Source organism: Parasphingorhabdus sp. (assembly GCF_041748495.1).
In the GTDB taxonomy this organism is placed as follows: Bacteria; Pseudomonadota; Alphaproteobacteria; order Sphingomonadales; family Sphingomonadaceae; genus Parasphingorhabdus.
Map to the genome: position 1 here is coordinate 1 of NZ_JBGTDD010000058.1, position 57,671 is coordinate 57,671.

Annotated in this window: 56 protein-coding genes (1 of these 56 running past the window's edge); 26 read left to right on the top strand and 30 right to left on the bottom strand. The window is 58.9% G+C overall.

Features of this window, described 5'->3' with window-relative positions; all coding sequences use genetic code 11:
* The 12 genes from ACEW8J_RS04645 to ACEW8J_RS04700 form a co-directional block, all read right to left on the bottom strand.
* Positions 1–1,441: AMP nucleosidase (locus tag ACEW8J_RS04645; RefSeq protein ID WP_373490469.1), on the bottom strand; the 1,441-nt coding region annotated here is incomplete at its 3' end.
* A gap of 55 nt (positions 1,442–1,496) precedes the next feature.
* Positions 1,497–2,195, bottom strand: coding sequence for an ATP12 family chaperone protein (locus ACEW8J_RS04650; protein WP_373490470.1), 699 nt, complete (start codon positions 2,193–2,195; stop codon positions 1,497–1,499).
* The gene (locus tag ACEW8J_RS04655) at positions 2,192–2,494 is read right to left on the bottom strand and encodes a hypothetical protein (protein WP_373490471.1); all 303 of its coding nucleotides are present in this window, start codon (positions 2,492–2,494) and stop codon (positions 2,192–2,194) included. Before ACEW8J_RS04655 ends, ACEW8J_RS04650 begins: the two co-directional genes overlap by 4 nt.
* Positions 2,491–3,147, bottom strand: coding sequence for an HAD-IA family hydrolase (locus ACEW8J_RS04660; RefSeq protein WP_373490472.1), 657 nt, complete (start codon positions 3,145–3,147; stop codon positions 2,491–2,493). Before ACEW8J_RS04660 ends, ACEW8J_RS04655 begins: the two co-directional genes overlap by 4 nt.
* On the bottom strand, positions 3,144–3,275 hold the full coding sequence (locus ACEW8J_RS04665; RefSeq protein WP_373490473.1) for a hypothetical protein: 132 nt from the start codon (positions 3,273–3,275) through the stop codon (positions 3,144–3,146). Before ACEW8J_RS04665 ends, ACEW8J_RS04660 begins: the two co-directional genes overlap by 4 nt.
* A gap of 1 nt (position 3,276) precedes the next feature.
* On the bottom strand, positions 3,277–4,566 hold the full coding sequence (locus ACEW8J_RS04670; protein WP_373490474.1) for an RluA family pseudouridine synthase: 1,290 nt from the start codon (positions 4,564–4,566) through the stop codon (positions 3,277–3,279).
* Positions 4,563–4,940 carry a fluoride efflux transporter CrcB gene (crcB, locus tag ACEW8J_RS04675; RefSeq protein ID WP_373490475.1) on the bottom strand — a complete coding sequence of 126 codons (378 nt, stop codon included), beginning with the start codon at positions 4,938–4,940 and terminating at the stop codon, positions 4,563–4,565. Before crcB ends, ACEW8J_RS04670 begins: the two co-directional genes overlap by 4 nt.
* A gap of 9 nt (positions 4,941–4,949) precedes the next feature.
* Positions 4,950–5,213: a ribbon-helix-helix domain-containing protein gene (locus ACEW8J_RS04680; RefSeq protein ID WP_373490476.1), complete on the bottom strand. Its 264-nt coding sequence runs from the start codon at positions 5,211–5,213 to the stop codon at positions 4,950–4,952.
* The gene (hemH, locus tag ACEW8J_RS04685) at positions 5,204–6,211 is read right to left on the bottom strand and encodes a ferrochelatase (protein WP_373490477.1); all 1,008 of its coding nucleotides are present in this window, start codon (positions 6,209–6,211) and stop codon (positions 5,204–5,206) included. Before hemH ends, ACEW8J_RS04680 begins: the two co-directional genes overlap by 10 nt.
* Before the next feature lie 2 nt (positions 6,212–6,213).
* Positions 6,214–8,502, bottom strand: a complete 2,289-nt coding sequence (locus ACEW8J_RS04690) for a molybdopterin cofactor-binding domain-containing protein (RefSeq protein WP_373490478.1) — start codon at positions 8,500–8,502, stop codon at positions 6,214–6,216.
* Positions 8,492–8,929, bottom strand: coding sequence for a CoA-binding protein (locus tag ACEW8J_RS04695; RefSeq protein WP_373490479.1), 438 nt, complete (start codon positions 8,927–8,929; stop codon positions 8,492–8,494). Before ACEW8J_RS04695 ends, ACEW8J_RS04690 begins: the two co-directional genes overlap by 11 nt.
* Before the next feature lie 17 nt (positions 8,930–8,946).
* Positions 8,947–9,909: an Mrp/NBP35 family ATP-binding protein gene (locus ACEW8J_RS04700; RefSeq protein WP_373490480.1), complete on the bottom strand. Its 963-nt coding sequence runs from the start codon at positions 9,907–9,909 to the stop codon at positions 8,947–8,949.
* Positions 9,910–10,034: 125 nt separating this feature from the next.
* Here ACEW8J_RS04700 and hflK point away from each other — a divergent pair, with 125 nt between their 5' ends.
* From hflK to ACEW8J_RS04720, 4 genes are all read left to right on the top strand, one after another.
* Positions 10,035–11,084, top strand: a complete 1,050-nt coding sequence (gene hflK, locus ACEW8J_RS04705; protein WP_373490529.1) for a protease modulator HflK — start codon at positions 10,035–10,037, stop codon at positions 11,082–11,084.
* A complete protein-coding gene (hflC, locus tag ACEW8J_RS04710) occupies positions 11,084–11,935 on the top strand; it encodes a protease modulator HflC (RefSeq protein ID WP_373490530.1) in 852 nt (283 codons plus the stop codon). The genes hflK and hflC overlap by 1 nt, the downstream gene beginning before the upstream one ends.
* A 269-nt stretch (positions 11,936–12,204) precedes the next feature.
* Positions 12,205–13,752 carry a Do family serine endopeptidase gene (locus tag ACEW8J_RS04715; protein WP_373490481.1) on the top strand — a complete coding sequence of 516 codons (1,548 nt, stop codon included), beginning with the start codon at positions 12,205–12,207 and terminating at the stop codon, positions 13,750–13,752.
* 105 nt (positions 13,753–13,857) lie between these two features.
* The gene (locus ACEW8J_RS04720; RefSeq protein ID WP_373490482.1) at positions 13,858–15,438 is read left to right on the top strand and encodes a helicase HerA-like domain-containing protein; all 1,581 of its coding nucleotides are present in this window, start codon (positions 13,858–13,860) and stop codon (positions 15,436–15,438) included.
* 469 nt (positions 15,439–15,907) lie between these two features.
* On the opposite strand, the gene ACEW8J_RS04725 is transcribed toward ACEW8J_RS04720, so the two are convergent.
* Complete coding sequence (locus ACEW8J_RS04725) at positions 15,908–16,297, bottom strand: acyl-CoA thioesterase (RefSeq protein ID WP_373490483.1); 390 nt, start codon at positions 16,295–16,297, stop codon at positions 15,908–15,910.
* Positions 16,298–16,353: 56 nt separating this feature from the next.
* Positions 16,354–16,824 carry a preQ(1) synthase gene (gene queF / locus ACEW8J_RS04730; RefSeq protein ID WP_373490484.1) on the bottom strand — a complete coding sequence of 157 codons (471 nt, stop codon included), beginning with the start codon at positions 16,822–16,824 and terminating at the stop codon, positions 16,354–16,356.
* Between the two features lie 162 nt (positions 16,825–16,986).
* Between queF and ACEW8J_RS04735 the strand changes: the two genes are divergently transcribed.
* The 5 genes from ACEW8J_RS04735 to ACEW8J_RS04755 all read left to right on the top strand — a co-directional run bounded on the left by ACEW8J_RS04735 (position 16,987) and on the right by ACEW8J_RS04755 (position 22,754).
* Complete coding sequence (locus tag ACEW8J_RS04735; RefSeq protein ID WP_373490485.1) at positions 16,987–18,108, top strand: hypothetical protein; 1,122 nt, start codon at positions 16,987–16,989, stop codon at positions 18,106–18,108.
* 160 nt (positions 18,109–18,268) lie between these two features.
* Positions 18,269–19,105, top strand: coding sequence for a 3-mercaptopyruvate sulfurtransferase (sseA, locus tag ACEW8J_RS04740; RefSeq protein ID WP_373490486.1), 837 nt, complete (start codon positions 18,269–18,271; stop codon positions 19,103–19,105).
* 26 nt (positions 19,106–19,131) lie between these two features.
* Positions 19,132–20,331, top strand: a complete 1,200-nt coding sequence (gene metC, locus ACEW8J_RS04745; RefSeq protein WP_373490487.1) for a cystathionine beta-lyase — start codon at positions 19,132–19,134, stop codon at positions 20,329–20,331.
* On the top strand, positions 20,328–21,665 hold the full coding sequence (locus ACEW8J_RS04750; RefSeq protein ID WP_373490488.1) for a mechanosensitive ion channel family protein: 1,338 nt from the start codon (positions 20,328–20,330) through the stop codon (positions 21,663–21,665). The genes metC and ACEW8J_RS04750 overlap by 4 nt, the downstream gene beginning before the upstream one ends.
* Before the next feature lie 303 nt (positions 21,666–21,968).
* Positions 21,969–22,754 (top strand): TorF family putative porin, encoded by a 786-nt coding sequence (locus tag ACEW8J_RS04755; protein WP_373490489.1) that lies wholly within the window; start codon positions 21,969–21,971, stop codon positions 22,752–22,754.
* A gap of 56 nt (positions 22,755–22,810) precedes the next feature.
* Here the strand turns inward: ACEW8J_RS04755 and ACEW8J_RS04760 are convergent, their stop codons facing one another.
* The 5 genes from ACEW8J_RS04760 to ACEW8J_RS04780 all read right to left on the bottom strand — a co-directional run bounded on the left by ACEW8J_RS04760 (position 22,811) and on the right by ACEW8J_RS04780 (position 28,185).
* Positions 22,811–24,358, bottom strand: coding sequence for an ATP-binding cassette domain-containing protein (locus tag ACEW8J_RS04760; RefSeq protein ID WP_373490490.1), 1,548 nt, complete (start codon positions 24,356–24,358; stop codon positions 22,811–22,813).
* Positions 24,355–25,143 (bottom strand): ABC transporter permease, encoded by a 789-nt coding sequence (locus tag ACEW8J_RS04765; protein ID WP_373490491.1) that lies wholly within the window; start codon positions 25,141–25,143, stop codon positions 24,355–24,357. Before ACEW8J_RS04765 ends, ACEW8J_RS04760 begins: the two co-directional genes overlap by 4 nt.
* Positions 25,144–25,147: 4 nt before the next feature.
* On the bottom strand, positions 25,148–26,068 hold the full coding sequence (locus tag ACEW8J_RS04770; RefSeq protein ID WP_373490492.1) for an ABC transporter permease: 921 nt from the start codon (positions 26,066–26,068) through the stop codon (positions 25,148–25,150).
* A 6-nt stretch (positions 26,069–26,074) separates the two neighbouring features.
* Entirely contained in the window at positions 26,075–27,220 is a 1,146-nt protein-coding gene (locus ACEW8J_RS04775) for an epoxide hydrolase family protein (protein WP_373490493.1), read from the bottom strand.
* Between the two features lie 95 nt (positions 27,221–27,315).
* Complete coding sequence (locus ACEW8J_RS04780) at positions 27,316–28,185, bottom strand: 3-hydroxyacyl-CoA dehydrogenase NAD-binding domain-containing protein (protein WP_373490494.1); 870 nt, start codon at positions 28,183–28,185, stop codon at positions 27,316–27,318.
* 76 nt (positions 28,186–28,261) lie between these two features.
* Between ACEW8J_RS04780 and ACEW8J_RS04785 the strand changes: the two genes are divergently transcribed.
* Positions 28,262–29,359 (top strand): DUF1176 domain-containing protein, encoded by a 1,098-nt coding sequence (locus tag ACEW8J_RS04785; protein ID WP_373490495.1) that lies wholly within the window; start codon positions 28,262–28,264, stop codon positions 29,357–29,359.
* A 3-nt stretch (positions 29,360–29,362) separates the two neighbouring features.
* Here the strand turns inward: ACEW8J_RS04785 and egtD are convergent, their stop codons facing one another.
* The 5 genes from egtD to gluQRS form a co-directional block, all read right to left on the bottom strand.
* On the bottom strand, positions 29,363–30,322 hold the full coding sequence (gene egtD, locus ACEW8J_RS04790) for an L-histidine N(alpha)-methyltransferase (protein ID WP_373490496.1): 960 nt from the start codon (positions 30,320–30,322) through the stop codon (positions 29,363–29,365).
* 16 nt (positions 30,323–30,338) lie between these two features.
* Positions 30,339–31,526, bottom strand: coding sequence for an ergothioneine biosynthesis protein EgtB (gene egtB, locus ACEW8J_RS04795; RefSeq protein ID WP_373490497.1), 1,188 nt, complete (start codon positions 31,524–31,526; stop codon positions 30,339–30,341).
* Between the two features lie 154 nt (positions 31,527–31,680).
* A complete protein-coding gene (locus ACEW8J_RS04800) occupies positions 31,681–32,259 on the bottom strand; it encodes a cob(I)yrinic acid a,c-diamide adenosyltransferase (RefSeq protein WP_373490498.1) in 579 nt (192 codons plus the stop codon).
* 12 nt (positions 32,260–32,271) lie between these two features.
* Positions 32,272–32,502 (bottom strand): HIG1 domain-containing protein, encoded by a 231-nt coding sequence (locus ACEW8J_RS04805; protein WP_373490499.1) that lies wholly within the window; start codon positions 32,500–32,502, stop codon positions 32,272–32,274.
* Between the two features lie 9 nt (positions 32,503–32,511).
* Positions 32,512–33,402 carry a tRNA glutamyl-Q(34) synthetase GluQRS gene (gene gluQRS, locus ACEW8J_RS04810; protein ID WP_373490500.1) on the bottom strand — a complete coding sequence of 297 codons (891 nt, stop codon included), beginning with the start codon at positions 33,400–33,402 and terminating at the stop codon, positions 32,512–32,514.
* An 86-nt stretch (positions 33,403–33,488) separates the two neighbouring features.
* Here gluQRS and ACEW8J_RS04815 point away from each other — a divergent pair, with 86 nt between their 5' ends.
* From ACEW8J_RS04815 to ACEW8J_RS04860, 10 genes are all read left to right on the top strand, one after another.
* Positions 33,489–34,055: an HNH endonuclease gene (locus ACEW8J_RS04815; RefSeq protein WP_373490501.1), complete on the top strand. Its 567-nt coding sequence runs from the start codon at positions 33,489–33,491 to the stop codon at positions 34,053–34,055.
* A 169-nt stretch (positions 34,056–34,224) separates the two neighbouring features.
* Positions 34,225–35,931 (top strand): tetratricopeptide repeat protein, encoded by a 1,707-nt coding sequence (locus tag ACEW8J_RS04820; protein WP_373490502.1) that lies wholly within the window; start codon positions 34,225–34,227, stop codon positions 35,929–35,931.
* A gap of 138 nt (positions 35,932–36,069) precedes the next feature.
* Positions 36,070–38,757: a phosphoenolpyruvate carboxylase gene (gene ppc / locus ACEW8J_RS04825; RefSeq protein ID WP_373490503.1), complete on the top strand. Its 2,688-nt coding sequence runs from the start codon at positions 36,070–36,072 to the stop codon at positions 38,755–38,757.
* Between the two features lie 128 nt (positions 38,758–38,885).
* Complete coding sequence (locus ACEW8J_RS04830; RefSeq protein WP_373490504.1) at positions 38,886–41,024, top strand: molybdopterin-dependent oxidoreductase; 2,139 nt, start codon at positions 38,886–38,888, stop codon at positions 41,022–41,024.
* A 9-nt stretch (positions 41,025–41,033) separates the two neighbouring features.
* A complete protein-coding gene (locus ACEW8J_RS04835) occupies positions 41,034–42,164 on the top strand; it encodes a serine hydrolase domain-containing protein (protein ID WP_373490505.1) in 1,131 nt (376 codons plus the stop codon).
* Positions 42,165–42,300: 136 nt separating this feature from the next.
* Positions 42,301–43,596: an aromatic ring-hydroxylating dioxygenase subunit alpha gene (locus tag ACEW8J_RS04840; RefSeq protein WP_373490506.1), complete on the top strand. Its 1,296-nt coding sequence runs from the start codon at positions 42,301–42,303 to the stop codon at positions 43,594–43,596.
* A gap of 45 nt (positions 43,597–43,641) precedes the next feature.
* Entirely contained in the window at positions 43,642–44,397 is a 756-nt protein-coding gene (locus ACEW8J_RS04845; protein WP_373490507.1) for a glucose 1-dehydrogenase, read from the top strand.
* An 89-nt stretch (positions 44,398–44,486) separates the two neighbouring features.
* On the top strand, positions 44,487–45,551 hold the full coding sequence (obgE, locus tag ACEW8J_RS04850; protein ID WP_373490508.1) for a GTPase ObgE: 1,065 nt from the start codon (positions 44,487–44,489) through the stop codon (positions 45,549–45,551).
* Positions 45,536–46,657 (top strand): glutamate 5-kinase, encoded by a 1,122-nt coding sequence (proB, locus tag ACEW8J_RS04855; protein WP_373490509.1) that lies wholly within the window; start codon positions 45,536–45,538, stop codon positions 46,655–46,657. Before obgE ends, proB begins: the two co-directional genes overlap by 16 nt.
* Before the next feature lie 5 nt (positions 46,658–46,662).
* Positions 46,663–47,595 carry an NAD-dependent epimerase/dehydratase family protein gene (locus ACEW8J_RS04860; RefSeq protein ID WP_373490510.1) on the top strand — a complete coding sequence of 311 codons (933 nt, stop codon included), beginning with the start codon at positions 46,663–46,665 and terminating at the stop codon, positions 47,593–47,595.
* 6 nt (positions 47,596–47,601) lie between these two features.
* Here the strand turns inward: ACEW8J_RS04860 and ACEW8J_RS04865 are convergent, their stop codons facing one another.
* Positions 47,602–48,120: a Pycsar system effector family protein gene (locus tag ACEW8J_RS04865; protein ID WP_373490511.1), complete on the bottom strand. Its 519-nt coding sequence runs from the start codon at positions 48,118–48,120 to the stop codon at positions 47,602–47,604.
* Between the two features lie 152 nt (positions 48,121–48,272).
* Between ACEW8J_RS04865 and ACEW8J_RS04870 the strand changes: the two genes are divergently transcribed.
* The 3 genes from ACEW8J_RS04870 to ACEW8J_RS04880 all read left to right on the top strand — a co-directional run bounded on the left by ACEW8J_RS04870 (position 48,273) and on the right by ACEW8J_RS04880 (position 50,609).
* Positions 48,273–48,518 carry an acyl carrier protein gene (locus tag ACEW8J_RS04870; protein ID WP_373490512.1) on the top strand — a complete coding sequence of 82 codons (246 nt, stop codon included), beginning with the start codon at positions 48,273–48,275 and terminating at the stop codon, positions 48,516–48,518.
* 91 nt (positions 48,519–48,609) lie between these two features.
* Entirely contained in the window at positions 48,610–49,809 is a 1,200-nt protein-coding gene (locus tag ACEW8J_RS04875) for an aminotransferase class I/II-fold pyridoxal phosphate-dependent enzyme (RefSeq protein WP_373490513.1), read from the top strand.
* A 5-nt stretch (positions 49,810–49,814) separates the two neighbouring features.
* Positions 49,815–50,609 (top strand): enoyl-CoA hydratase/isomerase family protein, encoded by a 795-nt coding sequence (locus tag ACEW8J_RS04880; RefSeq protein ID WP_373490514.1) that lies wholly within the window; start codon positions 49,815–49,817, stop codon positions 50,607–50,609.
* 15 nt (positions 50,610–50,624) lie between these two features.
* Here the strand turns inward: ACEW8J_RS04880 and ACEW8J_RS04885 are convergent, their stop codons facing one another.
* The 4 genes from ACEW8J_RS04885 to ACEW8J_RS04900 all read right to left on the bottom strand — a co-directional run bounded on the left by ACEW8J_RS04885 (position 50,625) and on the right by ACEW8J_RS04900 (position 53,511).
* A complete protein-coding gene (locus tag ACEW8J_RS04885) occupies positions 50,625–51,020 on the bottom strand; it encodes a cupin (RefSeq protein ID WP_373490515.1) in 396 nt (131 codons plus the stop codon).
* Positions 51,021–51,045: 25 nt separating this feature from the next.
* Complete coding sequence (locus tag ACEW8J_RS04890) at positions 51,046–51,957, bottom strand: hypothetical protein (RefSeq protein WP_373490516.1); 912 nt, start codon at positions 51,955–51,957, stop codon at positions 51,046–51,048.
* A 61-nt stretch (positions 51,958–52,018) separates the two neighbouring features.
* Positions 52,019–52,993, bottom strand: coding sequence for a diacylglycerol kinase family protein (locus ACEW8J_RS04895; RefSeq protein WP_373490517.1), 975 nt, complete (start codon positions 52,991–52,993; stop codon positions 52,019–52,021).
* 35 nt (positions 52,994–53,028) lie between these two features.
* Positions 53,029–53,511 (bottom strand): DUF2141 domain-containing protein, encoded by a 483-nt coding sequence (locus tag ACEW8J_RS04900; RefSeq protein ID WP_373490518.1) that lies wholly within the window; start codon positions 53,509–53,511, stop codon positions 53,029–53,031.
* A gap of 131 nt (positions 53,512–53,642) precedes the next feature.
* Between ACEW8J_RS04900 and lptF the strand changes: the two genes are divergently transcribed.
* A complete protein-coding gene (gene lptF / locus ACEW8J_RS04905; RefSeq protein ID WP_373490531.1) occupies positions 53,643–54,848 on the top strand; it encodes an LPS export ABC transporter permease LptF in 1,206 nt (401 codons plus the stop codon).
* 6 nt (positions 54,849–54,854) lie between these two features.
* Positions 54,855–55,943 (top strand): LPS export ABC transporter permease LptG, encoded by a 1,089-nt coding sequence (gene lptG, locus ACEW8J_RS04910; protein WP_373490519.1) that lies wholly within the window; start codon positions 54,855–54,857, stop codon positions 55,941–55,943.
* A gap of 5 nt (positions 55,944–55,948) precedes the next feature.
* Here lptG and ACEW8J_RS04915 read toward each other — a convergent pair whose 3' ends face one another.
* Complete coding sequence (locus ACEW8J_RS04915; protein ID WP_373490520.1) at positions 55,949–57,043, bottom strand: fatty acid desaturase; 1,095 nt, start codon at positions 57,041–57,043, stop codon at positions 55,949–55,951.
* 145 nt (positions 57,044–57,188) lie between these two features.
* Here ACEW8J_RS04915 and ACEW8J_RS04920 point away from each other — a divergent pair, with 145 nt between their 5' ends.
* Positions 57,189–57,671, top strand: the 5' portion of a protein-coding gene (locus ACEW8J_RS04920) for an N-acetyltransferase (RefSeq protein ID WP_373490521.1). The gene runs 675 nt beyond the window's last position; 483 of the gene's 1,158 nt are visible here — the first part of the coding sequence; it begins with the start codon at positions 57,189–57,191; its stop codon lies off the right edge, out of view.

Below are 57,671 nucleotides of genomic sequence, written 5' to 3' on the forward strand. Positions count from 1 at the left end.
ACCGAAACAGCGGCTCCCCGAAACTCCGCAATTTCCGGCTGTGCAACGTCCCCGCATCGGCCTCTTTTGCCAGCAGCTCGATCGCGCGCAGGCCGATCGCCAGATGCTGGCCGACCCGCTCCTGATAGAAGGCATCGGCCATGCCAGGCAGCTTGATCTCGCCGTGCAGCGGCTTGTCGGAGGCGCAGAGCAAGGTCCCGTAGGGCACCCGGTAACGATAGCCGTTGGCCGCCACCGTTGCGCTCTCCATGTCGATGGCGATGGCACGGGACTGGTTGAGGCGCTTGGCAATCTGTTCGAAGCGCAGCTCCCAGTTGCGGTCGCCGGTGGTGACGACGGTGCCGGTGCGCAATTGCTGCTTGAGCTTTGACTGGTCGATCCCGGTTTCTTCCTGCACCGCCCGGGTCAGCGCCAGCTGCACTTCGGCAATGGTCGGCAACGGGATGCTCGGCGGCAGCACATCGTCGAGCACATTATCGTCGCGCAGATAGGCGTGGGCGAGCACATAGTCGCCCAGCCTCTGCGTCCGGCGCAGCGCGCCGCAATGGCCGATCATCAGCCAGACATGCGGGCGCAGCACCGCGAGATGGTCGGTGATCGTCTTCGCATTGCTCGGGCCGACGCCGATATTGACCAGGGTCACGCCGGGCCGACCGTCGCTGCGCACCAGATGATAAGCGGGCATCTGCGGAGGCTTGGCGATCGGCGGAGCGGACGGCTTCCCGTCGCCGGCGGTGATCCGGTTGCCCGGCTCGACCAGCATGCTCGCCTTGCCGGACTTCAGCTCCGCCAGACCATGTTCGACAAATTCGTCGACATAGCGCTGATAATTGGTGAACAGGATGAACGGCTGAAAATGTTCGGGGTCGGTCGCGCAATAATGGCGGATCCGGTGCAGCGAATAGTCGACCCGCTCGGCCGTGAACAGGGACAGCGCCGACGCTTCCTCGCCCTGGAAAATCTGTCCGCCGTCGACAATCTCGTCATTGGTCTTGACCAGATTGGGCGTGTGAAAATAATGGGGCAGCTTTTCCTTCTTTGCCCGGTCGAGCCCGGCACCCGCATCCTCCAGGGCAAAGGCCAGCGGAATCGGCGTGTCGGAAAGTTCGACATGGATTTTCGCGGTGAAGGTATTCGCGATCCGCTGCAACTGGTCGAGCAGATAGGTGCGGTACAGCTTCGGCTCGGTGATTGTCGTGCGATAGATGTTGATATCCGCCAGATGGCCAGACGCCAGATGGCTGGTTTCGGTCGCCTGATCGGCGGGAATTTCGACGCTGATCTGCGGGTAAAGACCCTGCAGGCGGTCATCCTTGGCCAGTTTGGATTTCGCATAGCGGCGAAAGCGGGCCGCCGTTATTTCAATCTGTTCGGTATAGAGTTTTTCAAGCAGGGCGACCGCTTCGGCGGGAGTGGCGCATAAGGTGGATTTGGTTGTCATGCAGTCTCCGTTACAGTTTCAATCCTGTAACGGAAAAATATGACAAAGGGAAAACCTATGTACGGGACAGTTCCACAAAGCGCGCCGCCGCCTGAAACTCGGCCTGCTTGATATTGCGCGTCATCACCGCCTGATCGTCGCGGCCCCATTGCTGTTCCTGCCAAAGCTCCTCGAGATTGACCAGCGGCCACAACATATCGGCATCACGAGCCTGCTCAACCAGCGCCAGAGTCGCGATCAGGGAGCCGGACAATCCGACCAGCGCCAGCATCGCCGCCACGGTGAAATCATCCTGCGCTTCGACCGCCATGGTCAGCCGCTCGATCGTTTCTTCCGGCTGCGCCTCGTATCTGATGCCGTGGATCAGATTGAAGCTGACATCATAGCGTTGCCGCGCCCAGTCGAGCAACGGATCCCAACGGTCCGCCTGATGGTCGATCAGCGCCTGCTGGCTCTGGTCCGCGCGATAATAGAGCATGTCGCTGTCGGCAAAGGCAGCGATGCGACCGACAATCCAGTCGCGCTGGCTCTCGACCTGATCCAGCGCGCCTTGCGCCAGTCCGGTCAGCGGCATCGTCGCGGGAATGATATCCTCGTCCTGCGCTGCCCATTCCGCGGCAATCGCATCGGCCAAAGCAGATGAAGGCACGGCCAGCCCATTGCGCTGCGGCGTCTTCACCGGACGTTCGTCAAGCGTGATGGCATAGGCCTCGCCGGCTGGCGCGACCGATACCTGCTTGTAGAAGCGTTTCACGGAGCGTCTGTGCCTTGGGCGGCCTTGGCGATCTCCTCTTCGGCCACGCGGGCGCGAACATATTTGCGGATGATCCAGACCGGCGCGACCCACATTTGCACCAGTCCGAGCAGGATCAGCACATAGCCCACCGGCGGCGGCATGGGCGGCAGCCGATCCAGCACGATCGCCAGCCCCAGCATCACCAATATGACGCCGAGCAGGCGGATCATACTGACCATGAAATGCACCGCCTTCGCCTGCTTTTCCTTTTCGGGATCCGGCACATATTCGCTCTGTTCGTCGATCGGTTCGGTCATCGGTTCAATATTCCATTCAGGTCGGCCATGTTGGCTGCAACAATTTCCGCTCCGGCTTCGATCAGTTCCTGCTCGTCATGATAGCCCCAGTCGACCCCGACGGCGCGCACCCTGGCATTGACCGCCATCGCCATGTCAAAACTGGTATCGCCGATCATCGCCGTGGTTTCCGGCGTCGCGCCCGCTTCGGCCATCGCCAGTTCGACCATCGCCGGATGGGGCTTGGACGGATGCCGGTCAGCGGTCTGCAGCGTCACAAAACGATCCGTCAGGCCATGGGTTTCCAGCACATGGCGGAGTCCCCGGTCCGACTTGCCGGTAGCCACACCCAGGACCCAGCCCGATGCTTCCAGTTCTTCCAGTGCCTGCAGCAGCCCGTCATAAAGCGGCTCATGAAGCCCGCCGTTCTGGCGCAGCGCAGAGAAGCCATCCTTGTAGGACTGCGTCACCGCGGCGACGGTCGCTTCGTCGCCCTCCGGCAGCAACCGGGTCACCGCCTCGATCAGGCTCAGCCCGACAATCCGCCGGACCAGATGATGGTTCGGGGGTACCAGGCCGTGTTGTTCAAAGGCCTGATCCATCGAGATACAGATATTGGCCTGGCTATCGACCATCGTACCGTCGCAGTCGAACAGGGCGAGCTTGCTGGTCATGGCCTGCCGAACGGCCGCATCAGCGGCACGGTGGCGCAGCAAAGCTTGATCGCCACCTCGGCCCGCTCGTCGACAAGCTGGCGGTCATTGGCGGCCCAGGGCCACAGGAGGGTGGAATCGGGACGCATGTTATTTGGGCTTCTTGTGCAGTGCCTGCTTGACCTTGGCCTTGTGCGGCATGTTTTTCTTGTGCGTCGCTTTGCCGGCATTGGGCCGTTCCCGCTTGGTCGGCTTGCCGGCCTTTGCCGGCTTGCCTTCCGTCTCGCCGCGGCCGCGGCGTTCCCCGCGCTTGTCCTTGCGGATCATCTTGGCGTGCGCCTTGGCCTGCTGCTTGCGCACCATCTTGCCGGCCGGTTTTTTCTCGTCGAGCGGCAGATCGCCCAGGATCAGGTCGAGGCCGAGATTATCGATCGTTTCGGCAAAATGGGTCGGCAGGTCGGCAGTCACGTCGAGATTGTGGCCGTCGGGATGCTCGATCCGCAGCCGCCGCGCGTGCAAGTGCATCTTGCGGCTGATCGTGCCGGTCAGAAACGCGTCCTTGCCGCCATATTTGCCGTCGCCGACGATCGGATGGCCGATTGCTGCCATGTGCACGCGCAACTGATGGGTGCGCCCGGTGTGCGGCTGCAGTTCGACCCAGCAGGCGCGGTTGCCGGCCCGTTCGATGATCCGGTAGCGCGACTTGGCCGACTGCCCGTTTTCTTCGTCGACATGCATTTTCTCGCCGCCGGAACCCGGCTGTTTCGAAAGCGGCAGGTCGATCACGCCGTCGGCGATTTCCGGCACGCCCATGACGATTGCCCAGTAAACCTTGCGGACGTCCCGACCGGAAAAGCGCTTGGAGAAAAAAGCGGCAGCGCCCGGCGACCGCGCCAGCAGGATCACCCCGCTGGTATCCTTGTCGAGCCGGTGGACCAGCTTGGGCCGAGATTTGGCATCGAAGGTCAGGGCGTCGAGCAGGCCGTCGAGATGGGTGGTGGTCTTGCTGCCGCCCTGCGTGGCCAGGCCGGGAGGCTTGTTCACGATCAGCGCCGACTTGTCCTTGTGAATCACCAGCTCGCGGGCAAAATCGATCTGGTCCTGCGACAAATCGCTCTTGGCTTTCGCCACGCGCCCCGGCCGTTCGATTTCCTGCGGTGGTACGCGCAATATCTGACCGGCGTTTATGCGGTCGCCCGGTGCCACTCTTTTGCCATCCAGCCGCAATTGACCGGTCCGCGCCCAGCGCGAAACGATGTTGAACGGCACATCATCCATATGCCGCTTGAACCAGCGATCCACACGAATATCATCGTCATCGGCGGATATCGTGAACTGCCGGACATCCAGCGTTTTCAGCGCCTGCTTCTGCTCTTTCGCCGAACCCTGGGGTTCTTCTTCCTCGGAGCCGCTTTCAGCCGTGGGATCAAAGCCGCTCATGCCAGCGCCCTGACCGTCATCAGGCCAGCAAACAGAGCCAGCACCGAACCGATGACAGAGAGCAGGGCGTAACCGATCGCGGTGCCCCATTCGCTTCGCTCGATCATATTGAGTAGCTCCAGACTGAAGGCCGAAAAAGTTGTAAAACCGCCCAGCAGACCCACGCCAAGCAGCAGCCGCCAGGGCTCGTCGACAAAATCGCTGCGCGCCAGCACGCCCGCCAGCACGCCCATCAAGAAACCGCCAGCCACATTGGCCACCAGGGTCGCATAGGGAAAGCCCATGCCACCCGCTTGAAACAGCCAGCGCCCGAGATGATAGCGGCCAGCAGCGCCAATGGCACCGCCTGTCATAACAAGAAGGGTCGCGTTCATGGCCGTCCCTTAGTCGGCTTGACGCATTTTTCCAAGCAGATCATTGGTGAGCCACAAGCGGATGGCGGTGGCAAGGCCCGGCGGCTGCTCCGCCGTGATCCGCTCGACGTCTATCCGGGCGACCAATGCGTTGAGCGGCAGATCCCGATGATCGGCGGCCGCTTTCAGCAGATCCCAGAACAACGGTTCCAGGGAAATGGACGTTTGATGTCCGGCAATCGTGATGCTGCGCTTCACCGGCGGATGGAAGATATCGGCTTTTCCTAGATCCACCCGGACAATTCCCGCCGTACCAATTGCTCCAGCATATTGATGCTGATGTCACTGTCATTCAGGCAAGGCAGATAGGCGAAATTTTCACCGCCGCCGGATTCGAACTGTTCCTTGCCTCGAATCGCCAGCTCTTCGCAGGTTTCAAGGCAGTCGCTGGAAAATCCCGGCGCGAAAATCGCGATATTCTTCTTCCCCTGACCGGGCAGCGCCTCCAATATTTCATCGGTCGGGGGGCCAAGCCATTTTGCTCGGCCAAAGCGCGACTGGAACGCCACGATCAATTCCTTGCCCATTTTCTCCGACAGCAGTCGAGCGGTTTTCTGGCAATGACAATGATAGGGATCACCCATTTCCAGGGTGCGTTGCGGCATGCCGTGAAAACTGGCGACGATCGCATCCGGTTCGAAATCCAGTGCGGCAATATCCCGTTCGAGGCTGGTCGCCAGCGCATCAATATAGGCCGGGTCATCATGATAGGCCGGCAGCAGCCGGATCGCCGGTTGCCAGCGCATGGCAGCAATCGCGTCAAACACCGCGTCGTGAACGCTGGCCGTTGTCGCACCGCTATATTGCGGGTAAAGCGGCGCGATCAATATCCGGTCACAACCCGCCGCCTTCATCGCATTGAGCCGGGTCCCGATACTGGGATTGCCATAGCGCATCGCCCAGTCAACCATCACGCCATCGATTTTCCCGGCAAGCCTTTCGGCCTGCTTGTGGGTATAGAAAGCCAGCGGCGAACCATCTTCGGTCCAGACCAGTTGATAGGCTTCAGCGGATTTTGCCGGCCTGGTATTGAGAATCACGCCGCGCAAGATCGGCTGCCAGATGATCGACGGAATCTCGACCACCCGCTTGTCCGACAAGAACTGCTTGAGATAGCGTTTGACCGATTGCTTGTCCGGTGCATCGGGCGTGCCGAGATTGACCAGCAACAGGCCGATTTTCTTCGCCGCAACCGGCGGATGATCCTTTGGCAATGGCCCCGTTTCACGCATGATTATGATACTTCCCCGAAAAGTGGCAATTGCCGGAGGCGGATACCGGTTGCCGAGAATAGCGCATTGGCGACCGCCGGGGCGACCGCCGGCACGCCGAGCTCTTCATAACCCACTGGCTCTTCCTCGCTTCTGATGAATTCGATCTGGATCGGCGGTGTCTCCGCCATTCGCGGCAAGGACAGGTCGCTGAGCCGCTTCGCTGTTGGCAGCCCGTTCTGAAATTGGGTGGCGCTGCCGAGCGCCATTGCCAGTCCGAATATGATGCCGCCTTCAATCTGCTGCCGGGCGATATCGGGATGAATGATCCGGCCAATATCGACGGTTGCCGAAATACGGCGCACCGCCAGACCAGCCGGGCCTCTGCTCGCGCTCGCAATGACGGCGATATAGCCGCCGCGCATGCTGTGACAGGCGATACCCTGGCCGCTGTTATCCAGACCGCCGTCCCATCCGGCCATTGCGGCGACGCCCGAAAGGCACCGGGCCAGTCGCGGCTGGTTGTTCATCATCTGCATGCGAAAGGACAAGGGTTCTATGCCGGCCTTCGCCGCCAGTTCATCGACGAAGGATTCGAGATAGAATATATTGCTGCTATGGGCGTTGCTGCGCCAGTTACCGGTGGGTACGCCCACGAAGGCGCTATGATGGTCGACCGTCAGGTTGGGAATATCATAGGGAATGTCGAGGCCGGCAACCGCCTTGCTATCGGCCTCGCCGATCGACGAACGCATCGCCGACACCTTGTCCGAGCCGTCAAACAGCCGCCTGACCTGCTCGCGGGCAGACGGCGGCGCGGCAATCTTGATCTGCATCGCGGTGACGCGCCCGGCCTTTTCCATGGCGGCATCAAGCCGCGCGTGGCTCGGTGCCCGGTAATGATCCTGCATCAAATCCTCGGCCCGGGACCAGACCAGCTGGACCGGTCGCCCCATTTGCCGGGCAATAAAAGCGGCCTGACCGGCAATATCGCTGTCGAGATTGCGGTCAAACGAGCCGCCGCTGAGCATTGGGTAAAGCGTGACCCGGTCCTGCCCGATATTCAACATCTCTGCCGCGGCCCGCACGGCTGCAACCGGTGCCTGCGTCGCCATCCACAGCTCCAGCCCGCCAGCCGTATATTGGGCCGTGGCCGTGCGTGTTTCAATCGGCGCATGCAAGGCGGCATCGGCTTGGTATCGGGCCTGAAACAGATTGTCCGGCGTGAACATCGTCTTGGTGTCGCCGCGCGACAGGAAGCGGATAGCCGGCCCGCCATCCAGTGCCTCTCGCAAGGCCGTGTCGATCTTTTCGCTGTCAGCCAGAAACCCCCTGGTCTCGAAAACCGGACTCATCTTGTCCAGCGCACGATTGGCAGCCCACCAGTTGGTCGCCACGGCGGCGATCCATTTCCCGCCATTGACCACATCGATAAAGCCGGTGATCTTGCTGGCACCCTCGCGATTGAAAGACTTCAGGCGGGTGTCGCCAATCGGGCCTTGCCGGATCGAGGCGAAGACCATGTCCGGCAGCCGGATGTCTCCGGCAAAATTGGCCGAACCATCGAGCTTGCTCGGCAGATCAAGACGCGGGACATCCTGACCGATCAGATTGCCCGCACCAGCCGGTCGCAACGGCACGGGATCGGGCAGCGACTGGGTTACCGCATCGCGCACCAGTTCGCCGAACCGCAGTTTCTTGTCGCCGTTCAGAACAAAACCGTTTTCGACCGTGCAGATCTCCCAGGCCACATCCCACCGGGCAGCCGCCGCCTTGGTCAGCAATATGCGCGCTGCCGCTCCGGCCTCACGAAACCCTGCGGCAAAGGCGGGGATTGACGTGGAATCCGCCGTCAGCATGAACGGTTCGCGGATCATCACATTTTGCGCAACCCAGCGGACTGCACCATTTTCAGCCAGTTGTTCGGTGTCCGCGAGCATCAGCGCCTCTGCCCATTGCTCGGCTAGCACATCGTTGTTGTACAGCGGATTGATCGGCGCAGGTTCGACCGCGACGGTGCGCCAGTCCGCGCCCAGTTCATCAGCCAGTATTTGCGGCAGGACGGTATAGACTCCCTGACCCATTTCGCTTTGCGGCACCACCACCGTCACCTGCCCGGCCTCGGATATCTTCAGAAAGGCGCCGAAAATCTCCTCATTCTCGGTCGCAGCCAGATTGGGCGCATAGGTGCGCGGCCAGAACGCCCAGGCGACCAGGAGGCCGCCAGCGGCCCCTCCCCCGATCAGAAATTTGCGGCGATTCAATCCGGTGGATGCATTCTCGGCCTGATCGATGTCCGCTTCAGCCGCCATGGGTCTTCTTTGGCAGGCCGAGGCGGGGGATTTCGATTTTCGGACAACGGTCCATCACGACCTTCAGCCCCGCGTCTATCGCGCGCCCGGCCGCGTCGTCATTAATCACGCCAAGCTGCATCCAGACCGATTTGGCCCCGACCGCTATGGCTTCGTCAACCGCTTCGCCAGCGGCCGCGCTGTTGCGAAAAATATCAACCATATCGATATCGCCATCGATATCCGCCAGCGATGCCGCCACCGGTACGCCGTGCAATTCTTGACCGGCGAGAAGGGGGTTGACCGGGATCACATCATAGCCCTGTCCGAGCAGAAAACGGAACACATCGTTGCTGGCCCGCTCGGGCTTGGCCGATGCGCCAACCAGGGCGATCCGCCGTGTCGACGTCAGCAAGGCGGCTATATCCTGATCGCTTTCCAGCAGCATATCGGTCTTCCTTCCGGCTAATGCTTGTCGAGCCATGCGGCGAGTTTCTCGGCAATATCACGGAAAGCCTGTCCGTGCACATCGTCAGCGCAAGCCGGAGGTGTACCGCCATCGCTGGACTTGCGAATCTCGATATCAAGTGGAATTCTGCCGAGAAAGGGCATGCCCATCGTCCTGGCAGCGGCTTCCGCTCCCCCCGCGCCAAAGGGATCGCTGATCTCGCCACAATGCGGACATTGATAACCGGCCATATTCTCGACCATGCCGATGATCGGAATCTTGGCCTGGTTGAACAGGTCCACCGCCCGGGTCGCATCCATCAGCGCCAGATCCTGCGGCGTCGAAACGATCACCGCGCCGACCGGCTTGTGATTCTGCATCATTGACAGTTGCACGTCGCCGGTGCCCGGCGGCATATCGACGATCAGTTCCTCGACATCCCCCCAATGGGCATCGATCAGCTGATCAAGTGCCTTGCCCGCCATCGGCCCGCGCCAGGCGATGGCCTGGCCGGGCTTCGCCAGATGGCCCATGGACAGGACAGGCACATGATAATCTGTGGGAACCGGGATCAACTGCTTGCCCTCGGCCTCGGGCCGCCGTCCCTCGCAATGCAGGAGGCGGGGCTGCGACGGCCCATATATATCGGCGTCAACCATCCCCACCTTGCGGCCCAGACGCTGCATGGCAATCGCCAGATTGGCGGAAAGCGTAGACTTGCCCACGCCGCCTTTACCACTGGCCACGGCGATCAGACGGCGCTCCACCTTCTCGGCGGTCATGGCGATAGCGACTGTCTCGACGCCGTCCAGTTTCAGCAAGGCAGCTTTCACGGCAATCTCGATCTGGCCGCGTTCGCGGACATCCAGACCGCCGACATTGAGCACCAGCGTAATCCGGTCCTGAGCATATTTTACGGCGCTGAAACGGCCTTTGGCGACATCGTCCAATGCCGCTTCGATGGAGGAAATATCGGTCATCGGATCGACATAGTTACACTTTTCTCGGATTGACACTGTTTTTCTGGCGGCTTGCTACCTATAAAGAAACAATGGATAAAAATATTGACGGCGAAGCGCGCCGCAGATCGATTTTGGGCACCATCATGAACATGGCTGGCCCCTGGGGCAATAACGGCGACAGCGGCAACGATGGTGGCAACGGCAATGGCGGCGGTCCCCGCAACCCCTGGGGCAGCCCTGCGGGCCGGCCGTCCGGTGGCGGACGCAAGGGCGCGAGCTCGCTCGAAGAACTGTTCAAAAGAGGCGCCGGCGGCGGTTTCGGAGGCGGCCTTCCCAAACGTCCCGGCGGACGGTCCTGGTGGCCACTGATAGCCATTGCCTTCATCGTTCTTTGGGTGCTGCTCACCAGCATCCACCGCGTCAGCCCGCAGGAACGCGGCGTCGTGACCTTCCTGGGCTCCTATTCGCGGACCATGCAGCCCGGCCTGCACTTTTCGCTGCCCACTCCGCTCGAACAGGTCACCAAGCTTGATGTCGAGGATATCCGGACGATCGATATTCCGGAGGGGGAAGCCGAAAAGCTGATCCTGACCGGCGATCAGAATATTGTCGACCTTGCCTATTCGGTGCGCTGGAACATCAAGGCCCCGGAACTGTTCCTGTTCCAGATCGCCGAACCGGAAGAAACGATCATGGAGGTCGCGGAAGCGGCAATGCGCGCAGCGGTCGCGAATTTTACGCTGGATGACACGATCGGTGCGCAGCGGACCGACATCGAACAGCAGGTCGAGCAGAATATGCAGCAACTGCTTGATGGCTATGGCGCTGGCGTTGTCATCCGCGGTATCGCGATCAAGAAGGCCGATCCCCCGGCGGCGGTCAACGATGCCTTTAAGGAAGTGTCCGCTGCTCAGCAGACAGCGCAAACCTATCTCAACGAAGCCCGGGCCTATGCGCAACAGCTGACCGCCCAGGCTCAGGGTGAATCCGCCGCCTTTGACAAGGTTTATGAGGAATATCGGCTGGCACCGAGGGTGACCCGGCAGCGGATGTATTATGAAACAATGGAGCGAGTATTGTCCAAGGTCGACAAGACGGTAATCGAAGCAAGAGGTATTACGCCTTATCTGGCTCTGCCGGAATTGCAGAAACGCGCGCAGCAGCCGGCGGTTACCGCCGTGGAGCCGAAATGATGGGACGGATCATACAAAATCCCGTTGCGCTCGGCGTGATCATCATCGCCGCCCTGTTCATCCTGCTCAATACGATCGTCATCGTGCCCGAAACGCGGCAAGGCGTCGTTGTCCAGCTTGGCGAACCGAAGCGAATCGTCAATCGCTACCAGTCGGGCGAGAGCTTTGGCGCGACCGGCGCGGGCCTGATTGCCAAAATACCATTTTTCGAGCAGATCGTATGGATCGACAAACGCATTCTCGACGTCGAGATGGAACAGCAGCAGGTTCTGTCGACGGACCAGCTTCGCTTGCAGGTCGATGCTTTTGCCCGATACCGTGTCACCGATCCCTTGCGCATGTATATCGCAGCAGGCAGCGAAGCGCGCGTGTCGGACGAGCTTCGCCCGATCCTCGGATCGGCGCTGAGAAACGAACTCGGCAAGCGACCTTTTGCTGCGCTGCTCAGTCCGGAACGTGGCCAGGTGATGGATAATATCCAGGCCGGTCTCAACCGGGTTGCCCGCCAATATGGCGCAGAAATTGTCGATGTGCGGATCAAGCGCGCCGATCTGCCCGACGGTACGCCGCTCGAAAGCGCCTATCAGCGGATGCGGACCGCGCGTGATCAGGAAGCGCGGACCATTCGGGCACAGGGGGCAAAACAGGCACAGATCATTCGCGCCGAAGCCGATGCGAGCGCCGCAAGAACCTATGCCGAGAGTTTTGGCAAGGACGCGGACTTCTATGATTTCTACCGCGCAATGAAGAGTTATGAAACGACCTTCCAGGGCGGTGGTCCGGATGATCCGCAAAGTTCGTTCGTGCTTTCGCCGGACAATGAATATCTGCGTCAGTTCCGGGGCAATTGATCGCGATCGGGATCCGTCGACTACAAATGTCATCTTTTCTGCGTAAGGCCGGTTTTTTTCGGTCAAACGTCGATTTCCGGCTTGCGCAACGGTTGGCGGGAACCCAAATAGATAGGCATTGGGATGACCGCGCAGAATTGCGATCATGATCGGCGAACAAATATGCCAATATTCAATTTCCGTTCATGCAAATTGCGCCAGTAATTTCGCGGTTTTGAACGGATTTGGCGGGAATCCTTTATTTGTTCCGCCAGGAATTTGAGAGGAAAATGACAGTGCGTTACGCTTACGGAATTTCAGCAGCTTTGCTTGTGGCCGGCAGTGCAGCAACCCTGGCCGGCATTGGTCCGGCTGGAGCACAGACCGCCGCCAATGACAGCTCGGTAATGCGCAGCGTCGCCCCGCGCGCTGGCGCGCCGATGAGTTTTGCCGATCTGACCGAACAATTGCAGCCCGCCGTGGTCAATATCTCCACCACCCAGCGCGTCCGCGTCAACACGAACAACCCCTTTGCCGGCACGCCCTTTGACGGCCTGTTCGGCAACCGCCCCGGTGCCGATGGCGGCACACAAACCCGCCAGGCGCAGTCTCTGGGTTCGGGTTTCATTATTTCGGCTGATGGCTATGTCGTCACCAACAATCATGTGGTCGCCCCGGGCAACCGCAACGCGACGATCGAATCGATTACCGTGATCATGCCCGATCGCACCGAATATGTGGCCGAACTGGTCGGCCGTGACGCTGCGTCCGACATTGCGGTTCTGAAGATCAAGGCCAACAAGCCTCTGCCCTTCGTCAAATTCGGTGACAGCAGTTCTGCCCGCGTTGGTGACTGGGTGATTGCGATCGGCAATCCCTTTGGCCTGGGTGGCACGGTTACCACGGGCATCCTCTCCGCAATTCACCGGAATACCGGTCAGGGCGGCGCCTATGACCGCTTCCTTCAGACCGACGCATCGATCAACCGCGGCAATAGCGGCGGACCCATGTTCGATCTCAACGGCAATGTCATCGGCATTAACAATGCGATCATCTCGCCAACCGGCGGCAATGTCGGAATTGGCTTTGCCATTCCGGCTGAGGTCGCGGCTCCGATCGTGGAAACGCTGAAAAAGGGACAGACGATCGAGCGCGGCTATCTGGGCGTCCAGATCAGCGCGCTTTCGGAAGACTTGGCAGACTCGCTTGGATTGGAAAAAAATACCGGCGAGTTTGTGCAACGGGTCGAACCAGGTGAAGCAGCACAGAAAGCCGGCATTCAGGCGGGTGACGTAATTACCAAGGTCAATGGCAAATCGGTTACCCCGGACCGGACCTTGTCCTATCTGGTTGCCAATCTGCCAATCGGCACAGACGTTCCGATCGAACTGGTGCGCAATGGCAAGACAATCAAGGTCAATGCCAAGCTCGGCAAGCGTCCTTCCGAAGAAGAGCTGGCCGTCAATAGTTTCGATCCGGACGCGGAAGACAACGCCTTGGGCCAGGATGACAATGGCGCGAGTGCACAAGCAACCGCCGATGCATTGGGCTTGTCGGTGGTCGATCTGACTCCGGCAATCGCGCGCCAAATCGGCGTCCCTTCGACGCAAAAAGGCGTTGTCGTGTCGACGGTCAATCCGAACAGCGATGCGGCCCAGAAAGGGATCAGACGCGGTTTTCTAATCACCAGTGTCAACCGGCAACCGGTGACCAACGCTTCTGAACTGGATAGTGCGATCAACAGTGCGAAAAGCTCGAACCGAGGAGCGGTTCTACTGCAAGTTCGGCGCGGCGCGCGCGATCCGATATTTGTCGCGGTCCGTCTGCAGGATGGCTAAACGCTTATAAACATACGTAACAGAAATAGGCCGGCGCTTGACGCTGGCCTTTTTTTTGCGTCAAGATTGGCAAGGGCTTGAACGGGATCAAAGGGGGATTCGCCGGTGACCGATGCAACAGAAATATTCCTGGGACTGGGTGGCGGCGAACGGCAAAGCCTCAACCTGTCCCGTGCCAATCGACATGGCCTGATCGCCGGAGCCACCGGTACCGGAAAAACCGTCACCTTGCAGGGACTGGCAGAGAGCTTTTCCGCCAATGGCGTGCCGGTCTTTGTCGCCGATGTAAAAGGCGATCTCGCAGGGATTGCGATGGCGGGATCCGCGCAGTTCAAACATGCCGACAAGCTGGAAGAACGGGCCAGGGAACTGGGCATGAGCGACTATGCCTATTCCGACAATCCCGCGATATTCTGGGATCTTTACGGCAAGCAGGGCCACCCGATCCGCACCACCATCTCGGAAATGGGGCCGCTGTTGCTCGCGCGCCTGATGGATTTGAACGAGACCCAGGAAGGGGTGCTCAACATCGTGTTCCGGTTTGCCGATGAAGAGGGATTGCTGCTGCTGAACCTCGACGATCTGCAGGCGATGCTCGCCTATACGGCTGAGAATGCTCAGCAACTGTCCGCTCGATATGGCAATGTGACCAAGGCCAGCGTTGGCACGATCCAGCGTCAATTGTTGCAGCTGGACAGCCAAGGTGCGGGCCAGTTTTTCGGCGAGCCGGCGCTGGAGATTGATGACTTCATCCAGTGCGACGATCAGGGTCGCGGCTATATCAATATCCTCGCTGCCGACCAGCTGATGCGCAGTCCCAAACTCTACGCCACATTTCTGCTCTGGCTGCTCGCCGAGCTGTTCGAGAGCCTGCCGGAAGTCGGCGATCCGGAAAAACCGAAGCTGGTCTTTTTCTTTGATGAAGCCCATTTGCTGTTTGACGACGCACCCAAGGCACTGGAAGACAAGATCGAACAGGTCGTGCGCCTGATCCGTTCAAAGGGCGTCGGCGTCTATTTCATCACCCAGAACCCGGTCGACATTCCCCAAAAGGTTGCGGGCCAACTGGGCAACCGCGTGCAACATGCCCTGCGCGCCTTCACCCCTCGTGACAAAAAGGCGATCAAGGCTGCCGCCGACACGTTTCGGATCAACCCCGACCTTGATGTCGAACAGGCCATCACCGAATTGCGCGTTGGTGAGGCGCTGGTCTCGACCCTGCTCGAAGACGGCGCGCCGTCGATTGTCCAGCGGACCCTGATCAAGCCGCCCCGCTCGCGTCTCGGGCCGGTGACGGCAAAGGAACGGGCGATCATCAATTCAATATCGCCCTTTGAAGACAAATATCTGGAAGCGGTCGACCGGCACAGCGCCGAAGAGATTCTCGCCCAGAAGATTCTGGACGCAACGGCAACCGCCGGGGAAGTGGCAGAACAGGGTGAAGCGGAAGTCCGCAAACAACCGCGAAAGAGCAAAAGCATCTGGGAAAAGGCTTTCAGCCGCGGCGCCAAGGTCGCCGCCGGATCGGCAGCGGGCATGGCTGCCTCAACCATGCTGGGCAAAAAATCCCGGGCCAATCCGGTGCAGACCGGCGTGACCTCTGCCGTCGGTTCGGTCGTGACCGATCTCGCCGGCCCGGTCGCCGGGCGATTCGTGCGCAATCTGATCGGCGGCCTGATGCGCTAGGGGCGAACTGGTTAACGGCCGGTCAAAAGCCTGGACGCTGATCATCGATAGCCCTTTCCTACACCCGTCCCGATCGTTTATGATCGCCGCCAGTCCTGAAACAAGTTCGGGACAGGCTCTTTGACAGATTGAATAAGCTGACCACATGGCTTGCCGATCTTGTGCCACCCCCGCCGAAAGGCCACACTCGGTGCCCTATCGGCGATCACGGAAACCCGGAAATCTGGGCCTTTGGGACAAAGGTCACAGAAAATAAAAACGCACACCGGCGTCAAGCTTTTGCTGGAAAGCAGGGGCCCTCTCCTGCCATTGCCGATAATCATCTGGGCAAGAGTTGGATCATGCAGCGAGCCCGAATAGCCAAGTGTTCAAGCCGCAACCGGTGCAGATGAAACCGCTCATTGGCCCAAACTTTGACAAACTTTGGAGACGCCTTCCCCGCTTCGGGGCCGGATTCGCATTAGGGCTTCTAGGCGAAAAACCGCGCAACAATATCCTTCGCCAGACGGGTCGGTCGCAGCGTATCCGCATCGACGCAGCACCAGCTGGACTGAACCTCGGCGAGCACTTCCTCGCCCCGCTTGATGATGGTGCTGTAGAAAGCCCGGGCGCCATGCACCTTCTCGAGCAGCACCTCGGCAATCACATCATCGTTCAGAAAAGCCGGTTTGCGATAGGTAATCTCATGCTTGATCGCGACCCAGAGATGGGTCGCCACAGCTTCGGATGGGGCGATCTTCTGCCAGTGCGCCACAACCGCATCCTGCACCCAGGTGAGATAGTTGGCGTTGTTCACATGCCCCATGAAGTCGATGTCGGATTCCGCGATGGCAATATTATGCTGATGTTGTTGACCCATATCGTTACAATAGGGATTGTTTGTGACGTTGCAAAGGCAAAAGCCGCTGTGGACCGTTAACCGCGGCCGCGATAAGGTGCAACGCCCTGTTCCGGCACCCATAAACCCGCCGGTGGCTCTCCAGACTGCCAGAAAACGTCGATCGGAATGCCCCCCCGCGGATACCAGTAGCCACCAATCCGCAGCCATCGGGGCTGCATTTCATCGAACAGCCGCCTGCCGATTCCGACTGTGCAATCTTCGTGAAAAGCCGCATGATTGCGAAACGAACCGAGAAACAGCTTGAGCGATTTCGATTCGACGATGGTTCGGTCCGGCGCATAGTCGATGACCAGATGGGCAAAATCCGGCTGGGCGGTGACCGGACAAAGCGACGTGAATTCCGGCACGGCAAAGCGCGCGAGATAAAGATCCCCGGCCCGGGGATTGGGCACATAGTCGAGTATCGCCTCATCGGGAGAAGCGGGCATGGCGCTCGCCTTGCCGAGAAATTTCGGGTCGGAGGAAGAGGTGGATTTGTCGCTCATGCAGGTCATCTAATACACGGGGCGCTTCATGTCATCACTCCTCTATATTCACCGCCGGTTCAGTGACCTCAGTGGCATCTCGCTCCGGAAATGTACAAGGACAGGGCTGTTTTTCAAGCAATCACAAATAAGCGGTGCGCGGCGGTTCTGACCGGCGCAATTTTGGGCCTGTTCCCGGCCGCGACGGCCGTGGCGCAATCCTCGGACGATGGTCTCCTGCCGATCCCGCAGAACCGGCCCTCGGTTGAAAGCTATTCGTTACCCCCGGGGCCCGGCAGCCGATCCGATGAGGCTGTGGTGCAGGGACCAGTGGATGAAGACGTGCCGCAGCCCCGCCCCATCCTTCCGCCGCCAACTGCAACCCCTGCCCGAGCGCCCCCGCCTTCGCCGGAACCGGAAAGCAGCCGCTCGGCCGCTGTGCCTGCTCCCACCAACCGCGCGAGCGATGACGTGCGACAACCGGCCAGCGACGTGCCGCCAAGAGCGGAAAATACAGAATCGCCATCCGTACCGGAACCGGATCTGGCTTCTCCGGGCGCCGCCGAACGCCAGGGGCCAATGGACCCGTCAACAGACGCCGCCTCGCCATCGGCGCAAACCGCTGCAGAGCCGGACCCGGAATCCTCTACCAATCAATGGCTGCTGCTCTCCTTTGCCGCCCTGCTGCTGGGGATGCTCGGCGCGTTGCTATTCTGGCGCGCCCGGCGTGCTCCTCCGCAGCAGGTCGATGCCCTGGTATATGAGCGCACGGAATCCCCTCCGCCCGAACCCGCTCCCCCGATCGCGGAACCCGTGCAGCCGGCGCCAACCATCGCCCTCGATTTCCGTCCGCATGCAGCCAATGCGACATTGATCAACGCGGTCCTGAGTTTTGAACTGACGCTGGCCAATCAGGGTCGCGATTCGCTGACCGAAATAAAGGTCAACGGGGCGATGGTGCAGGCCGAAAAGGATGGCGGCACCAATCCCGCCTCGATCGATCTCTCGCCTTTGGGCGAGGTTCAGAATCTTGCACCCGGCACAGACGACAAAATTCTCACTGAATTTCGGGTGCCGCTGGCGACCATCCGGCCGATAGAGTTTCGGTCCCAGGCCCTGTTTGTCCCGCTGGTTCATATCTCGATCGAATATACTGATGGATCCGGTTTCCAGCATCTTCAGACCGCCACCTATATGGTCGGTACAGAGCATCAGCCACCGCGCGCCAAGATGGCGCCGTTCCGCCTGGATCTCGGACCGCGCAGTTTTTCACCATTGGGTTACCGCGCCCTGCAAGTGGTCTGATAGGCAGCGCATTACGGGCGACGATTCCGACAAGCCATGCACAAAAACCACATAAGCGGTGGATTCGTGGGGCAATGCGTTATAGCCTCGACGGCTGGAAATCGAATCGCTAAACGGCGGGACAAATAGCGCAAATACTTGCGGGCATGAGGAGTTAATTATGGAATTGCTGGTAACGACCGACTGGCTGGCCAACGAACTGGGTGCATCGGATCTGCGGATTGTCGATGCGACAAAATTCATGCCCGATGCCGGGCGCAATCCGGCAGCCGAATATGAGGCTGGCCATATTCCCGGCGCTGTGTTCATGGATCTTGGCGAACTGACCGACACCGGCAAACCGATCGACAATATGCTACCTCCGGCTGAAAAATTTGCCAGCCGCATGCAATCGCTTGGCCTTGGTGACGGCAGCCGCGTGGTGCTCTATGACGATAGCCCCTTGAAGAGCGCCGCCCGCGCTTGGTGGATGCTGACCATTTTCGGTGCCCATGAAGTCGCCATTCTTGATGGCGGCATTGCCAAATGGAAAGCCGAAGGCCGCCCTCTGGAAACCGGCAAGGAAGCGCTGCGTCACCGGCACTTCACGGTCTGGAAAGACGACAAGGATGTCCGCACCAAGGCGGATATGCTCGCCAATCTGCACAGCAAGAATGAGCAGGTGGTCGATGCCCGGCCTGCCGACCGGTTCAGCGGCGAAACACCCGACCCGCGCGGAAACGCAGCGTCCGGCCATATCCCAGGCTCGACCAATATTCCGCACAGCAGCTTTTTCAGCGCGGACGGAACCTGGAAAAGCGCTGACGAGATCAAGACTATCTTCAGCGATGCTGGCGTCGATCTCTCGAAACCGCTGGTCACGACCTGTGGGTCAGGCATGACGGCAGCGGTTGTATCCTTCGCCGCAGCTCTGGCAGGGGCCGAGAAAACCGCTCTCTACGATGGCAGCTGGGCCGAATGGGGCGCTGACGCGGACACCCCGAAAGAATCTGCCTGAAGATGCTGACGCTGCTGGAACTATAGTTGGCCGGTCGCGACTCTGGTTCAGAAAAGCCCGCGACACAGGTCGTCACCGCTGGTCGGCGGAAAATATGGACGGGGGCGGTCGTCAATCCGCCGGTATGGCGCGGCAGCACGCACCTTTATGACGATGTGGCCCATCTCCGGGAGGGCCTCAAATCCAATGATGACGGTCAGTTCTTTTATGGCCGCCGTGGCTCACCGACCCAGTGGTCGCTGGCCGAAGCGCTAACCGAAATGGAACCCGGCGCGGCCGGGACGATGCTATATCCTTCCGGTGTTGCGGCGATTTCCTGTTCGCTGCTCGCGATATTGCAACCGGGCGACGAGATTCTGCTGACCGACAGCAGTTATGACCCCAGTCGCAGCTTTGCCGATAGCTTTCTCAAACGGATGGGGATCCGTTCGCGCTATTATGATCCGATGGTCGGGTCGGATATCGCCGCCCTGTTCGGCAGCAGCACCAAGGCGATATTGATGGAAAGCCCCGGCAGCCTGACCTTCGAAGTTCAGGATGTACCCGCCATCTGCAAGGCGGCCCATGCGGCGGGCCTTGTCACGCTGCTGGACAATACTTGGGCAACGTCTCGCTTTTTCCCGGCGCTGGAACAGGGCGTCGATATCACCATCACCGCAGCCACCAAATATATCGTCGGCCATAGCGATGTGATGATGGGTGCGGTCACCACCCATCACAAATATTGGGGGCGTCTCCGGCGCACGGCCCAGCAACTCGGCCAGATAGTCTCCCCCGACGATGCCTATCTTGCCGCGCGCGGTCTCCGGACGCTGGAAGTCCGGCTGCGCCAGCATGAAGCCAGTGCCTTGAAAATTGCCCATTGGCTGAAAACCCGGCCCGAAGTCGGCCTCGTTCTCCATCCGGCCCTGCCTGATTGCCCGGGTCACGAGATATGGAAACGCGATTTCACCGGGTCATCTGGCCTGTTTTCATTTCAGCTCAGGGAGGCTGACGACCGGTCGCGCGCTGCCTTCATCGACGCGCTGGCGCTGTTCGGCATCGGCTACAGCTGGGGCGGCTTCGAGAGCCTCGCGCTTCCGGTCGATCCGCAGAAACATCGCACGGCCACCGAGTGGACCGCCGGCGGTGCATTCGTCCGGCTTCATGTCGGCCTGGAAGACCCGGACGATTTGATCGCGGACCTTGCCAAAGCATTTGAACATTACCACAGTGCACAATCATGATCGATAATGCCCTCACCTATATTGAATCTTTGGCGCCCGACATTCCCCGCAATGTCCAGTATATCGAAGGTGCCATTGCTGCCGGACTGGTCGCGCTGGCACTGACCGCCGGCTGGTATCTCAGCAAATATATCGGCCCCAAGCTGCGCCACCTCTGGGAAGCGCGGGCCGGCTATGAGAGCGAACTGGCCGGTCGGCGCATCAGGGACATGACCCGGCGCGCAACCACATTCATATTATGCGGGATTTTTCTGGCTGCTTATCCCTGGCATCTCATTGCACAGGTGGTCTTTGCCCTGACCATCGCGATCACCGTTGGCCTGTTTGCCAATGACCTGATCCGCGGCGTGCGTATGCCAGACTGGCTGGGGACCATCATCGGTTTGGCGCTTTTCGTGAGTATCGGATCGGGATTGGTTGGCGGGATCGAACCGATTAGCGAAGCCATGGACAAGGTCGGCTTCAACATCGGTACCCGAAGAATTTCGCTGCTCTGGATCGTGACCATGGCGATCACCGCCGTCATGCTGCTCGCGGTGGCCCGCGTGCTGATGAGGCTGGTGTCGTATATTATTGGCAACAGCGAACTGGACGGCGCCCAAAAGGTTCTCGGCCAGAAATTGGCGACCGTTGCCATATTGGCCGGAGCCTTCGTTCTTGGTCTGGATTTGCTCGGGATTGACCTTACCGCTCTGGCTGTCTTCTCTGGTGCCTTCGGTCTCGCCATCGGTTTCGGCATGCAGAAGACAATCGGTAATCTGTTCGCCGGGATCATCCTGTTGATGGACCGCTCGATCAAGCCGGGTGACGTGATCGCGGTCGGCGACAGCTTTGGCTGGGTCAACAAGATTGGCGTCCGCGCGGTCTCGGTTCTCACCCGCGAGGGCAAGGAACATTTGATCCCGAACGAGGACCTGATGACACGGGAAGTTGAAAACTGGTCCTATTCCAACCCCAATGTCCGGATCAGCATCCCCGTCGGCGTGTCCTATGACACCGACATGGACCAGGCAATTGATCTGATGAAACAGGCCTGCGTCGATGTCCCGCGCGTGCTCCATCACCCCAAACCCGTCGTCTGGATGTTGGAATTTGGCGACAATAGCGTCAATTTTGAAATCCGCTGCTGGATCATGGATCCGCAATCAGGTGTCGGGAATTTCAAGGCCGCGATCCTGAAACGGGTCTGGGACCTGTTCAAGGAACATCAGATTGAAATCCCTTTCCCGCAGCGCGTTATGCATATCAAATCAATGCCGCAGGAGGCAATCGCAAAACTTGAAGCCGGCTCGAAACAGACGACCAATCCAGCAGAATCGCCAGCGACCGAATAAATGAGATTGGGAATATGGAATCGCGATAGCAAGGGTACGAACCATCAAATGACGCTTTATTAATCAGCCCAGATCAAATCCGCCTAAATTTTAAGCGGCCAGTTTCCGCTTTGTGGCGCAAGTGCAACATTTCATAATTATGTCACCTTTCCTGTCGCTTTCTTTCTTGTGCAGCGCAATAATATAGAGCAAATTTCCATTGCATGTTTAGAGACTGTTCGCGTTCGGGGCATCTGGCGCAATAAAAAGACAGCCAAGACAGAATCAGGAGGGGCGATACGCATTAACGAGAAAGGGATTTCCATGCGCACGTCCAGTAAAAATATTCTTGGCAGAAAAGCCAAATCAACCTTCGCCGGCCTTTCGGCTATCTTGTTGGCCTCCACGGCCGCTCCCGCTTTCGCTCAGGATGCAGCGGAAGAACCATCTGCCAGCGCGTTCACCATCTCCGGAAACGCGGCCGTCACATCCGACTATCGCTTTCGCGGTGTCGCGCAGTCGGGCGGCGATGTAGCCATTCAAGGCGGTATCGATATTGGCCATGAAAGCGGCTTCTATATCGGAACCTGGGGCTCCTCGATCAACTTTGCCGGTGGCACCGAGATCGACATTTACGGTGGCTGGTCGGGCGAGATAGCATCCGGCATTTCCGCGGACGTTGGATTGCTCTATTATTTCTATCCGGACGCCGGCGGTGTTGGCGGCGGGGCAACCGATTTCTTTGAACCTTATGCTTCCATATCCGCAACCCTGGGTCCGGTCGAAGCCACGGTGGGCGCTGCCTATTCCTGGAGCGGACAAAGTGCGCTGGCCAATCAGGACAATATTTACATCTACACCGACCTCAGCACGGGCATTCCGAATACACCGCTGACCGTGAACGCGCATCTCGGATATTCGAGCGGCAACAGTTTTCTCAGCACCCTTCAGGGAACCGACAATAATTACGTCGATTGGTCCTTGGGCGTTGATTATGCCATCACGGAAAATCTGACGCTAGGCGTAGCATATACCGATACCGACGACTCTCCGGCGCAGAAAGATTTCACCGACTCCGCGTTTATCTTCACTCTCGGCGTATCCTTCTAAATTCACAAAAGCCACGCTGGAAAGGGGGCCGCTCGCACCATCGAGTGGCCCTTTTTTTAACTGGCTGCGATGAGTTTCCGTGTCGCCGGATGGCGGGGATCATCGATAACGGCCTGCATCGGACCGGTTTCCACGATCCTCCCCTCTTCCATCACTGCTATCCGGTGGCACAATCTGCGCGCGGCGGCGATATCGTGGGTGATAAACAGCAGGCTCAATCCATATTCGTCCTGCAGCCGACGGAGCAGCTTGAGAATTTCCGCACCGACCAGAGGATCCAGCGCCGATGTGGCCTCATCCAGCACCAGCAACCGAGGTTCAGCAATGATAGCCCGCGCAATCGCGACCCGCTGCGCCTGACCGCCCGACAAACTGGCCGGAAGACGGGTGAGAAAATCCTCTGCCAGATCGACATCCGACAATATTTGCCGAGCCCGCTGATTGCGTTCAACCCTGGTCAGTTCGGGACATAGATTGCGCAACGGTTCGGTGACAATGTCCTCGATGCGCCATTGCGGATCGAGGCTGGCGACCGGGTCCTGAAAAACCGGCTGGATCAACCGGCGCATGTCCAGGCTGCGCTTCCGGCGTTCAGGAAGTCTTGCCCCTTTCCAGAGGATTTCACCATCGCTTATCGGCCCAATAGCGGCGATCGCTCGCCCGAGAGTGGACTTCCCGGACCCCGACCCACCGACAACCGCGAGTGATTCGCATTCCCGTACCATGATACTCGCATCAGCCAATGCCCGAATTTTGCCCCGGTGCCAGCCGGGCCGGGCAAAATCGACTCCCAGGCCTCTGGTTTCCAGCAACGGCTCACCGGGCCTGGAAAGCTCGGGCCTCGGCTCTTCGAGACGGGGTGTGGCAGCGATCAGCCGTTTCGTATAATCTTCCACGGGATTGGCGATCATGGCGCCAGCCGGACCGCTTTCCACCACCCGCCCCTGTTCCATCACCACCAGTTGATCGGCATGCCCCTCGACGGACGCGAGGTCGTGGCTCACCAGCAAGACTCCCAGACCCCGTTCGGTACGCAATTCATCGAGCAGGGTCATGATCTCAGCCCGCAAGGACGCATCCAGGGCACTGGTCGGTTCGTCGGCTACCAGCAGTTTGGGTCCATGGGCAATAGCAGCGGCGATCATCACGCGCTGGCGCTCGCCGCCGGACAGCCGATGTGGAAACTGGTCGAGCCGCTCATCTGCCCGCGAGAGACCAACGCGCTCCAGCTTTCGTGCCAGGTCAGTTCGTGTTGGCCGTGCCGATCCAGCCTGCATTGTCGCTTCCTGCAAATGGGCGCCGACCGTCAGATGGGGAGTCAGTGCGGTCAAGGGCTGCTGGAACACAAATCCGGTTAGCCTGCTCCGGGCTTCGCGCAATTGCCGGGCGCTGGCGCCGACCAGATCAATCCCGGCCAGTCTGACGGAACCTTGAACGTCGGCTGGAGTCAGGCCAAATGGCGACAGGCAGGTAAGACTTTTGCCAGAGCCCGATGCACCGATGAGAGCGGTGCATCGGCCCGCCTCGACGGTCAGGCTGATCTCCTCGACCAGGCGTTTGTCGGCGATGGCCACCGACATGTTGCGGATTTCATAGAGGCTCACGAAAAGCGGTCTCTCAACCGTTCGCCCTCAATCGTCAGGCAAACCAGGATCACCACGAGCAGCCCGCCAGGCAACGCTAGGCCAAGCGGCGTCATATACATGTCGTCGGCGCCTTCCTTGACCAATATCCCGAGCGAAGTCAGCGGTTCCTGCACCCCCAGCCCGAGAAAGGAGAGAAAGCTCTCGACCATCACCACCTGCGGCACGGTCAGCATCAGATAGGCCAGCGCGACACCGGCGATATTGGGCAAGATATGGCGCAGGATGATCGTGAGCGATGGCGTCCCCGCGGCTTCGGCGGCAAGAATGAAGGGGCGCTGTTTCAGTGCCATCACCTGCCCCCGGACCACCCGCGCCATCGTCAGCCATTCGACCAGCCCGATGCCGACAAACACCAGCAATATCGAACGCCCGAATAGCACCATCAGCAATATGACGATGAACATGAAAGGCAAGGCATAGAGCCCGTCAACGAAACGCATCATGACTTCGTCGGTTCTGCCCCCGATCCAGCCTGCGGTTGCGCCCCAGGCAATGCCGACGATCAGCGAAACCAGCGCAGCGGCAATCGCGACCATCAGCGTGATCTGGGTGCCCGCCGCCAACCGCGCCAGACGGTCGCGGCCGATTTCATCAGTGCCGAACAGGTGCGAATCGCTGAATGCCGGTGCGCGAACCGCATTCCAGTCGATCTGATCATAGTTCCACGGGAGCAGGAACGGGAGCAGTAGTGCCAGCGTCACAATGGCAAGAACCAGTAAAAGGCCAAGATGGCGTTTCAGCATAGCATCACTCTTCCCGCATTCTGGGATCGAGCCAGCCATAGATCAGGTCGGCAAACAGGTTGAACAGGATGATCAGCGCCGCGTAAAGCGTGACCACGCCCAGCACGAGCGGATAATCGCGGTTGAGCGCGCCCTGGACAAAATAGCGCCCCAGACCCGGCAATCCGAAGACGGTTTCGACTACGACCGCTCCGGTCAAAAGGCCAGCCGCTGCTGGACCAAGATAGCTCGCTACCGGTACCAGCGAGGGTCTAAGTCCATGCTTTAGCAAGATCTTGACTTCCGGCAACCCGCGGGCCCGGGCCGAGCGGATATGATCCTGTTTGAGCACACTGGCCAATCCAGCGCGGGTGAGCTTGGCGATGGCTCCCGACACCGGCAGCGCCAGCGCCACCACCGGCAATATCAACCAGGTACCGCCATGTCCCGTTCCCGAGACTGGCAGCAATCCAAGCCACAAACCAAAGAATAGCGCCAGCGCGGGACCGGTGACGAACGTCGGCAGCGCTGTCGCAATCGTAGCCAGCATCATGATCGTCTTGTCGGCGCCCCGTCCCGCTCGCACCGCAGAAAAAAGTCCAGCGGTCACTCCGATCAGCAGCGCCAGCCCTATTGCCAGTCCCCCCAAAGCCAAGGAAATGGGCAGACCTTGAGCGATCAGTTCCGATACGGTGAAGTCGCGGTAGACCAGAGACGGTCCGAAATCCCCTTGCACCAGCCGCGACAGATAGAGCCAAGCCTGCTCCCACAGCGGCCGATCCAATCCATAAGCCTGCTGCAGCGCCGCCTGCGTTTCCGGATCCAGCGGCCGTTCGCCATCAAAGGGCCCGCCGGGCGCCAACCGCATCAGGAAGAAAGATGCCAAGATGATCACCAGCAGGGTCGGGATGGCCGTCAGCAACCGCCGGGTGATCAAAGCCAGCACGTGCCGCTACAGCTCCATCGCGCCGAAACAGCTCCGCACTTCGGCAAGGAATAATTCCGGCACTTCCATCGCCGCGAAATGACCGCCGCGTTCCGCTTCGCCCCAATAGCGCAAATCCCTGAACCGCTGTTCGGCCCAGCGGCGCGAGGGGGTGATGATTTCATCCGGGAAGATGCTGCAACCCGACGGAATGGTGACCGGATCGATATTGGGGGCACCGAAGCTCTCGCGGTACAGCCGCGCCGAGGAAGCGCCAGCGTTGTTGAGCCAGTAAATCATCACATTATCGAGCAAATGGTCACAATCGAAATTGTCATCCGGGGCCTTGGCACCATCGGACCAGCCCTGGAATTTCTCCATGATCCACGCCATTTGGCCAACCGGAGAATCCGCCAGACCATAGCCCAATGTCTGCGGGCGGGTTCGCTGGATTTCTGCATAGCCAGCGCCCTGCGACTGATAGACCGCAAAATGGGCGAGCGAGGCCTGCTCCTCCGGCGTCGGATTGGTCATGATCTCTGCGGAAGGCGAGCCAACGATGACCAGATTGACATGAATGCCGGCGCAGCGTCCGAGATCTTGCGCGCCAATGACCGATGTCACCATGCCACCCCAGTCGCCACCCTGCGCAAAATAGCGCTCATAGCCCAGCCGTGTCATCAGCGTGTCCCAGGCAGTGGCAATTTTTTCGATACCCCATCCGGTCGTGGTCGGCTTGCCGGAAAAGCCATATCCGGGCAAAGATGGCACCACCAGATGATAGGCATCTTTCGCCTCGCCTCCATAAGCGGCCGGATCGGTCAGCGGCCCGATCACATCCATGAACTCGACGATCGAGCCGGGCCAGCCATGGGTCATGATCAGTGGCCGGGCATCAGGTTCCGGCGAACGGATATGCATGAAGTGGATATCAACCCCATCAATCTCGGTCAGATGATGGTCATAACGGTTGAGCGCATCCTGACAGCGCTTCCAGTCATAGCTGGTTCGCCAATGATCGACGATGGTCTTGACATAGTCCAGCGGAATGCCTTGAGACCAGTCCTCGACCGGCTCCGGATCGGGCCAGCGCACATGCCGCAACCTGATGTCGAGATCGTCCAGCGCCGTCTTCGGAATATCAATTCTAAAGTCTCTGATTTCGTCGCTCACAGTCCGTCATCCTCTTTTGGCTCGCCCCTGAAAGTAAAGGCGGTTTTCCTTCGACCTGCCCGCACCGAAACAGCTCGGGATGACAGAGATTACGCCTACATCGTTGGAACCGGTGTCTCCCCGGAATAATCATAAAAGCCCTTGCCGGTCTTGCGGCCCAGCCAACCAGCCTCGACATATTTACACAGGATCGGTGCCGGGCGATATTTGGGATCGCCAAAGTCATTTTGCAGAACCCGCAATATTTCCAGCAATGTATCGAGGCCAATCAGGTCAGCCAATGTGATCGGACCCATCGGATGACCCAGACCCAGTTGCACGCCGCGGTCGATATCCTGCATCGAGGCCGTGCCTTCGCCGAGCGCAAAAAACGCCTCGTTGAGCATCGGCAGCAAGATCCGGTTGACGACAAAGCAAGGAGAATCCTTTGCCATGACCGGGGTCTTGCCAACGGCCTTGGCAAAATCAGCTGCCATCGCCGCTGTCTGATCGCTGGTCGCCAGTCCACGGATGACTTCGACCAGCCCCATCAAGGGCACCGGATTGAAAAAATGGACGCCGACAAAGCGTGTCGGATCTTTCACCGCCTGCGCCAGCCGGGTGATCGAAATCGATGATGTGTTGCTGGCGAGAATCGCCTGGTGACCAAGCACTTCGGAGGCTGCGGCGAAAATCTGGCGCTTAACCTCTTCCCGTTCGGTAGCCGCTTCGATGATGATATCAGCATTGGCCATCGGATCGAGCTGGACGATCGGTTCAATCCGGCCAAGCGCGGTTTCGGCGGCCTGCTGCTCGATTTTTTCTTTGTCCACCAGCCGCGCCAGCTGTTTCGCGATTCCGGACTTGCTGCGTTCGGCGATTTCCATGCTCACATCGGACAGATAGACATGATAGCCGGCCTGCGCCGAGACCTGTGCGATACCGGCACCCATCTGCCCCGATCCGATAATACCGATTGCTTTCATTCCATGCCTTTCACGTCATTCATCCTGATTCAACAAGCCACTAGCGATTGTCTTTCAAACTGGCTAGATCGCAATTATGACGCCTATCAGTTTCATAGCCGGAATATTTGCGGCCATTGCCACGGCCGGCGCTGTGCCAGCCGTGCAGCCCGGAGAAATCCGGACGTTCAAGGACTGGGCCGTCGGTTGCGATAACGGCGCCGATTGTCAGGCAGTCTCGTTGATGCCGGAAGCGAGCGGAGCGGTTCCTGATGACTGGGAAGGTCCGATCTCGATCATTCGAACCGCAGGCAGCGATGACATTTTCAAGATTCACATCTTGTTCCAGCCCAAGCAAGTCGATCGGTACAAGATGATTGTCGATGGCAGGCTGGTCGACACCGGTCCTATTGTGCAGGGCGATTATCCCATCCAAATCGTAGGAACGGATGCCAGGAAAGTGGCTCAAGCCATCATCAGCGGCAACCGGCTTGTCATTGAGGGGCCAGATGATGAAATCATCGCCCGGGTTTCGCTGGCGGGATCATCCGCTGCCTTACGCTACATCGACCAGAAACAGGGTCGCGATGGCACCGGAACGGCTTTGGTCGCCAAGGGGTCACGCGCATTTCGGCCCGCAGTGACCAAAATTCCGACGATCTCTGTCGATCGCTGGGACGCAGCGAAGCGGGTCCCGGAAACCGGCGATATCATTGCCCTCGCGGAAGATTCCCGGTGCAAGCAAGAGCGCTTTGGCGTGGTCGAGGACCAGATTTTCCCCCTTGGCAAGCGCGGCAACGTCTATCGGGCACTGGTGCTGATTTCCTGCGGCACGGGAGCCTATAATTTTTCTAGCGCGCCTTATATCGGAGAATATGTGGAAAACCTGCGCGCCACCAGTGGCTGGACATTCGCTCCGGCCAAATTTGACCGGCAGCCCAGCTGGGGCGGCGAAGGCGCTGATCCCTTGCTGGTCAACGCCAACTGGAACGATCAGGACCGGACGCTGGCCAGCTATGGCAAGGGGCGCGGCATAGGCGACTGCGGCAGCGCGGAAAATTATGTCTGGGACGGCATCATGTTTCGCCTGATCGCAGCATCCGCGATGCAGGAATGTCGCGGTGCGTTTGAATGGATCACGACCTGGCGCGCCAATCACCGTCCGCTGGAACAGGTCGTGTCTGCCACCGACTAAACATCAGGGGGCGTGCTTGTAGGGATGCGCTTCGGCCAGGATAAGGGTGAAATAATCCTGTTCGTCGCTCCAGTCGCATAGCGGCGTCCAGCCGCCGGCCCGCAGCATCAGCCGGGCATCGCGCAAGCCGAATTTATGACTATTCTCGATATGGAGGCGCTGGCCGCTCACCAGACTGTGCATCGTGCCACCGATTGTAAAAGTCACATCCTCCTGAACTTCAAGATAGATTTCGATGCGCGCATAGTCGTCATTCCAGACGGCTACATGCCGGAACATTTCGACCGGAATATCGCCGTCCAGTTCCCGATTGATCCGGTCGAGCAAATTGAGAGAAAATTGGGCGGTGACGCCGGCGCTGTCGTCATAGGCATCGATCAGGACCTGTCGATCCTTGACCCGGTCCAGCCCGATCAGCAATTGCGAACCGATGCCCAGGGTTTCGCGCATGAAGCGGAGCAGATCGACCGAGGTTCTCGCGATCATATTGCCGATCGTGGAGCCAGGGAAAAAGCCGAGCTTTGGCATGTCAGCGACGGCATCCGGCAAATCGACCCGCTTCATGAAATCGGCTTCGACGGGATGGATCGGCAGATCGGGAAAATCGCCCTGCAACATCGCGGCGCTGAGTTCCAGAAACTCGCCCGAGATATCGATCGGCACATAGGCCGCGGGATCGACGGCATGCAAAAGATGAGGGGTTTTGGCGGAGCTTCCCGATCCAAATTCGATCACCGCCCTGCCCTTGCCAATGGCGGCAGCAAAGTCGGAGCCATGGTCCTGCAGCAATTTCGTTTCGGTCCGGGTGGGATAATATTCCGGCAGTTCGGTTATATCTTCGAACAATTCCGACCCACGCCGGTCATAGAGCCAGCGCGCGGGCAGCGCATAGGTCCGCTGGTCAAAGCAACGACTTACATCCTTGCGGAATGTATGGTCGATAATGGCGGTGGGCATATCCATAGCAGAAATCCTTGACCTAAAGGTCTTTTGCAAGCCGCAATCCGGTGAATTGCCAGCGCTGTTGGGGGTAGAAGAAATTGCGGTAGCTGGGCCTGATATGGCCGGGAGAGGTGGCGGTGCTGCCGCCTTTCAGGACAAATTGCCCGGACATGAACTTGCCATTATACTCGCCCACCGCTCCCTCGACAGGCTTGAAGCCGGGATAGGGGCGATAGGCGCTGCCAGTCCATTCCCAGACCAGTCCACTGTTCGGCAAGCCTTGGCAGGCGGCCACTTCCCATTCTGCCTCGGTCGGCAGACGGGCGCCGGCCCAGGTGGCATAGGCATCCGCCTCGTAGAGACTGATATGCTTGACCGGCGCGGACAGGTCGAGACTTTGGCTGCCCGTCAATCCAAATTCCGTCCATTGATCGTCGATCCGGTTCCAGTACAGGGGTGTCTCAATATGCTCCTGCTGGACCCAGGCCCAGCCGTCCGAAAGCCAGCAACCGGGTTCGCGATAGCCACCGCTTTCAATAAACTTGAGCCATTCACCGTTGGTGACTGGCCGGTTCGCCAATGCATGCGGATGGAGCAGCAGTTCGTGGCGGGGGCCTTCGCAATCAAAGGCAAATGTCCCGCCATCATGGCCAATTTTCTGAACACCGGTGGCCCCTTCTATCCATTGCAACGAAGCCGCTGGCGGGCCTTGCTCGGGAAACGCATCGGAATAGGCCGGCTGTAGCGGATTGCGGGAGAAAAGATGGAGAATATCGGTAAGCAACAATTCCTGATGCTGTTGCTCGTGATGGAGTCCGAGTTCGATGAGGTCGAGCAGCGCATCGGAAAAACCGGCCATCGTTTCGGTGATCGCTGCATCGACATGATCGCGGTAGTCCAGCAGTTCCTCCAGAGACGGCCGGGTCAGCAGGCCGCGTTCCGGCCGCGCATGCCGCGCGCCCTCGGCTTCATAATAGCTATTGAAGAGATAGGGATAGCGATCGTCAAAGACCGCATAGCCGGCGACATGGTCACGCAGCAGAAAAGTCTCGAAAAACCAGATGGTATGGGCCAGATGCCATTTGGCCGGAGACGCATCATCCATCGATTGCACGGTCGCATCGGCATCGCTCAAACCGTCGACAAGACGAACCGTATGGCTTCGCACATCCCTGAAACGATCCAGGAGACCGCTAGATCGGGGCATATTGACTGCGTCAGCCAAGGGCGAAAACGGCTGTTGTGGTTGGCTGGCGATCGATCCTACTCCGGTGGAATCTCGGTTTCACTTCAGAACATAGCGCGAACAATGTTCAGGTCAACAACTTATCATGGCGCGATTTGGTTGCAAATCGATATAAACCGTTGCGGCATTGGGTCTAGCGCGACGCTCCCGGGACCCACAATATATCATCTTTGCCGCCGCCATTCAGCATCCGGGCGAGCACGAACAGATAGTCGGAGAGACGATTGACATAGGCGAGAGCCTGCGGGTTGAGCCGTGTTTCGCTGCCAGCGGACACGCAGGTCCGCTCGGTCCGTCGGGCCACAGCGCGAACAAGATGGATGGCCGCAGCAGCTTTCGCGCCGCCGGGCAGAATGAAACTGGTCAGCGGATCAAGCTGAGCGGTCGCCGCATCAATAAGGTTTTCCAGACGCTCCACCTGTGATGGCACCATCCGGAGGACCATTTCCGAAGGGGCAAAATCATCGCCTGCCTCTGCGGGGGTGGCCAGATCCGCACCGAGGTCAAAAAGGTCATTCTGCACGATGCGCAAATCCCGAACCAGGGCATCCTCACTGATTTCACAAATCGCCACGCCCAGCGCGCTGTTCAGTTCGTCCACATCGCCAATCGCCGCCATGCGCGGGTCACTCTTGGCAATGCGCGAGCCGTCGACCAGTCCGGTCGTGCCGTCATCGCCGGTTCTGGTATAAATTTTGTTGAGTTTAACCATCAGAGCAGTCGCCTAGCTTTGGCCGCCTGCCAGCACTAGCAATAACACCACCAGCACAATCGCAATCGCCTGATATTTCACCCGGGCAAACATCATTTCATTCTGCTTCTTGTGCGACGCCGTGATGCCGTCGGCATCGACGTCACCCGGTTCCATATTGGCAAAGGCAATCAGCCCGCGCACGAGTGCGTAAACAACAGCAGCGGCCGCCGCGACGATCATCAATATCAAAATATAGCTCATATATGCACCTTAAACCTGGGAAAGCGAGATTCCAACCGGGAAGATGCCCTGCCGCAAATCTTGCAGCAGCTTATGCCCGCTGCGCCCGGCCAAACGCAATACGGACAAAGAGGCAGAATCCCGACTTTTGGCGAGCTTTTCATCTTTTTCGTCGAGCAATAAGGGATGGTGATAATAAACCGGCGTTGGCAAATCCAGCAGCGCCTGCAGCAAGCGATGGATGTCAGTGGAGGCAAACAGATCGTCGCCGCGCACGACATGGGTGATTCTATCGCGGGCATCATCAAGGGTCACCGCGAAATGATAGGCCACGGGCGTTTCCTTGGGCACCAAAATGACATCACCCAGTCGTTCGGGATCGCTCGCCTGCACTCCGTGCCGTTCATCCCGCCAACCGAGCGGCCCGCTAAGCGTAACCGCCTTGGCGACGTCCAGCCGCCAGCTGTGCGGCTCTGCTGCCACCCTTTTTCTCGCCAGTCCCGGGTCCATATTCCGGCATGTTCCCGCATAGACCGGTCCATCGGGACCTTCCGCCTGCGAACCAGAAGCCTGCAATTGCCGCATATCGGAGCGGCTACAGAAACAGGGATATAAGAGACCCATGGCTTTCAGCCGCTCCGCCGCTTGCGCGTAGCTGTCCAGCCGTTCGGACTGGAAAATCACGTCCCCGTCCCAGTCGAGTCCCAGCCAGTGCAGATCATCGAATATGGCAGTGACAAATTCGTCGCGGCTCCGTCCGCGGTCAATATCCTCGATCCGCAGCAGAAACTGGCCACCGCGCGCGCGGGCAAAATCATGCGCGACCATCGCGGCATAGGCGTGGCCCAAATGCAACAATCCGTTGGGGCTGGGCGCAAAACGCACCACAATATCTGTATTTAACTGCACACTTGACGTCATCGGGCGGATATTGTTCTTTGTGTAATAGTCATGTCATGTTCTTAGGGATAAAGAGCGGGCAGTAAAGGACAAGGGAGACAAAGCACATGTATCACCCCGACTTGCTGAGGCATCCGGAAAGCTGCCCCTCGCTTGTCCTCAACGCCGACTACACGCCGCTATCTTATTACCCGCTCAGCCTGTGGCCATGGCAGACCGCGATCAAAGCGGTGTTTCTCGACCGAGTCGATATTGTGTCGAGCTACGAGCGCGAGGTACACAGCCCCAATCTCGACATGAAAATCCCCTCGGTGATTGCGCTCAAGAAATATATCAAGCCGTCGGAATATCCGGCCTTCACCCGTTTCAACCTGTTTCTGCGCGACAAGTTTGAATGCCAATATTGCGGGTCGCCCCATAATCTGACCTTCGATCATGTCATTCCGCGCCGCCAAAAAGGTCGCACGACCTGGGAAAATGTCGCCACTGCGTGCCTGCCCTGCAATCTCAAGAAAGGCGGAAGGACGCCGAAGGAAGCGCATATGCAGCTAACAAACCGTCCGATCAAACCGACCAGCTGGCATCTCCAGGAACATGGCCGCGCCTTTCCGCCCAATTTTCTGCACGATACCTGGCACGATTGGCTCTACTGGGATATCGTGCTGGAAAGCTGAGGCGCGCTTGCGTCCGGTTTCGGCTATCCCCCGGCTATCCGGACTCATTTCGGCCGATCAGGACCATCCGGCGTACCGGATTCGATTTAACCGCAAATTTGCGCTATGATCACAAAATATTTTGTTGCGTACCCACCGAGTCCGAGAAATTCTCTTGCCGGAGGTGCAGATGATGATGAAATCACACTTAACATTGGGTACCGCGCTGCTTGCGCTAAGTGCCTATGGCGTCGAAGCCGCTGAGGCTCAATCCAGTTCTGCTGCCGCTGCCAGCATGGCGGACACGGAACTCGTCCAAATGGCTGGCGCACCGCTTTTTGAAGGCATGGGCGACTATAGTCGCAAAATTTCGACCAGTTCAGAAGGCGCCAATCGTTATTTCAACCAGGGCATGGTGCTGGCGTTCGGTTTCAATCATGCCGAAAGCATCAGATCGTTTCGGGCGGCCCAGCGACTCGATCCCGATTGCGCGATGTGCTTTTGGGGAGAGGCCCTGGCGACTGGTCCCAATATCAATGTAACGAGCAAGGGCAAAGCGGTGATGAGCGAGGCTGATCGCAAGTCCGCGTTTGCCGCCATCAATCAGGCGATGGCTCTCAAAGAAACGGCGACGCCGCTGGAACAGGCGCTGATCGAAGCGCAGGCCAAACGCTATAATGGTGATCCGACGACGGATCGTCTGCCGCTGGATCTTGCCTATGCCGAAGCGATGGGTGAAGTTGTTGCAGCACATCCGGAAGATGATGACGCAGCGGCAATCTACTCCGAGGCATTGATGAACACGATGCCGTGGGACTATTGGTCCGCTGACGGCACGCCCAAACCAGAGACGGAAAAGGTCATCGCCGCGCTGGAGCGTATCATCGCCCGCAGTCCGCGGCATCCGCTCGCGCTCCACCTCTATCTTCATGCCGTCGAGGCATCCGCAGAGCCGGGCCGGGCGGAGGATGAAGCGGACACGCTCGCCAATCTGGTGCCCGGATCTGGACACCTCGTGCACATGCCGGCCCATATTTACTGGCGGGTTGGACGCTATGATGATGCTGCCACGGCAAATATCCGGGCAGCGGCTGTCGATGAAGAATATATCGCTGCCTGCAACGCACAGGGATTCTATCCGGCGATGTATTATCCGCATAATATCCATTTCCTCTGGGCAGCGACCAGCATGGCGGGCCAAAGCCAAATGGCGATTGATTCGGCGCGTAAAGTCGCTGCAAATGTCCGTATGGAACAAATCGAGCAATTTCCGACGGTGGAGTTTTTCAAGACCATCCCGCTGCTAACGCTCACCCAGTTTGGCAAATGGTCAGACATTCTGGCCGAGTCGACCCCGCCCACAGATCTCGATTACTCAAACGCAATCTGGCGCTACGCACGGGGTATAGCGATGGCGAATAGCGGTGATATCAAAGGCGCACAGGCCGAGCGCACAAAGCTCGCGGCCGTGAAGGATTCAGTGCAGATACGCTTTCTGGACAGTGCCGATTATCCCGCCAGTGTCCTGCTCAATATTGCCGATGATCTGTTGCAAGGCGAAATGGCGCTCAGGTCAGGCGACCCTGATCTGGCAGTCGGCCATTTTGAACGCGCCGTAGAGAAGCAGGATTCCCTTCCCTATACGGAACCGCCCTTTTGGTATTATCCCACCCGGCAGTCACTGGGGCAGGCGCTGCTCGAAGCGGACCGGCCTGCCGAAGCGGAGGCTGTGTACCGGAAAGATCTGAAAGACTATCCACACAATGGCTGGTCGATGTCGGGACTTGCCACCGCGCTGGAACGGCAAGGCAAGTTGGAAGAGGCCAAAATGGCAAGAGCCCACTTCGACGTCATCTGGTCCAAGGCAGATGTGCAGATTGAAGGGTCGCGCCTCTAGCAACTGTATCCGCTCGGGGGAAGCACCGGCCGCTCTTGTGGGGTCTCGGCAGGATGCCCGCTGATGGTGTTTCCCACGAGTTGATACAGGGGTCTGGTTTCGCTTGACCAATAATCTGTTGCGGTGCAGCATCAATGAATGACCCAATCCCTTATCGTCCGCCAGAATCCTGACATCAAATATCTGGGCAAATTGCTCGGCGATGTCATTCGGTCTTATGGTGGCGAAGAACTGTACCGGCGCACCGAATATATCCGTTCCACCAGCGTCGACCGGCATCGCGGAGTCGCCGACGGCGATGCGATTGACCCGGGACTGGATGCGCTGACCCTTGACGATACGCTGGCTTTTGTCCGCGGCTTCATGCTGTTTTCACTGCTCGCCAATCTCGCCGAGGATCGCCAGGGCGTATCGGCGGAAAAAGGCGCGACGGTGGTCGAGGCGATCGAACTGCTGGCCAGCGAAGGGGTCGACCGGCAAGCGATATTGAACCTGCTCGACGAGGCCCTGATAGCGCCGGTGCTGACCGCCCATCCGACCGAAGTCCGCCGCAAGAGCATCATCGATCACCGGGCCCGGATTGCCGAGCTGCTGCTGATGAAGGACGCCGGACATATAGAAACACCGCAGGGTGACATGCTCGACGATGCGATCATGCGCCAGATTGCCCTGCTCTGGCAGACCCGCCCGCTCCGCCGCGAGCGGTTATTCGTTACCGACGAGGTACAGATTTCGCAAAGCTATATGAAGGATGTGTTCCTGCCAGTGCTGCCGCGGCTCTATGCCAAATGGGAACAGATATTGGGCGCGCGCCTGCCCAGTTTCCTGAAGCTCAACAGCTGGATTGGCGGTGACCGGGATGGCAATCCCTTCGTCGATGCCCAGGCCATGGAAGAGGCGCTGTCGCGGGCTGCCGAAACCGTGATTGGCTATTATCTGATGTGTGTCCATACATTGGGTGCCGAACTTTCCATCTCTACGGAACTGGCAGACGTGCCTGAAGCGGTGCTGGCGCTTGCTGAGGCCAGCGGCGACGATGCGCTCAGCCGCAAGGACGAGCCCTATCGCCGCGCCTTGTCGGGTATCTATGCCAGACTGTCGGCGACCCATCTCAAACTGTGCGACCATGTGCCAGGGCGGGTGTCGGCAATTCCGGCCGAAGCTTATGAGAACCCGCAACAGTTGCGCGCGGATCTGGTCATTTTGGCCGAGGGGCTCAAAGCGGGTGGCAAGGGCGTCTTCGCTACATCCGGGGCGCTCGGCCGCCTGATCCGGACGGTCGAACTGTTCGGCTTTCATCTCGCCACGCTCGATATGCGGCAGAACAGCAAGGTGCACGAACAGGTGGTGGCTGAACTGTTGCAGCGAGCCGGTGTGGAACCGGATTATCTGGCCCTGGACGAGACAGAACGGGTCAAGCGGCTGCGGGCAGAACTGGCCAATAACCGTCCGCTGGCCAGTCCGTGGATCACCTATAGCGAGGAAACGGCCAAGGAATTGTCGATCATCCGTGCCGCCGCCGAAGCCCATCGGAAATATGGCCCCGATGTCATCACCAATTATAATATCAGCAATGGCGAAAGCGTTTCCGACATATTGGAAGTCTATGTCTTGCTGATGGAGACGGGACTGTACCACGCGCCGACAGAAGAGGAACCGGCACCCGCCTGCCCGATCATGGCAGTGCCCTTGTTCGAGACCGTTGCCGATCTGGAAAATGCGCCCGATGTCATGATCGATTTCTTTACCCTTCCCGAAATGCACGCGCTGGCCAGAGCGCGTGGTCATCAGGAAGTGATGATCGGCTATTCCGACAGCAACAAGGATGGCGGCTATCTGACTTCAACCTGGAGCCTGTTCAAGGCGAGCGATGCCCTCACCCCGATTTTCGCGGAAGCCGGCATCAAGATGCAGTTGTTCCATGGCCGCGGCGGCGCAGTGGGCCGCGGTGGCGGCTCCGCCTTCGGAGCAATCAAGGCACAGCCCAAGGGCACCGTCGCCGGCCGTATCCGGATCACCGAACAGGGTGAAGTGATCGCCGCAAAATATGGCACGGAAGATGGCGCGGAGGCCAATCTGGAAGCAATGACTTCGGCGGTGCTGATCAACTCGCTGGAGCCTGATCGGACCGACTCCAGGGTGCAGGCCGAATTCGCCTCAGCGATGGACGACATCTCCCAGGCCGCATTCACCGAATATCGCGATCTGGTCTATGGCGACGACGCGTTCCGCAGCTTTTTCCGGCAGATGACGCCGTTGACGGAGATTGCCAAGCTCAAGATCGGTTCGCGCCCGGCCAGCCGTACGAAAAGCGACAAGATCGAGGACCTCCGCGCCATTCCCTGGGTGTTCAGCTGGGCGCAGGCGCGGGTGATGTTGCCCGGATGGTATGGCGTCGGCCAGGCCCTTGCGGCTTTTGATGACAAGGCCAAGCTGATGGATATGGCGCAGAGCTGGCCTTTTTTTCAGGCGACCTTGTCCAATATGGAAATGGTCCTGGCCAAATCGGACATGGGCATCGCCGCCCGCTATGCCGAATTGGTCGAGGATCAGGCGATGGGTCAGGCGTTTTTCAACCGGATCCGTTCCGGCTGGTACCAGACGCGCGACATATTGCTCGAAATCACCGACCAGCCCCATCTGCTGGCGAAAAGCCCATCGCTGTTCAACAGCATCGAATTGCGCCTGCCTTATATCGAACCGCTCAACCATCTGCAGATCGAGTTGATGAAACGCCTGCGCGCCGGCGAAGACGATCCGCGGATCGGTGAGGGCATCCAGCTGTCGCTCAATGCCATTGCTACCGGATTGCGCAACAGCGGCTGATCCGTGCGCATTGACAGCGTGCACAGTCATGATTCCGGCCAACATTATATTTTGCGACTTCCGAGCATTTTTGTCAGTCGCCGACGCTGCCGGTAACGCCTAGACTTCTCCGAAATTAGGAGAGATTCATGGCCATCGAGACGAAACGTAGTTTTTGCCGTTTTTGCCACGCCAGCTGCGCGATGGTCATTGAAGTCGAGAATGACAAGATTGTATCTGTCAAAGGCGACAAGCAGGATCATCTGTTCCATGGCTATACCTGCATCAAGGGTCGCCAGCTTCCCGACATGCACAATCTCCCCGACCGCATGATCACCAGCAAGATTCGACAGCCCGACGGCAGCTTCAAGGATATTGCAACCGCTGATGCACTGGCCCTGGCTGGCGCGCAGATGAAAAAAATGGTCGAGCAACATGGCCCGCACAGCATCGCCGTCTATTGCGGCACCAACGCATTCCAGAACAGCGCCGTGCTCGGTACATCCTACGCCTTTGCCCAGGCCGTTGGCTCGCGCAACTGGTATACCAGCGTCACCGTCGACCAACCGGCCAAGGTCTTTACCACTGCTCGCTATGGCATGTGGATGGGGGGCGGCAATGCCTTCACCGAGTCCGATGTCGCGATGTTTGTCGGCAACAACCCGATCGTTTCCCATTATTCCGGCGGCATGCCGACTGCCTCGCCGTCGCGCGGCCTGCGCGATGCGAAAGAACGCGGCCTGAAGGTTATTGTCGCCGATCCCCGGGTGAGCGAAATGGGCAAATTGGCGGACATCTATCTGCCGGTCAAACCGGGCGAGGACCCCGCCCTGCTCGCCGGCATGCTCAATGTGATCTTCGAGGAGAAGCTGTTTGATCAGAATTTCGTCGCCGCTCATGTCGATGGCGTCGCGGAACTGGAGGCTGCCGTCAAACCGATGACACCCGAAATTGCCGCAAAACGCGCTGGGGTTGACAAGGATCAGCTGATTGCGGCAGCCCGGATGTTCGCTGGCGCCAACAAAGGCCGTGTTGTCACCGGCACTGGTCCTGAAATGGCCGGCAACGGAACGCTCACCGAATATCTGGTCGCCTCACTCAACATCCTTTGCGCGCGGTTCAATCAGGAAGGCGAGCGTGTCTCCGCACCAATGGTTTTCAATCCGCTGATGGGCGGACCGAGAAAGGCACAGGTCGCCCCGAAAATGCCGACATTTGGCGAAGGCTTTGCCAAGTCGCGCATTCGTGGTCTGGGTTTGTTGGGCAAGGAAATGCCATGCAACGTGCTGGCCGATGAGATCCTGACCCCCGGTGAAGGCCAGATCAGGGCCCTGATCTCGATCGGCGGCAATCCCGAAATTGCCTTTCCGGACCAGCAGAAGGTCCGTCGCGCGCTCGACGAATGTGAGTTGTTCATCCAGGTCGACCCATGGATGTCGGCCAGCGCCAAACGTGCCGACATGATTCTCGCCCCATCCATGTGTCTGGAGCGGGAAGATATCAACAATGTGTCGGACGCTTTCACCGAAGAAGCCTACGCTCATTATACCGAGGCGATGGTCCCCCCGCCGGGCGACACGATGGACGAATATGAAATGCTCTGGTGGCTCGCCAAGCATATGGGCATTGCACTGAACTTTCCTGGTGGCCCCGTATCGATGGACGAATGCCCCGACAAGGCGACCGTTCTTGATCTGATCTCCGAAGGTTCGCTGCTCAAGCCGAGCAAAGCCAAAGCCGATGCAGCAGCGCTGAAGCGCAAGGGTGCGGCAATCACCTATGAGGAACTGCACCCCGTGGTCGGCCCGGCCGATCCGGATGCACAGGAAAAATTTGATCTCAATGCCGGAGCCATGCCTAGCGAACTGATCAACTATGCTGCCAATGATCCGGCCGTTGCCGGCTTTGACTTCCGCCTGATTTCCCGCCGGTCAAAGCACCGCTACAACAGCAATGGTCACACTTTCCCGAAGCTGGTCGAAAAAATGCCGACCAATCCTGCCTTTTTCAACCCAGGTGATCTTGCGGCAGCAGGCATCGAAGACGGCGCCATCATTGAAATCACCTCGACGACAGCGTCCATTTTCGGTCTGGCCAAGGCCGATGACAAGGTCCGTCCTGGCGTCATTTCGATGAGTCACGCCTTCGGCGATAGCGAGGCCGGCAAGGATGACGTGATGACCAGGGGCGGATCCACCAACCGCCTTCTGTCAGACGACAGCAACATTGATCCGATCACTGGACAGGCCCTGCAAAGCGCGATACCGGTCAGGGTTTCAGCCGCTTAAGGAAATCCGATGACAGACAATGTGGTGCGCGGGTTCGCTCAGGACCGGTTTGCGCATGTCCGCGATATCATGGCGGCCAGCCTCGATAGCGGCGCCGATGTCGGGGCTTCCTTTTGCGCGACGATCGACGGCGAGACCGTGATCGATATCTGGGGTGGCTGGGCCGACGAAGCGAAAACTCGACCCTGGAAGTCTGACACGATCGTCAATGTCTATTCGACGACGAAGACGATGACCGCCCTGACTGCCCTGTTGATCGCCGATCGCGGTGAGCTGGATTTTGCTGCACCGGTCGCAAGATATTGGCCGGAATTTGCGCAAAATGGCAAGGCCGACATCACCGTAGCCCATCTGATGAGCCATTCGTCCGGCCTTTCAGGTTGGGAAGAACCGATCACGCGCGAAGATCTGTATGACTGGGACAAGGTCACAGGACTGCTGGCCGGTCAGGCACCCTGGTGGGAACCGGGCACGCAGGTCGGCTATCATGCCATCACCCAGGGCTATCTGGTCGGCGAAGTGGTCCGCCGGATCACCGGCAAGTCTCTGGGTACGGTTTTCCGCGAGGAAATCGCAGAGCCGCTGGATGCAGATTTCCATATCGGCCTGGCTGCCGAACATGACCACCGCGTTGCCGACCTGATCCCGCCGCAAGCTGGCGCGGCGCAGGCAGCGAGCAATGATATCCAGCGCAAGACCTTTACCAATCCGCCGATCAATCCGCTCGACACCCGGACCAGGGAATGGCGCGGCGCCGAAATACCGGCGGCTGGCGGCACCGGCAATGCCAGATCCGTTGCGGAAATCCATGCGCTTCTGGCCAATGGCGGAGTCGCCAACGGCCAGAGGATTCTCTCCGAAGCCGGCTGCCGCAAGGCGCTCGAGCCGCAGATTGAAGGGAAGGATCTGGTGTTGATGGGTTTGCCGCTAAAATTCGGTCTCGGCTTTGGCCTGTCCGGTGAAGTCGTTAAGTTACCCAATGAAAACAGTATATTCTGGGGTGGCTATGGCGGCTCGCAAATCGTCATCGATATGGAGAACCGCGCGACCTATTGTTACGTCATGAACAGGATGGGCGACGGTTTGCTCGGCGACATGCGGTCGGCCGATCTTATCGGGGCCACAAGGACTGCGGCCTAGCTCTCCGCTGCGCAAGTCCCGGAAATTCTTCATCGCGCGTCCGCCTGCAGGATCACTTCTGTCTATCATATTTGCCAATCGACTTGGCCCCTGCTCCATGCGAGCAATCCGGCGTAGTGGGAGAATATGGATGCCGATGGAGCCAGCGTATATCGATCAAATGAAGCGGCTGATGGAATGGGAAGCATCCCGCACAGCGCCGCCGCAAGGCTTTCCCCATCTCCCCGACCTGCCGGCCGGGCGCTATACCAGCCAGGAATATTACGATCTCGAACAGCAACATCTGTGGAAGAAGACATGGCTGTTCGCCGGTCATATCGATGAAGTCCCCGACCCCGGCTGTTTCATGAAATGGGAACAGGTCGGCGATCCGATCGTCATCGTCCACGGCATGGACGGCGAAGTCCGCGCCTTTTACAACACCTGTCGCCACCGCGGTGCACCGGTCGTCACCGAGGAGAGGGGCCGGTCACCGCGTCTGATGTGCGGCTATCACAACTGGACCTACAAGACCGACGGCACCTTGGTTGGCGTGCCGGAAAAACAGGACTTCGGGCCCGATTTCGATATGTCCTGCCGTAGCCTGATTCCGGTCAAGTGCGAGCGGCTGGGCAATCTGATTTTCGTCAATTTCGATGAAGAGGCGATGCCGCTGAAGCAATGGCTGGGCCCGGTCTGGGAGGATTGGAAGGAGTTTCGCTTTGACAAGATCCGGCTGGCAGCACGGCACAGCTTCGACCTGAAATGCAACTGGAAGGTCGCCATGGAGGCCAATATGGAGGTCTATCACGTCCCCTTCATCCATCCCGAAACCGTCTCGCCACTGGTCGACAGCAAGCGCAATGTGAACACGCTCTATCCCAATGGCCACGCCCGCATGCTGGCCCCGGCGCCCGCACAGACAGACCGCGCGCATGTGCGGGCGATCGACAGTCCGCCCGGCTGGCAGGAAATCGAAGGGGTCGGCGAATTCGGCCGGACCTGCACGCAAAGTTACACGATGTTTCCCAACTGGGTGTCGCCGCTGAGCAATTATTTTGTTCCGCCGCTGATCTTCTGGCCGACGTCGCTGAATACAACGCGGCTGGAACTGGTGACCATGGCAATGGACTGGGGCGATGGACCGGCGCCGGACCTGTGGACCGTTCCGGACGAGAGCAAGCCCAATGGCCGCGACATGTCGCCGATCATTCTCGAGGACACGCAATTTGGCGAGATGATCCAGAAATCGATGGAAAGCGATGGTTTCAAGAGCGTGCCGCTCAGCTATCAGGAAGCACGCATCTACAGCTTTCACCAGAATTGCGACAAGATGATCGGACTGAACCGGATCCCGGCGGGGCTCGCGGTCGAACAGGTGATTGGCGAGGAGTGGGTCTATCCGAACGACCCGCGCGTCGCCGAGATGGAACAACTGGAAGCCGCAGAATAATCTGGCAAAACAAGTCACCGGCACCAACCGGGATAAGGAACAGCAATGGGACGGGTTCAGGACAAAATCATATTATTGACGGGCGGCGCGATGGGACTGGGCAAAGCGGCTGCGAAACGCCTGTCCGAAGAAGGCGCGCGGGTGCTGATCACCGATCACAATCCGGAAGCGGGAGCGGCAACGGCAAAGGAACTGGGGCCCAGTGTCGAATTCCTCGAACAGGATGTGACCAACCCCGACCGCTGGAGCGAAGTGATCGCCCATGTCGAAGACATTTATGGCAGGCTCGACGTGCTGGTGAACAATGCCGCCGTTACCGTGTTCGGTTCGATTGCAGACGTCAGCTATGAAGATTTCCGCCGTTGCTACAATGTCGATGTCGATTCGATTTTCCTCGGCTGCAAGGCCGCCCTGCCGCTGATGAGCAAAAGCGGCGGATCGATCATCAATTTTTCATCGGCCGCCGCGATCAATGCCAGCGCCGATCTGGTCGCCTATAACAGCGCCAAGGCGGCGATCCCGATGCTCACCAAATCGATCGCGCTCTATTGCGCGAGAGAGAAAAATGGTGTCCGTGTGAATGCCGTTCTGCCCGGCACGATCATGACGCCCAATGTCCGCAGCGTGATCGACGGGACACCCAATCCGGCCGAAACCGAGGAGGCGTTCGCACTCGCCCAGCCGGTCGGCCATATGGGAGAGCCGGATGATATAGCGCATCTGATCGTTTATCTGGCATCCGACGAGAGCAAATTTGCCACCGGCGCCGCCTTCGCGGTTGACGGGGGGCTGAGCATATAGTCCCGACCCGTGACTGCGCGATGACGGCAAAATCTTTATATTGCACCAAAGCCTAGCCTTTCACGCGCCTAGTCCCTAAATGCACCAACATGCATTTCTTGGATCAGGCCAAAATCTATGTCAGCTCGGGTCAGGGCGGGCCTGGTGCTGTCAGTTTCCGCCGCGAAAAATATATTCAATATGGCGGCCCCGACGGCGGCAACGGCGGCAAGGGTGGCGACATCGTCTTTCTGGCGGTGGAAGGCCTCAACACTTTGATCGACTTTCGCTATGCCCAGCATTTCAGAGCCCCGCGCGGCAGGGGTGGAGCCGGTCGCAACCGGACCGGTGCCGGCGGCGATGACCTGATCATCAAGGTTCCCGTAGGCACGCAGATATTGTCGGAAGACAAGGACCTTGTCCTGCTCGATTTCACACAGGAGGGTCAGCGCGCGACTTTCCTTGAAGGCGGAATCGGCGGACGCGGCAATGCCAGCTATAAAAGCTCGACCAACCGCGCCCCGCGCCAGCACCAGCCTGGTGAACTTGGCGAGGAAGCGGCGATCTGGCTGCGACTCAAGCTGATTGCCGACGCGGGCCTTGTGGGGCTTCCCAACGCCGGCAAGTCGACGCTGATCAACAAGGTGACCAACGCTGGTGCCAAGGTCGGTGCCTATCCGTTTACAACCATCCATCCCCAGCTCGGCGTGGTCCGGCACAAGAGCCGGGAATTCGTGCTGGCAGACATTCCCGGACTGATCGAAGGGGCGGCAGAAGGAGCGGGTATCGGTGACCGCTTTCTCGGCCATATCGAGCGCTGCAAGATTCTGCTCCATCTGGTCGATGCAACCGGTGATGATCCGGTGGATGCCTGGAAAACCGTCAGCAAGGAACTCGAGAAATATGGCGGCGGACTCGCCGAAAAACCTCAGATACTGGCGCTCAACAAGGCCGACCTGCTCGATGACGAACTGATGGCAGACATCGCCGGTCAATTGCGGGCTGCCGGTGCCGAACATGTCCTGCCGGTATCCGGCGCGACCGGTGCCGGACTGGACGCCGCGCTCGACAAGATACTCGAAGCGATCGGCGACAATAGTTCGATCGAACGCAAAGACCAGTCAACCCTTGCCACCGATGAAGGGGAAAAGGCCAAGGATTGGTCGCCGCTGTGAATGCCGCAAAGCGGCACACGGTCGTCGTCAAGGTCGGCTCATCCTTGCTGGTCGGCGAGGATGGTCAGGCACGGCGAACGTGGCTGAAAACGCTGGTAGAAGATATCGCCAAACGCCATCAGGCGGGCGACAATGTCATCATCGTTTCGTCGGGATCGATTGCCCTGGGGGCGCGCAAGCTTGGCCTGGATAAGGGCGGCCGGGCCAATCTGGCTGACGCCCAGGCGGCGGCATCGGTTGGCCAGATCGCGCTGAGCAGCCTGTGGTCGGAACTGCTGGGGGATCATCAGATCACCGCCGCGCAAATGCTGCTCACGCTCGATGACATGGAAGACCGCAAGCGTTATCTCAATGCTACCGCCACGCTTGAAACACTGCTGGAACATCGCGCGATACCGGTGATCAACGAAAATGACAGCGTCGCCACCGACGAAATCCGATTTGGCGACAATGACCGGCTAGCGGCGCGGGTGGCGCAAGCCGCTGCGGCGGATCGCGTACTGCTTCTGTCCGATATAGATGGCCTGTACGACCGCAGGCCGGACAGCGAAACCAACGGCCAGTTTATCGGTCTGGTCGAAACCGTCGACGATTCGATCATGGCGATGGCGGACGGCAGCTCCTCCTCCGGACTGGGATCGGGCGGTATGACATCGAAACTCGAAGCAGCCAGAATCGCCAATCTCGCCGGGATTGAACTGTCGATCATATCGGGGCGCGAGGACCACCCTCTCGAACGTTATGCGCTGACCAATGTCGGCACCCGGTTCAAGGCCAAAGAGGGCGCCACTGCCCGCAAGGCCTGGCTGGGCGGTCGTCTCACCTCTGCCGGGGCGATAACCATCGATGCCGGGGCGGTCGCCGCGCTGCAATCAGGTGGCAGCCTGCTGGCCGCCGGGATCATCACCATCGACGGGCAGTTTAATCGCAGCGACGTGATTGAGATCAAGGACGCGGACGGCCTGACAATCGCCCGCGGACTCGCCGAATATGGCGCACTCGATTGCGCCAGGATCATTGGTCGCCGGAGCTCTGAGCTGGAGGCCGTGCTGGGCTATGCTCCGCGCAGCGCCGTCGTGCACCGCAACCAGATGGTACTGGTCTAGTCATCATGGCCGGCAACGCTCAAAAAACGGTGGCGATCACGGGCGCGACCGGTTTTGTCGGCAGCCGGATGCTCGATCTGGTGGTTCGGGAGGGCTATGACGTGCGCGCGCTGACGCGGCGCAGGCAGGACGACCGTCCCGGTGTAAGATGGATCCGCGGGGCGCTGGACGACAAGGATAGTCTGACTAAATTATGCCTTGGCGCAGATATTGTTGTGCATATCGCCGGAGTGGTCAATGCGCCGGACAGACACGGGTTCGAAGTCGGCAATGTCACCGGCACGCTGGCGGTCGTGGAAGCCGCCAAACAGGCGAGCGCCAATCGGTTCATCCATGTCTCTTCCCTCGCCGCCACTCAGCCGCAATTGTCGATCTACGGCGACACCAAGGCCAAGGCCGAAAAAATCGTCGCGACCAGTGGACTTGACTGGACGATCATTCGGCCGCCCGCGGTCTACGGTCCGGGCGACGGCGAATTTCTCGATCTGTTCAAAATGGCCAGACTGGGCATCGTGACCTTGCCGCCCGACGCCGATGGCCGCTTGTCGGTCATCCATGTCGAGGATCTGTGCCGCGCGCTGCTCGCGCTTTTGCCGGAACAGGAAGAGCTGACCGCCCGCATTTTCGAGCTGGATGACGGCAAGCCGGGTGGCTGGACGCAGGCTGCTTTTGCCAAGGCCATCGGCTGGGCCATCGGCAAACGCATAACGGCAGTCGGCGTGCCCAGGTCGCTGCTGCATTTCGGTGCCAGAGTGGATCGTCTGGTCCGCCGTGACAGGGCGAAGCTGACCGCGGACCGGGTCAGTTATTTTTGCCATGATGACTGGACGATTGATCCGCAAATGCGTCTTCCTGCAAAGCTGTGGCAACCACGGATCGAAACGCGCGAAGGCCTCAAGGATACCGCAAAATGGTATCGCCAGAATGACTGGCTCTGATCGACATCAGAAAATCGGTCCGACAGACTGTTCGTATACATAGGCGATGAAGGTCAGGGTCAGGCCGAACAGAAACACCCGGTATGCCCAGCCCAGAAACCGGAATTTCTTGCGGCCCAGAACAATTCCCATCTGGTAAATGTCTCGTAGCATCGCGCGATAGACCGATTCCTGGGTCTGGAATTCTTCATTCAGCAGGCGCTCGACAAATTCCTCTTCCGACAGATTGTTGAACCCGCCAAAGAAAAGCAAATTGGCAGGGCCATCCTTTCGGGGCGCGAATGACGGCATCACCGCGACCGCAGCCAGGGCAGCGGACGCAAAGGCAGCAATCGCCAGGATCATCAGCGGGACTGACAGTTCGCCGGTCCGGCTCTGGCCAATCGCCAGCGTGAATACGATGAACGTTGCCCCGATCAGCATATTGGCTTTATGGTCCGCCATCATGCTCAGCTGGACATGATGTTGCTGGGTCGTACGCAACGCATAAACCGCATCATCCGGCCATTTTCTCTCTTCTGCCATATGTTTCCCCCCAGAGTTTCGTGAAAGTGACACAATCGGCCCATTTGGGCAAGCTGATGCCCTGTTTGCGCCTTATTCGCTTGCCAATGGGGCGCATCCATTGGCAAAGGTCACGCAAGGCCATTTGGTCAGTGACACGAGGAAAGCATTATATGGCAAATCGCGAAGAAATCATGGCGAAGATCTGCGAACTGATCGGGCCGTTCAACAACAAGGGCGTCGATCTGTCGGCCGACACGACCTTTCAGGGCGATCTCGAGTGGGACAGCCTGACGGTCATGGATTTTGTCGCGGCCGTCGAGGATGAATTCGACATCATCATCACCATGAACATGCAGGCCGAGATCGAGACGGTCGGCCAACTCGCCGATGCGGTTGCAAAGTTGATGGACAGCTAAGACCCAACACCCGTTCGCCCTGAGCTTGTCAAAGGGTCGCTCGAGCGGGTGGTTCGTACTTCGTCAGGCTCAGCACGAACGGAAATCAAGAATGACCGATCTACTCAGTAAATTCGATCCCCTCATCCAGGAGCGTGAAAATCTCCTTGCAACCGGCGTCAAGGACCCGTTTTCGCTGGTGATGGAGGAAGTGCTCTCGCCGACCGTCGCCATTTGCGATGGCAAGGAAACGATTCTTCTCGGCACCTATAATTATATGGGCATGACCTTTGACGATGACGTGCGTCAGGCCGGCCTGAAGGCGCTGGAAGAATTTGGTTCCGGCACCACCGGTAGCCGCGTGCTCAACGGGACCTACAGCCTCCACCGCGATTGTGAAGATGCGCTGAAGGAATTTTACGCGATGGACCACGCCATGGTCTTTTCAACCGGCTATCAGGCAAATCTCGGCATTATCTCGACACTCGCGGGCAAGGGCGACTATATCATTCTCGACACCGACAGCCACGCCTCGATCTACGACGGCTGCGCGATGGGCAAGGCCGAGATTGTCGCCTTCCGCCACAATGATGTCGAAGCGCTGGAAAAACGCTTGAAGCGCCTTCCCGCCGAAGCCGGCAAGCTGGTTGTACTCGAAGGCGTCTATTCGATGCTCGGCGATGTTGCCCCGCTCAGGGAAATGGTCCGCATCTGCAAGGAAAACGGGGCCATGGTGCTGGTCGACGAGGCCCATTCGATGGGCTTTATCGGTGAAAATGGCCGCGGCGTCGCCGAAGCGCAGGGCGTCATCGACGATGTTGATTTCATCATCGGCACCTTCAGCAAAAGCGTTGGCACGGTCGGCGGCTTCTGCGTCTCCAATCATCCTAAATTCGAAATATTGCGGCTGGTCTGCCGTCCCTATGTATTCACCGCCAGCCTGCCGCCCAGCGTGATGGCAACGGCGAGCACGTCGATCCGCAAGCTGATGCATAGCGGCAACAAGCGCGCGCATCTGTGGGAGAATAGCAAGAGGCTGCACCAGGGCCTGCGCGATCTCGGCTTCACGCTCGGCACGCCCGAAGCGCAAAGCGCGATCATTGCGGTGATCATGCCGGATCTCGAAAAAGGGGCAATGATGTGGCAGGCGCTGCTCGCAGAGGGGCTATATGTGAATCTGGCGCGACCGCCAGCGACACCGGCCAACATGACCCTGCTGCGCTGTTCGCTGTGCGCGGAACATACGAGCGAGCAAGTCGACCAGATTTTGGCCATGTTCAAGGCAGCTGGCAAGGCTGTAGGGGCGATCTAGCTGAGATGACCAAAGCCATCCTCATCGAACAACGCGGGGCGATCGAGATATTGACGCTCAACCGACCCGACAAGCTGAACACGATGAACGAAGAGATGATCTTCGCATTGCAGGATTATTTTCGCGGGCTGCAGAAACGCCTGGATGTCCGCGTCGTCCTGTTTCGGGCCGAGGGCCGTGCCTTTTGTGCTGGGCTCGACATCGGTGGCTGGAAAAATGATGGCTCGCGGGGACAGGTCCAGCATGTCTGGAACACGCAGCGGTCAATTGCCACGGTGATGCAGCTGATGCGGCAATGCCCGCAGCCGATTATCGCGCTGGCTCAGGGTGCGGCCTGTGGCGGAGGTTTCTCGCTGCTGCTCGCCAGCGACGTCCGCTATGGGGCGCCAAGCCTGAAAATGAACGCGGCCTATATCAAGATCGGCCTCGGTGGCTGCGATATGGGCTCGAGCTATTTCCTGCCGCGGATGGTCGGTGCCTCCATTGCAGCGGAACTGATCCTGACCGGAAGATTCATTCATGCCGAACGGGCAGAGAAATACGGCCTGATCAGCGAAATGGTGGACGAGGAGAGACTGTTCTCAACCGGATTGTCGCTCGCCGAAGAAATGCTTGATACCGCACCCATGGGCCTGCGCTTGTCCAAGGATGCGCTTAATCGCAATATCGATGCGCAGAGTTTCGAGGCGGCGCTCGCGATCGAGGACCGGCAGCAGGTGATGCTGTCGATGACCGAGGACAGCCGGGAAGCGGCCAAGGCGTTTTTCGCGAAGCGGAAGCCCGATTACAAGGATCGGTAGCTCTCGCCATCAGCGCTACCGCGCCCGATGTTCCGTGCCTTCTCCGGCGGTGATAAAGACTACCGTGGCGGAACCGGCTACGTCCGCCGTGTGCCAGACGCCTGGGGCGTTGATCGCATATTCGCCCGCCGAGAGCGGGGTGCTTTGCAGAATGCCGTCCGTCATTTCCTGGATCAGAGTGATTTCACCGGCGGTGCACAAGACCACTTCTGCGCCCTTCGGATGCATTTCCCAACTATCCCAGCTTTCGGTGAATCGATACATCGATACCAGCCGGCCCTCGACACCATCCTGGAAGTGCCGCGCGCCATATTCGGCATACCATTCCATTGCACCGGTCATTGCGGGCTCGACCTCAGCCGTCGCCCCGAGACCCAGATGGATCGGATGAATTTCTAGTCTGCGCGACATTTTCGCTCTCCTTTCGCCGGTCGGTTCATTTTATTGCGCCGCCCATGATCAAACGCGGCAGCATTACCAGCGCGCCCAGGATCGGCCATTTGCGTTGCCAGGGTCTGATAACATAATCGGTTCCGGCGTGACGATTGATCTTCCACGCCAGATAATCAATCCCCCCGGCATAGGTGGCTGACGCCTTGGCCAGTCTGGCGAGTGTCAGCAATTTGCCATTGCGCCTCAATTGCCGCCATCTTTTTTCGACCGCTTCGCGTGAGGCAATAATCTTCAGACTAGTGCCCCGCTCCCGTTCTGCAATGGCTGCGACAACCGCCGGTCCAAATCGCGCATAGCGCTCTGGATCGGAATCGACGACGGAATCGGAACGTTCCTTCCGCTCTGCCCGCAATTCCGCGCCATAGGTCAGTTCGAAACCGCGTTTCCACAGATCCAGAATGCTATGTTCCCTATCCATGTCCATCATCGGAAAGGTCATGTCAAACAGCGTGATCGAGGCGCCGGCAATGGCATCGACGGCTTGCGCCTCGGCGGCTGGATCCGCATGCCAAACCAGTCGGGATGGTTGCGCAAATCGCGCCCAGACACTGACCGCGCTGGCGCTGATCCGGTTCAGCCTGTGAAAATCCTGCTCACTCAATATCGCCACCTTGGCGACCAGCCCGCCATATTCTGCCGGGAACACGTTGGGCGGGAGCCGCTTGTTCGCCCGCGCCAGCCAGCTTTTTCCATAAGCCGCCTCATAGCTCGAAACAATCAGGTAGAAATCGAGCATCTGCCCGTCGAGATCTTTTGTCCGCAGGCAGGAGCCATAGAACAGGACCGCCCGCGCTGCCTCGCCATAGCGGGCAGCAATCGAGCCCGCAAAGGCCGACACCCGTGGGTCAACCGGTTGGGACAGTTCCTGTGCAATCAATGTTCTGAGTTCGCTCACGCGAAAAACCTTAGACCCTGTATCGGCTATTTGGAAGCATCGGCACGGAGAGGCGATTGGCTCAGGCGGCGAGCCGAAGAAAGGAAACAGCCTTGGTGGATTTCAGCACGATTGGGTGCCCGGGCCGGGCACAGAAAAGCTCGCCGTCCATAAGCACGTTGCTGCCCTCCCCTTCGATCCGGATCATGTCGCCGCGTTCCAGGTGGATACCCTTCTGCACTGTTTTGCCGAGCCGTCCGAAAATTACCGAAAGCAGGAAGCGAACGATCGCGCCGGCCTGCTGATCTATGGCGAGGAATTGCATCCGGCCAATCGCATTCTGGTTCCGCATCGAACGCTTCATCAGCAACAACCGCTCCAAGGTGGTGACGATCAGTACCGCAAAATTGCCCTGAAACTGGCCGTCCCTAATCAGGGATATCTTGATCGGAGTCGATCGATTGGGCAGGAATTTGCTCCGCAGGCCGAACAGGACCGACGCCAGCGCCGCAAAAACCGTCAGGACATGCGCGGCGGCATTGGGCAATCCGAGCGGGTAGATCTTGTGACGACAATAGAGAATGAACTCCGACAGCCCTGCACCGCCCAGAAACATGCCGAGCACAACCTTGCTATCCTTGCCGCCATCGGACAATGCGATCAGCTCGCGGTCGACCAAATGTTCGTGCAAATCATGTTTGGCCAGCTCGACGATTCGCTCGAGCGCTTTCAGCGGATTGCCTTCGGATCCGAGATCCAGCGCAATCAGATTGGTCTTGCCATTGGGCAGCACGGCTACCGGAGGGGGGCTGTCCCCGAAATGGCCACCCTGATATAATTCGGTCAGCGCCGCCTGAACCGTTCCGTCGCCGCCATTGATAACCAGCACTTTCGGTTTGACCCGGGCAATGGTTTCCAAAGCCTTGGCAATTTCATCGACATGATCCACTTCATAATGGAACACTTCGCTGTTCTTGGCGCAATAAGACCGCACGTCTGGCAAAATCGCCCGATTTCCGGTTGAATTCGGATTGGAAAGAAGCGCGACATTTGCCATTAGTTAGCCCCAAATTGTGCCGTGTTGCTGGTGCATCACATATATTTCATAGTGATGCGGATGGATTTGACTTCATTGCCAATCGCAAATTTGGTTTTCGTGTGGCTTGGCTTGCCGAGGTTGAAGATATTGATGCTTGGATTATTCGACATCCCGCCGCCATCGGTGGACAGGTCGGTTTTGCCGTTGCCGTTGATGTCGTGACGCACGGCAATCGCATAGTCGCCCGCTTGACTGACCGGCAGGCAGAAGGTCATCGTCGATCCGGTCGCAGGGGTCTCGATGCGATGCAGCCAGGCACCTTTTTTAAGCCATTGGTCCCTGGTACCGCGATAGCTCTGGATCCGCACATTCCCGGTCGCGGCCTTCAGACCCTCCACGGTCACTTTGACAGCGGGGCCGTTACCCGCCCGGCATGGACGCATATCATTGGGTATTTCTCTCCCGCCAGCAAAAGCCGGCGCAGCGGAAAGCAGAATAGTGGTCGATAATGCGATGGAAGCCGCAAATTTCAACATGACGTAATAACTCCTAGTCGTTATACCCGCGCCAACACTCCGGCTCGGACAAGAATCAGCCCCCGATCTGCCCATGGCTATGGATTTGATTTGCGGCGAAAACATGGTGAGAGGGCGACAACAAGTTGAAACTGCTGACTTCGACCGATCGCTATTTAGCGAAATTGATAGCATTGCCGCTGTTCAGTACCCTGGTGATCGCGGCGATGCTGCTGGTACTGGAGAAAATGCTGCGTCTTTTCGATTTTGTCGCGGCGGAAGGTGGCCCCGTCAGCGTGGTGTGGCGGATGCTGGCCAACCTGATCCCCGAATATCTGTCGCTCGGCATACCGATCGGCTTGCTGCTCGGGATATTACTGGCCTTCCGTCGGCTCGCGTTAAGCTCGGAGCTCGACGTTTTTCGCGCCGTTGGCCAAGGATACGGACGCCTGTTGCGGGTGCCCTATATGTTCGCCGTCGCGCTGATGCTGGTCAATCTGGCGTTGGTCGGATTCATCCAGCCGCTATCCCGCTATTATTATGAGGAACTGCGCTTCGAATTGCGGTCGGGCGCGCTCGGCGCTTCGATCAAGGTCGGGGAATTCACCAATTTGGGTAACCGGATGACCCTCCGGATCGAGGAGAGCCGCGACAAGGGAACCAAATTGAGCGGGATGTTCGTCCGCGCCGAGAGCAAGGGGGGTCAGTCCGTCTCGGTCACCGCCGCAAATGGCCAGTTTCTCGCAACCGACGATCCCGATACGATCATCTTGCGGCTGACCAACGGGGTTCTGGTCCATGACGCCCCGAATTTCGAGAAACCGCGGATATTGAGTTTCAGCAGTCATGACTTGCCGATCGAATTGCCCGATATCGAATCCTTCCGGTCTCGGGGCGGCAAGGATCTGGAATATACGATCCCAGAGCTTGTGCGGGTCGGACTCGACAAGCAACGTCCCGACGCCGAACGCAACGAAAGCCGCTCCAATTTCCATTTCCGTATGGTCGAGGTGGTGATGATGCTGCTGATGCCGCTGCTTGCAGTCGCCCTGGCGGTCCCGCCAAAACGATCCAGTTCGGCGTTGGGCGTTTTTCTCTCGATCGTGATGATTGTGACCTATCACAAGGTGAATGAATATGGCGAGGACATCGGCACGCTGGGTCTTGTGGACCCGATCATCGCCTTGTGGCTGCCCTTTTGCCTGTTCGCAGGATTGATCTTGTGGATGTATCATGTGGCCGCTCATGTTCCCGGCGGCCAGCCGATCGGGGCGCTGGAAAAGGCATTTTCCAAATTCGGCGGTGTCTTCAAGGGCCTGCTCAATTTCAACCGCAAACGCGCGCTGATAGAGGAATAGCCAGACATGGACTTTTTTCCTTCCCGGACATTGGCCTTCTACATGGCGAAAATGTTCATCATCCGTACCCTGGCGGTTCTGGCCCTGCTGGTGCTCGTGCTGCAGGCGCTGGATCTGCTCGGCGAGAGCGGCAGGATCCTGGCGCATCCGGGCAACGGCGAGGCCGAACTCTGGACCTATGTCTCTTTGCGGGCTCCGCAACTCGTTGCCCGCTTCCTGCCTTTCTCGGTGCTGCTGGGCACCATCATCACTCTGGCGACCCTGAACCAGAATAGCGAAGTGATCTCGATGAAAGCAGGCGGTCTGTCCGCCCATCAGATCCTCGCCCCATTGATCGTTGCCAGCATGGGGGTTGCGCTATTCTCCTTCCTGTTCAACGAAACATTGGTCGCACCGGCAAGCGCGCGGCTGGCCCAATGGGAGAAAGTCGAATTTGGCCCGATTCCAGCGGAGAGCAACATTCGCACCAACATCTGGGTCAAGGATGGCAATAATCTGATCAACGCCCGAACGGTGACTGGCCGCGGTAAGGATGTGCGGTTGCAGGACATCACCATCTACAATCGTACCGAAAATGGATTGCGGAGCCTGCTGCAGGGCGATCAGGCCCGGTTCACCGACTCTGGCTGGCTGCTTACCAATGTCACACGGTTCGATGTTACCACCGGAACCGAAGAAAAGCAGGCAGAGCTTTTGATCGGCGACTCGATCCGGCCGGATCAATTCACTCTGGCCAATGTCAGCGCGGATAGCCTGTCGATTTTTGCCTTGCACACGGCCATTGAAGAACTTGAGCAGGCGGGCCGCCCTACCATGGGCCTCAAGGCCGGCTGGTGGCACAAGATTTCCGGCCCGATGTCATCCATGCTGATGCCGTTACTGGGTGCCGTTGCCGCATTCGGACTGGCCCGGTCGGGACAATTGTTCCTCCGGGCGGTGATCGGCATGGCGCTGGGCTTCACCTATTTCGTAGCCGATAATTTTGCCCTGGCGATGGGCAATATAGGAGCCTATCCGACTCTACTCGCGGCCTGGGCGCCATTTCTGCTGTTTTTCCTGATCGGGGAAACCGTGTTGGTCCGCACCGAGGAATAGCGCCACTAGTTTCTTCCGGCGCTACCGCGCACCAGTCCGGTGACCAAGGTCCACAGACTGTCGTGATCGGCCCGGTAGAAATTGGAGTCCGCTGGCAATTCTGCTGCCAGCCGCCGATGGGCTTCACCGAGGCTATGATAGGGAACACCGGGCAGCAGATGGTGCAAAGCGTGGTAGCGCAGGCCGACCGGTGCCCAAAGGGCTGGCAAGGTCGCTGGCGGCGGGACGTTGACGCTGTCGAGATATTGCGCCGTAACGCTCATCTCATGCCCATCATTCTCCCATAAATGCGCAACCAATGTGCGGATCTGGTTCAATATCACGCTGCCGGACATCACACCGAGGAAAATCAGGAATGCGCGCAGCGGAATAATATCTGTCGCCACCAGTGCGAGCAGCGCAATGGCCCAGATGCTCGCTCCGATTTCGCAGGCCAGCCAGCGGCGCCGGAGATCGCCCTCCGGTGGCTTGCGACGAAATTCGGGATTGATGATCAGCCCGGAATAGCGCTCGACGACAATCCGGCGCAGCGGCGGGATGATGGCGGACAGCGGTGACAGGATCGCATAGCGGAACAGCAGCGCGACCGGAGCGAGCGCTGCGACCATCACAAACAGGGGAACCGACCACGGCTTCATCAGTGCCAGCGGCAGATATTCCGGGTCTTCCACCGTACCATATTTCTTGGTGCGGTGATGAATGCTGTGAATGCCTTCGTACATGAACGACGGAATCAGCATTGGTACCCCGAATAATGCGTTCCAGGCGAAATGAAAGCCGGGCAGCGCGTTGCGCCGAACATGGGTCAATTCGTGAATGAAGCTGCCCGCCCGGTACAGCGCAAGGACCGCGATCAGGCCCAGAAACAGGGCAAGTCCGGTGGATTGGCTCAGGATTGCGCCGGCCAATGCCCCGTAGCCGACCGCCACTGACGCCAGAAAATCAGCCCAATAGATGGCGGGCTTGGCTGTGTTGAGATCGCGCGTCACTTTCGCCGCGGTCCGGATCAGCTGATTATCCTCGGCAACCGGCGCAGCACTCTGGCGCGAATCAACCGCTGCCTTTGGTGCATTTTTCGGAATGAACATCGTCGAACTCATAAACACCTGCATAATCGTTGGATGGTCTAGAGCAACATATCGTGGCGAGATCATGGCAAGGGCAAGACAGCCGCGGCACCCATGCCCTTGACATTGCGCCGCGATTAACGTCACAGCCAGCCGGAATGGAACAAGGAAAAAATCAGTGGCTGTTCAGGATATAGGGATAGAAGCGGTCGCTACCAAGGCCCAGACCAGACAGTTTATCGATATTGCCTATGAACTGAATGCGGATGATCCGCACTGGGTCCCTCCACTGAAATCGGAAGTCGCCAAGCTGATCACGCCCGGCAAGAACCCGTTTTTCGAACATGCGCGGGTGCAGTTTTTCCTGGCTGTGAGAAACGGCCAGGTGGTGGGACGGATCAGCGCGCATATCGACGAATTGGCGCTGCAACAGCCTCCCGAACAGGGCATGGGACCGGGCACGGGCAACTGGGGCCTGATGGAAGCCAGCGATGAGCCGGTGATGCACGCCCTGATCCACGCCGCCGAACGGTGGCTGACGGAACAGGGCATGACCCGGGTCCTGGCGCCGATCAGCATGTCGGTCTGGGAAGAGCCGGGGCTCTTGACCAAGGGACACAACCACAGCCCGATGATCATGATGGGGCATCACCGTGCCGAT

Coding starts and splice junctions, on each gene's coding strand:
- crcB (WP_373490475.1), bottom strand. CDS start 4,940: ATGAACGCGACCCTTCTTGTTATGACAGGCGGTGCCATTGGCGCTGCT.
- ACEW8J_RS04895 (WP_373490517.1), bottom strand. CDS start 52,993: ATGGCAAATGTCGCGCTTCTTTCCAATCCGAATTCAACCGGAAATCGG.
- ACEW8J_RS04820 (WP_373490502.1), top strand. CDS start 34,225: ATGATGATGAAATCACACTTAACATTGGGTACCGCGCTGCTTGCGCTA.
- hflK (WP_373490529.1), top strand. CDS start 10,035: ATGAACATGGCTGGCCCCTGGGGCAATAACGGCGACAGCGGCAACGAT.
- ACEW8J_RS04715 (WP_373490481.1), top strand. CDS start 12,205: ATGACAGTGCGTTACGCTTACGGAATTTCAGCAGCTTTGCTTGTGGCC.
- ACEW8J_RS04690 (WP_373490478.1), bottom strand. CDS start 8,502: ATGGCGGCTGAAGCGGACATCGATCAGGCCGAGAATGCATCCACCGGA.
- ACEW8J_RS04655 (WP_373490471.1), bottom strand. CDS start 2,494: ATGACCGAACCGATCGACGAACAGAGCGAATATGTGCCGGATCCCGAA.
- ACEW8J_RS04840 (WP_373490506.1), top strand. CDS start 42,301: ATGGAGCCAGCGTATATCGATCAAATGAAGCGGCTGATGGAATGGGAA.
- obgE (WP_373490508.1), top strand. CDS start 44,487: ATGCATTTCTTGGATCAGGCCAAAATCTATGTCAGCTCGGGTCAGGGC.
- ACEW8J_RS04765 (WP_373490491.1), bottom strand. CDS start 25,143: ATGCTGAAACGCCATCTTGGCCTTTTACTGGTTCTTGCCATTGTGACG.
- ACEW8J_RS04830 (WP_373490504.1), top strand. CDS start 38,886: ATGGCCATCGAGACGAAACGTAGTTTTTGCCGTTTTTGCCACGCCAGC.
- ACEW8J_RS04865 (WP_373490511.1), bottom strand. CDS start 48,120: ATGGCAGAAGAGAGAAAATGGCCGGATGATGCGGTTTATGCGTTGCGT.
- ppc (WP_373490503.1), top strand. CDS start 36,070: ATGACCCAATCCCTTATCGTCCGCCAGAATCCTGACATCAAATATCTG.
- ACEW8J_RS04700 (WP_373490480.1), bottom strand. CDS start 9,909: ATGACCGATATTTCCTCCATCGAAGCGGCATTGGACGATGTCGCCAAA.
- ACEW8J_RS04900 (WP_373490518.1), bottom strand. CDS start 53,511: ATGTTGAAATTTGCGGCTTCCATCGCATTATCGACCACTATTCTGCTT.
- ACEW8J_RS04660 (WP_373490472.1), bottom strand. CDS start 3,147: ATGACCAGCAAGCTCGCCCTGTTCGACTGCGACGGTACGATGGTCGAT.
- ACEW8J_RS04845 (WP_373490507.1), top strand. CDS start 43,642: ATGGGACGGGTTCAGGACAAAATCATATTATTGACGGGCGGCGCGATG.
- hemH (WP_373490477.1), bottom strand. CDS start 6,211: ATGCGTGAAACGGGGCCATTGCCAAAGGATCATCCGCCGGTTGCGGCG.
- ACEW8J_RS04860 (WP_373490510.1), top strand. CDS start 46,663: ATGGCCGGCAACGCTCAAAAAACGGTGGCGATCACGGGCGCGACCGGT.
- queF (WP_373490484.1), bottom strand. CDS start 16,824: ATGAGCGACAAATCCACCTCTTCCTCCGACCCGAAATTTCTCGGCAAG.
- ACEW8J_RS04805 (WP_373490499.1), bottom strand. CDS start 32,502: ATGAGCTATATTTTGATATTGATGATCGTCGCGGCGGCCGCTGCTGTT.
- lptG (WP_373490519.1), top strand. CDS start 54,855: ATGGACTTTTTTCCTTCCCGGACATTGGCCTTCTACATGGCGAAAATG.
- gluQRS (WP_373490500.1), bottom strand. CDS start 33,402: ATGACGTCAAGTGTGCAGTTAAATACAGATATTGTGGTGCGTTTTGCG.
- ACEW8J_RS04800 (WP_373490498.1), bottom strand. CDS start 32,259: ATGGTTAAACTCAACAAAATTTATACCAGAACCGGCGATGACGGCACG.
- ACEW8J_RS04875 (WP_373490513.1), top strand. CDS start 48,610: ATGACCGATCTACTCAGTAAATTCGATCCCCTCATCCAGGAGCGTGAA.
- ACEW8J_RS04815 (WP_373490501.1), top strand. CDS start 33,489: ATGTATCACCCCGACTTGCTGAGGCATCCGGAAAGCTGCCCCTCGCTT.
- ACEW8J_RS04695 (WP_373490479.1), bottom strand. CDS start 8,929: ATGCTGCTGGAAAGCGATCAGGATATAGCCGCCTTGCTGACGTCGACA.
- ACEW8J_RS04755 (WP_373490489.1), top strand. CDS start 21,969: ATGCGCACGTCCAGTAAAAATATTCTTGGCAGAAAAGCCAAATCAACC.
- ACEW8J_RS04780 (WP_373490494.1), bottom strand. CDS start 28,185: ATGAAAGCAATCGGTATTATCGGATCGGGGCAGATGGGTGCCGGTATC.
- ACEW8J_RS04750 (WP_373490488.1), top strand. CDS start 20,328: ATGATCGATAATGCCCTCACCTATATTGAATCTTTGGCGCCCGACATT.
- ACEW8J_RS04785 (WP_373490495.1), top strand. CDS start 28,262: ATGACGCCTATCAGTTTCATAGCCGGAATATTTGCGGCCATTGCCACG.
- sseA (WP_373490486.1), top strand. CDS start 18,269: ATGGAATTGCTGGTAACGACCGACTGGCTGGCCAACGAACTGGGTGCA.
- ACEW8J_RS04665 (WP_373490473.1), bottom strand. CDS start 3,275: ATGCGTCCCGATTCCACCCTCCTGTGGCCCTGGGCCGCCAATGACCGC.
- ACEW8J_RS04915 (WP_373490520.1), bottom strand. CDS start 57,043: ATGAGTTCGACGATGTTCATTCCGAAAAATGCACCAAAGGCAGCGGTT.
- ACEW8J_RS04725 (WP_373490483.1), bottom strand. CDS start 16,297: ATGGGTCAACAACATCAGCATAATATTGCCATCGCGGAATCCGACATC.
- hflC (WP_373490530.1), top strand. CDS start 11,084: ATGGGACGGATCATACAAAATCCCGTTGCGCTCGGCGTGATCATCATC.
- ACEW8J_RS04835 (WP_373490505.1), top strand. CDS start 41,034: ATGACAGACAATGTGGTGCGCGGGTTCGCTCAGGACCGGTTTGCGCAT.
- egtD (WP_373490496.1), bottom strand. CDS start 30,322: ATGGATATGCCCACCGCCATTATCGACCATACATTCCGCAAGGATGTA.
- ACEW8J_RS04670 (WP_373490474.1), bottom strand. CDS start 4,566: ATGAGCGGCTTTGATCCCACGGCTGAAAGCGGCTCCGAGGAAGAAGAA.
- ACEW8J_RS04870 (WP_373490512.1), top strand. CDS start 48,273: ATGGCAAATCGCGAAGAAATCATGGCGAAGATCTGCGAACTGATCGGG.
- ACEW8J_RS04885 (WP_373490515.1), bottom strand. CDS start 51,020: ATGTCGCGCAGACTAGAAATTCATCCGATCCATCTGGGTCTCGGGGCG.
- ACEW8J_RS04880 (WP_373490514.1), top strand. CDS start 49,815: ATGACCAAAGCCATCCTCATCGAACAACGCGGGGCGATCGAGATATTG.